53 protein-coding genes and 1 pseudogene (2 of these 54 running past the window's edge) are annotated in these 57,135 nt (G+C 72.3%); 30 read left to right on the top strand and 24 right to left on the bottom strand.

The features are described 5' to 3' along the window. Positions 1-369: the 3' portion of a DUF805 domain-containing protein gene (locus tag DEU32_RS05210; protein WP_114849639.1), read on the top strand. It extends 330 nt beyond the left edge of the window; the window shows 369 of its 699 coding nt (coding positions 331-699); its start codon lies off the left edge, out of view; its stop codon occupies positions 367-369. A 93-nt stretch (positions 370-462) separates the two neighbouring features. Continuing rightward, positions 463-741: a DUF4190 domain-containing protein gene (locus DEU32_RS05205; protein WP_058742736.1), complete on the top strand. Its 279-nt coding sequence runs from the start codon at positions 463-465 to the stop codon at positions 739-741. A 92-nt stretch (positions 742-833) separates the two neighbouring features. Here DEU32_RS05205 and DEU32_RS05200 read toward each other — a convergent pair whose 3' ends face one another. From DEU32_RS05200 to DEU32_RS05175, 6 genes are all read right to left on the bottom strand, one after another. After that, positions 834-1,478: a TNT domain-containing protein gene (locus DEU32_RS05200; protein WP_181819199.1), complete on the bottom strand. Its 645-nt coding sequence runs from the start codon at positions 1,476-1,478 to the stop codon at positions 834-836. A 70-nt stretch (positions 1,479-1,548) separates the two neighbouring features. Further along, positions 1,549-2,322: a succinate dehydrogenase iron-sulfur subunit gene (locus tag DEU32_RS05195; protein WP_114849637.1), complete on the bottom strand. Its 774-nt coding sequence runs from the start codon at positions 2,320-2,322 to the stop codon at positions 1,549-1,551. After that, the gene (gene sdhA / locus DEU32_RS05190) at positions 2,322-4,130 is read right to left on the bottom strand and encodes a succinate dehydrogenase flavoprotein subunit (protein WP_058742733.1); all 1,809 of its coding nucleotides are present in this window, start codon (positions 4,128-4,130) and stop codon (positions 2,322-2,324) included. Before sdhA ends, DEU32_RS05195 begins: the two co-directional genes overlap by 1 nt. Positions 4,131-4,171: 41 nt before the next feature. Continuing rightward, a complete protein-coding gene (sdhD, locus tag DEU32_RS05185; protein WP_058742732.1) occupies positions 4,172-4,618 on the bottom strand; it encodes a succinate dehydrogenase, hydrophobic membrane anchor protein in 447 nt (148 codons plus the stop codon). Positions 4,619-4,639: 21 nt separating this feature from the next. After that, positions 4,640-5,089: a succinate dehydrogenase, cytochrome b556 subunit gene (gene sdhC, locus DEU32_RS05180; RefSeq protein WP_114849864.1), complete on the bottom strand. Its 450-nt coding sequence runs from the start codon at positions 5,087-5,089 to the stop codon at positions 4,640-4,642. Positions 5,090-5,166: 77 nt separating this feature from the next. Beyond that, positions 5,167-6,405: a glycosyltransferase family 1 protein gene (locus tag DEU32_RS05175; protein ID WP_241490218.1), complete on the bottom strand. Its 1,239-nt coding sequence runs from the start codon at positions 6,403-6,405 to the stop codon at positions 5,167-5,169. 187 nt (positions 6,406-6,592) lie between these two features. On the opposite strand from DEU32_RS05175, the gene DEU32_RS05170 reads away from it, so the two are divergent. The 15 genes from DEU32_RS05170 to DEU32_RS05100 all read left to right on the top strand — a co-directional run bounded on the left by DEU32_RS05170 (position 6,593) and on the right by DEU32_RS05100 (position 23,330). Beyond that, positions 6,593-7,708, top strand: coding sequence for a mannose-1-phosphate guanylyltransferase (locus tag DEU32_RS05170; RefSeq protein ID WP_114849635.1), 1,116 nt, complete (start codon positions 6,593-6,595; stop codon positions 7,706-7,708). A gap of 31 nt (positions 7,709-7,739) precedes the next feature. Continuing rightward, positions 7,740-9,746 (top strand): alpha/beta hydrolase, encoded by a 2,007-nt coding sequence (locus DEU32_RS05165; RefSeq protein WP_114849634.1) that lies wholly within the window; start codon positions 7,740-7,742, stop codon positions 9,744-9,746. A gap of 131 nt (positions 9,747-9,877) precedes the next feature. Beyond that, on the top strand, positions 9,878-10,276 hold the full coding sequence (locus DEU32_RS05160; protein WP_167510099.1) for a hypothetical protein: 399 nt from the start codon (positions 9,878-9,880) through the stop codon (positions 10,274-10,276). 266 nt (positions 10,277-10,542) lie between these two features. Then, positions 10,543-11,616, top strand: a complete 1,074-nt coding sequence (locus tag DEU32_RS05155; protein ID WP_058742724.1) for a BMP family protein — start codon at positions 10,543-10,545, stop codon at positions 11,614-11,616. An 82-nt stretch (positions 11,617-11,698) separates the two neighbouring features. Further along, positions 11,699-13,219, top strand: a complete 1,521-nt coding sequence (locus DEU32_RS05150; protein WP_114849632.1) for an ABC transporter ATP-binding protein — start codon at positions 11,699-11,701, stop codon at positions 13,217-13,219. Positions 13,220-13,268: 49 nt separating this feature from the next. Beyond that, entirely contained in the window at positions 13,269-14,648 is a 1,380-nt protein-coding gene (locus DEU32_RS05145) for an ABC transporter permease (protein ID WP_208738912.1), read from the top strand. Beyond that, on the top strand, positions 14,645-15,931 hold the full coding sequence (locus DEU32_RS05140) for an ABC transporter permease (protein WP_114849631.1): 1,287 nt from the start codon (positions 14,645-14,647) through the stop codon (positions 15,929-15,931). Before DEU32_RS05145 ends, DEU32_RS05140 begins: the two co-directional genes overlap by 4 nt. A 19-nt stretch (positions 15,932-15,950) precedes the next feature. Further along, the gene (locus DEU32_RS05135) at positions 15,951-16,463 is read left to right on the top strand and encodes a cytidine deaminase (RefSeq protein WP_114849630.1); all 513 of its coding nucleotides are present in this window, start codon (positions 15,951-15,953) and stop codon (positions 16,461-16,463) included. A gap of 1 nt (position 16,464) precedes the next feature. Continuing rightward, positions 16,465-17,754, top strand: coding sequence for a thymidine phosphorylase (locus DEU32_RS05130; protein ID WP_114849629.1), 1,290 nt, complete (start codon positions 16,465-16,467; stop codon positions 17,752-17,754). A 38-nt stretch (positions 17,755-17,792) separates the two neighbouring features. Further along, positions 17,793-18,905: an adenosine deaminase gene (locus DEU32_RS05125; protein ID WP_114849628.1), complete on the top strand. Its 1,113-nt coding sequence runs from the start codon at positions 17,793-17,795 to the stop codon at positions 18,903-18,905. A gap of 3 nt (positions 18,906-18,908) precedes the next feature. After that, the gene (locus DEU32_RS05120; protein ID WP_058742376.1) at positions 18,909-19,355 is read left to right on the top strand and encodes a PTS sugar transporter subunit IIA; all 447 of its coding nucleotides are present in this window, start codon (positions 18,909-18,911) and stop codon (positions 19,353-19,355) included. Beyond that, on the top strand, positions 19,352-19,630 hold the full coding sequence (locus DEU32_RS05115; protein WP_058742375.1) for a PTS sugar transporter subunit IIB: 279 nt from the start codon (positions 19,352-19,354) through the stop codon (positions 19,628-19,630). The genes DEU32_RS05120 and DEU32_RS05115 overlap by 4 nt, the downstream gene beginning before the upstream one ends. Before the next feature lie 32 nt (positions 19,631-19,662). Continuing rightward, positions 19,663-20,490 (top strand): purine-nucleoside phosphorylase, encoded by an 828-nt coding sequence (locus tag DEU32_RS05110; protein ID WP_114849627.1) that lies wholly within the window; start codon positions 19,663-19,665, stop codon positions 20,488-20,490. Next, positions 20,487-22,118, top strand: coding sequence for a phospho-sugar mutase (locus tag DEU32_RS05105; RefSeq protein ID WP_114849626.1), 1,632 nt, complete (start codon positions 20,487-20,489; stop codon positions 22,116-22,118). Before DEU32_RS05110 ends, DEU32_RS05105 begins: the two co-directional genes overlap by 4 nt. Before the next feature lie 579 nt (positions 22,119-22,697). Further along, complete coding sequence (locus DEU32_RS05100; protein ID WP_147281411.1) at positions 22,698-23,330, top strand: hypothetical protein; 633 nt, start codon at positions 22,698-22,700, stop codon at positions 23,328-23,330. A gap of 101 nt (positions 23,331-23,431) precedes the next feature. Here DEU32_RS05100 and DEU32_RS05095 read toward each other — a convergent pair whose 3' ends face one another. Continuing rightward, on the bottom strand, positions 23,432-25,210 hold the full coding sequence (locus DEU32_RS05095) for a biotin carboxylase N-terminal domain-containing protein (RefSeq protein ID WP_114849624.1): 1,779 nt from the start codon (positions 25,208-25,210) through the stop codon (positions 23,432-23,434). Between the two features lie 79 nt (positions 25,211-25,289). Then, entirely contained in the window at positions 25,290-26,087 is a 798-nt protein-coding gene (locus DEU32_RS05090) for a nucleoside triphosphate pyrophosphatase (protein ID WP_114849623.1), read from the bottom strand. A 14-nt stretch (positions 26,088-26,101) separates the two neighbouring features. Here DEU32_RS05090 and DEU32_RS05085 point away from each other — a divergent pair, with 14 nt between their 5' ends. The 4 genes from DEU32_RS05085 to DEU32_RS05070 all read left to right on the top strand — a co-directional run bounded on the left by DEU32_RS05085 (position 26,102) and on the right by DEU32_RS05070 (position 30,515). Further along, positions 26,102-27,361, top strand: a complete 1,260-nt coding sequence (locus tag DEU32_RS05085) for a class I SAM-dependent RNA methyltransferase (RefSeq protein ID WP_114849622.1) — start codon at positions 26,102-26,104, stop codon at positions 27,359-27,361. Between the two features lie 128 nt (positions 27,362-27,489). Continuing rightward, complete coding sequence (locus tag DEU32_RS05080; protein ID WP_058742367.1) at positions 27,490-28,206, top strand: response regulator transcription factor; 717 nt, start codon at positions 27,490-27,492, stop codon at positions 28,204-28,206. 3 nt (positions 28,207-28,209) lie between these two features. Continuing rightward, complete coding sequence (locus tag DEU32_RS05075) at positions 28,210-29,454, top strand: sensor histidine kinase (protein WP_114849621.1); 1,245 nt, start codon at positions 28,210-28,212, stop codon at positions 29,452-29,454. Next, the gene (locus DEU32_RS05070; protein WP_058742381.1) at positions 29,451-30,515 is read left to right on the top strand and encodes a hypothetical protein; all 1,065 of its coding nucleotides are present in this window, start codon (positions 29,451-29,453) and stop codon (positions 30,513-30,515) included. Before DEU32_RS05075 ends, DEU32_RS05070 begins: the two co-directional genes overlap by 4 nt. A 455-nt stretch (positions 30,516-30,970) precedes the next feature. Here the strand turns inward: DEU32_RS05070 and DEU32_RS05065 are convergent, their stop codons facing one another. Beyond that, positions 30,971-31,228 (bottom strand): acyl-CoA carboxylase subunit epsilon, encoded by a 258-nt coding sequence (locus DEU32_RS05065; protein ID WP_114849620.1) that lies wholly within the window; start codon positions 31,226-31,228, stop codon positions 30,971-30,973. After that, positions 31,225-32,820 (bottom strand): acyl-CoA carboxylase subunit beta, encoded by a 1,596-nt coding sequence (locus DEU32_RS05060; RefSeq protein WP_114849619.1) that lies wholly within the window; start codon positions 32,818-32,820, stop codon positions 31,225-31,227. Before DEU32_RS05060 ends, DEU32_RS05065 begins: the two co-directional genes overlap by 4 nt. A 74-nt stretch (positions 32,821-32,894) precedes the next feature. Between DEU32_RS05060 and DEU32_RS05055 the strand changes: the two genes are divergently transcribed. From DEU32_RS05055 to DEU32_RS17475, 3 genes are all read left to right on the top strand, one after another. After that, the gene (locus tag DEU32_RS05055; RefSeq protein ID WP_114849618.1) at positions 32,895-33,749 is read left to right on the top strand and encodes a biotin--[acetyl-CoA-carboxylase] ligase; all 855 of its coding nucleotides are present in this window, start codon (positions 32,895-32,897) and stop codon (positions 33,747-33,749) included. Between the two features lie 4 nt (positions 33,750-33,753). Further along, complete coding sequence (locus DEU32_RS05050) at positions 33,754-34,272, top strand: PH domain-containing protein (protein ID WP_181819198.1); 519 nt, start codon at positions 33,754-33,756, stop codon at positions 34,270-34,272. Between the two features lie 73 nt (positions 34,273-34,345). Then, the gene (locus DEU32_RS17475) at positions 34,346-35,653 is read left to right on the top strand and encodes a UDP-glucose/GDP-mannose dehydrogenase family protein (RefSeq protein WP_114849616.1); all 1,308 of its coding nucleotides are present in this window, start codon (positions 34,346-34,348) and stop codon (positions 35,651-35,653) included. 258 nt (positions 35,654-35,911) lie between these two features. On the opposite strand, the pseudogene DEU32_RS17470 reads toward DEU32_RS17475, so the two are convergent. The 3 genes and pseudogenes from DEU32_RS17470 to DEU32_RS05030 form a co-directional block, all read right to left on the bottom strand. Further along, a pseudogene (locus tag DEU32_RS17470) lies at positions 35,912-36,856 on the bottom strand (glycosyltransferase); the annotation flags it as partial. Between the two features lie 56 nt (positions 36,857-36,912). Continuing rightward, complete coding sequence (locus DEU32_RS05035; protein ID WP_181819197.1) at positions 36,913-38,445, bottom strand: glycosyltransferase family 39 protein; 1,533 nt, start codon at positions 38,443-38,445, stop codon at positions 36,913-36,915. A gap of 138 nt (positions 38,446-38,583) precedes the next feature. Next, positions 38,584-39,069 carry a GtrA family protein gene (locus DEU32_RS05030; RefSeq protein WP_114849613.1) on the bottom strand — a complete coding sequence of 162 codons (486 nt, stop codon included), beginning with the start codon at positions 39,067-39,069 and terminating at the stop codon, positions 38,584-38,586. A 133-nt stretch (positions 39,070-39,202) separates the two neighbouring features. On the opposite strand from DEU32_RS05030, the gene DEU32_RS05025 reads away from it, so the two are divergent. Together DEU32_RS05025 and purE are read left to right on the top strand one after the other, a co-directional pair. Next, a complete protein-coding gene (locus DEU32_RS05025; protein ID WP_114849612.1) occupies positions 39,203-40,339 on the top strand; it encodes a 5-(carboxyamino)imidazole ribonucleotide synthase in 1,137 nt (378 codons plus the stop codon). Between the two features lie 25 nt (positions 40,340-40,364). Continuing rightward, entirely contained in the window at positions 40,365-40,874 is a 510-nt protein-coding gene (purE, locus tag DEU32_RS05020; protein ID WP_254631502.1) for a 5-(carboxyamino)imidazole ribonucleotide mutase, read from the top strand. Between the two features lie 41 nt (positions 40,875-40,915). On the opposite strand, the gene DEU32_RS05015 is transcribed toward purE, so the two are convergent. The 6 genes from DEU32_RS05015 to DEU32_RS04990 form a co-directional block, all read right to left on the bottom strand. Continuing rightward, positions 40,916-41,599 (bottom strand): hypothetical protein, encoded by a 684-nt coding sequence (locus DEU32_RS05015; RefSeq protein WP_114849611.1) that lies wholly within the window; start codon positions 41,597-41,599, stop codon positions 40,916-40,918. A gap of 91 nt (positions 41,600-41,690) precedes the next feature. After that, positions 41,691-42,833 (bottom strand): glycosyltransferase family 1 protein, encoded by a 1,143-nt coding sequence (locus DEU32_RS05010; protein ID WP_114849861.1) that lies wholly within the window; start codon positions 42,831-42,833, stop codon positions 41,691-41,693. A 76-nt stretch (positions 42,834-42,909) separates the two neighbouring features. After that, positions 42,910-43,806, bottom strand: coding sequence for a lysylphosphatidylglycerol synthase domain-containing protein (locus DEU32_RS05005; protein ID WP_181819196.1), 897 nt, complete (start codon positions 43,804-43,806; stop codon positions 42,910-42,912). A gap of 49 nt (positions 43,807-43,855) precedes the next feature. After that, on the bottom strand, positions 43,856-44,707 hold the full coding sequence (rfbD, locus tag DEU32_RS05000; RefSeq protein ID WP_114849609.1) for a dTDP-4-dehydrorhamnose reductase: 852 nt from the start codon (positions 44,705-44,707) through the stop codon (positions 43,856-43,858). Positions 44,708-44,721: 14 nt separating this feature from the next. Continuing rightward, complete coding sequence (rfbB, locus tag DEU32_RS04995; RefSeq protein WP_114849608.1) at positions 44,722-45,708, bottom strand: dTDP-glucose 4,6-dehydratase; 987 nt, start codon at positions 45,706-45,708, stop codon at positions 44,722-44,724. Positions 45,709-45,789: 81 nt separating this feature from the next. Next, positions 45,790-46,731 carry a glycosyltransferase family 2 protein gene (locus DEU32_RS04990; protein WP_114849607.1) on the bottom strand — a complete coding sequence of 314 codons (942 nt, stop codon included), beginning with the start codon at positions 46,729-46,731 and terminating at the stop codon, positions 45,790-45,792. 670 nt (positions 46,732-47,401) lie between these two features. Between DEU32_RS04990 and DEU32_RS04985 the strand changes: the two genes are divergently transcribed. Further along, entirely contained in the window at positions 47,402-48,049 is a 648-nt protein-coding gene (locus DEU32_RS04985; RefSeq protein ID WP_114849606.1) for a glycosyltransferase, read from the top strand. Positions 48,050-48,052: 3 nt separating this feature from the next. Here DEU32_RS04985 and DEU32_RS04980 read toward each other — a convergent pair whose 3' ends face one another. Next, positions 48,053-49,552 (bottom strand): DUF2142 domain-containing protein, encoded by a 1,500-nt coding sequence (locus DEU32_RS04980; protein ID WP_180224999.1) that lies wholly within the window; start codon positions 49,550-49,552, stop codon positions 48,053-48,055. After that, the gene (locus tag DEU32_RS04975; RefSeq protein WP_114849604.1) at positions 49,549-51,009 is read right to left on the bottom strand and encodes a DUF2142 domain-containing protein; all 1,461 of its coding nucleotides are present in this window, start codon (positions 51,007-51,009) and stop codon (positions 49,549-49,551) included. Before DEU32_RS04975 ends, DEU32_RS04980 begins: the two co-directional genes overlap by 4 nt. A gap of 122 nt (positions 51,010-51,131) precedes the next feature. Here DEU32_RS04975 and DEU32_RS04970 point away from each other — a divergent pair, with 122 nt between their 5' ends. From DEU32_RS04970 to DEU32_RS04960, 3 genes are read left to right on the top strand one after another with little or no spacing between them, the layout of a single operon-like run. Then, the gene (locus DEU32_RS04970; protein ID WP_114849603.1) at positions 51,132-51,740 is read left to right on the top strand and encodes a dTDP-4-dehydrorhamnose 3,5-epimerase family protein; all 609 of its coding nucleotides are present in this window, start codon (positions 51,132-51,134) and stop codon (positions 51,738-51,740) included. Positions 51,741-51,753: 13 nt separating this feature from the next. Next, entirely contained in the window at positions 51,754-52,617 is an 864-nt protein-coding gene (rfbA, locus tag DEU32_RS04965; protein WP_114849602.1) for a glucose-1-phosphate thymidylyltransferase RfbA, read from the top strand. Next, complete coding sequence (locus DEU32_RS04960; protein ID WP_114849601.1) at positions 52,617-54,545, top strand: glycosyltransferase; 1,929 nt, start codon at positions 52,617-52,619, stop codon at positions 54,543-54,545. Before rfbA ends, DEU32_RS04960 begins: the two co-directional genes overlap by 1 nt. Before the next feature lie 42 nt (positions 54,546-54,587). Here the strand turns inward: DEU32_RS04960 and DEU32_RS04955 are convergent, their stop codons facing one another. The 3 genes in view from DEU32_RS04955 to DEU32_RS04945 are tightly spaced (at most 49 nt apart) and all read right to left on the bottom strand, a layout consistent with a single transcriptional unit that may run on beyond the window. Then, positions 54,588-55,757, bottom strand: a complete 1,170-nt coding sequence (locus DEU32_RS04955; RefSeq protein WP_181819195.1) for a glycosyltransferase family 2 protein — start codon at positions 55,755-55,757, stop codon at positions 54,588-54,590. A gap of 49 nt (positions 55,758-55,806) precedes the next feature. Continuing rightward, positions 55,807-56,709 carry a glycosyltransferase family 2 protein gene (locus tag DEU32_RS04950; protein ID WP_180225003.1) on the bottom strand — a complete coding sequence of 301 codons (903 nt, stop codon included), beginning with the start codon at positions 56,707-56,709 and terminating at the stop codon, positions 55,807-55,809. Beyond that, a protein-coding gene (locus DEU32_RS04945; RefSeq protein WP_217488534.1) for a glycosyltransferase family 1 protein crosses the window boundary here: on the bottom strand, positions 56,706-57,135 show its 3' end. 710 nt of this gene lie beyond the right edge of the window; the window shows 430 of its 1,140 coding nt (coding positions 711-1,140); its start codon lies off the right edge, out of view; the stop codon is at positions 56,706-56,708. The genes DEU32_RS04950 and DEU32_RS04945 overlap by 4 nt, the downstream gene beginning before the upstream one ends.

Here is a 57,135-nt window from a genome sequence, read left to right as displayed (position 1 = left end):
CGCGGCGAGTTCTGGTACTGGTTCCTCGCGAACGCGATCGTCACGACGATCCTGTTCGGCGGGTACATCGCCGGGATGATCGCCTGGGCCGCGTCGTCCACGACGGTCGACGAGTACGGGCAGTCCACCTCGAACGGCTCGATCCCGGTCGTCGGCATCCTGTTCCTCGTCCTGTACTTCGTGTGGTGGGCGGCGACCATCGTGCCGACCTTCGCGCTCGGGTGGCGCCGGGTGCACGACGCGAACCTCGCCGGACCCTTCTGGCTCATCTCGCTCGTGACCGGCATCGCGGCGATCGTGTTCGGTGCGCTCGAGTCGAACCCCGCGGGCGCGCAGTACGACCGCCCGGACGGCCAGCCGACGGCCTGACGTCGCGCCGCGGACGGGACGCCCCTCCGCCGGTACATTGGTGCCGACCAGCCGCCCGGTCTGGTCCTGCAGCACACTTCCCGAGGGGACCCCATGACCACCGCCCAGCCGTACAAGCCCGCAGCGCCGGCGTCCGACCGCTTCAGCGTCCTCGCGATCGTCGGGTTCGTCCTGGCCTTCGTCGTGAACATCGCCGGACTCGTCGTGAGCATCATCGCGCTCGTGCAGCTCAAGCGCACCGGTGAGCGCGGCCGTGGTCTGGCCCTGGCGGGCGTGATCATCAGCGCCCTCTCGATCGTGCTCAGCATCGTGTCGATGATCGTCGTGTTCTCCGCAGCGGCGAACATGCAGGGCACCACCGGCGGGTACTGAGCCGACACCCGCGCCGAGACCCGCAGCACGACGAAGCGGCCCATCCCTCACGGGGTGGGCCGCTTCGTCGTGCTCGAGCCGGGCGCCGCCGGTCAGACCACGCGGAGTCGGACGAGCGAGCCGTCGACGACGAGGTCGCGGATCGTGACCGACGGGTCCGCGGTCCGGAAGCGCAGCGCACCGCCGGGCTGGTCGAACCAGGGCTGCACGAACGAGACCTCGACCAGGAACGGCCGGTCGACGACGTACCGGTGCACCTCGGGTGCTGCCGCGACGTGCGGCGGCAGGGAGCGCTGGGGGAGCGGGGTGTCGAGCGGGTGCAGCAGGTAGCCGTCCGGACCGCCGACGCGGTCGACGGGCACGCCAGCGGGGATCTGGATGCGCAGGCCCTGGTCGCCGGCCTGGGCGACCTGCTGCGCGAGCTGCGGGTACGTCGAGGCGGCACGGTCGCGGAGCCCGTCGAGCTCGTGGCGGGGGATGTCCCGTGACGCCGGGAACGCGCGGTTCAGGAAACGCCGCAGCATCTCGACCGCATCGGCCTCGCCACGGGCGGTCGCGAGCCGACGCGCAGTGCCGTAGTCGACGACCTCGAGCGCGAAGTCGTCCGGCTGCTCTGCCGGCACGATGCGGAGCGCGCCCTCCACCGGCGGCTCGTGCAGTTGCTCCCCGGGGAGCTGCACGTACCGGACGGTGTAGCCGAGCTGGTCGAGGATGGGGCGGGTCTCCGCGAACGTCATGGCCGCGAGCCTACCGGGCGCCGACATGCCGTTCGCCGAGATCCCGCTGGGCGCTCGGTGCACACCGGCGTCACGCGCCGCCGCGCATGATCGCCTGCTTGACCTCGGAGATGGCCTTCGTCACCTGGATCCCGCGCGGGCAGGCCTCGGAGCAGTTGAAGGTGGTGCGGCAGCGCCAGACGCCCTCCTTGTCGTTGAGGATGTCGAGCCGCACGTTCGCGGCGTCGTCGCGGGAGTCGAAGATGAAGCGGTGAGCGTTCACGATGGCCGCAGGACCGAAGTACTGGCCGTCGGTCCAGAACACGGGGCAGGACGACGTGCACGCGGCGCAGAGGATGCACTTCGTGGTGTCGTCGAAGCGGGCGCGGTCCGCGACGGACTGCACGCGCTCCTTGCCCTTCTCCGGCTTGCTCGACGCCTGCAGGAACGGCTGGACCTCGCGGAAGGACCGGAAGAAGGGCTCCATGTCGACGACGAGGTCCTTCTCGAGCGGCAGGCCCTTGATCGCCTCGACGTAGATCGGCTTCGACACGTCGAGGTCCTTGATGAGCGTCTTGCACGCCAGACGGTTGCGCCCGTTGATCCGCATCGCGTCGGACCCGCACACGCCGTGCGCGCAGGAACGGCGGAACGTCAGCGACCCGTCCTGCTCCCACTTGATCTTGTGCAGGGCGTCGAGGATGCGGTCGGTCGGCAGCATCATGACGTCGAAGTCCTGCCAGCGCGGCTCATCGTCGACCTCGGGGTCGAAGCGCCGGACGATCACCGTCACGGGGAACGATCCGGGAGGGGCGTCCTGCACGGTGTCGGTGCGGGGGGCGTCGGAGACCAGGGTGTCGGTCATCAGTACTTCCTCTCCATCGGCTCGTAGCGCGTCACCACGACGGGCTTCCAGTCGAGCGTGATGTGGTCGTCGGCGAGTGACGAGTGCGGGTCGCCCGTCAGGTACGCCATGGTGTGCTGCATGTAGTTCTCGTCGTCGCGCTTCGGGTAGTCGTCGCGCATGTGTCCGCCGCGGCTCTCCTTGCGGTTGCGCGCGGAGTAGACGACGACCTCGGCCAGGTCGAGCAGGAAGCCGAGCTCGACCGCCTCGAGCAGGTCGGTGTTGAACCGCTTGCCCTTGTCCTGCACGGCGACGTTGCGGAACCGGTCGCGCAGCTCGTGGATGGTCTCGGTCATCTTGCCGAGCGACTCGTCGGTGCGGAACACCTGCGCGTTCTTGTCCATCTCGTCCTGCAGCTCCTTGCGCAGCACGGCGATGCGTTCGGTGCCGGTCGAGGAGCGCAGCTGCGCGAGCATGTCGCGGATCCCGGCGGCCGGGTCCTCCGGCAGGGGGAGGAACTCCGCGGTCTGGACGTACTCGGCCGCGTTGTTGCCGGAGCGCTTGCCGAACACGTTGATGTCGAGCAGCGAGTTCGTGCCGAGGCGGTTCGAGCCGTGCACGGACACGCACGCGCACTCGCCGGCGGCGTACAGACCGGGGACGACGGTTGTGTTGTCGTACAGGACCTCGGCCTTGACGTTCGTCGGGATGCCGCCCATCGCGTAGTGCGCGGTCGGCATGACCGGCACCGGCTCGACGACCGGGTCGACCCCGAGGTAGGTGCGCGCGAACTCGGTGATGTCCGGCAGCTTCGTCTCGAGGACCTCGGCACCGAGGTGCGTGCAGTCGAGCAGGACGTAGTCCTTGTTCGGGCCGGCACCGCGGCCCTCGGCGACCTCCTGCACCATGCACCGGGCGACGATGTCGCGGGGAGCGAGGTCCTTGATCGTCGGGGCGTAGCGCTCCATGAAGCGTTCGCCGGAGGCGTTGCGGAGGATCGCCCCCTCGCCGCGGGCGCCCTCGGTGAGCAGGATGCCGAGGCCGGCGAGGCCGGTCGGGTGGAACTGGAAGAACTCCATGTCCTCGAGCGGCAGGCCGGTGCGCCAGACGATGCCGACGCCGTCGCCGGTCAGGGTGTGGGCGTTCGAGGTGGTCTTGAACATCTTGCCGAAGCCACCGGTCGCGAAGATCACGGCCTTGGCGTGGAAGACGTGCAGGTCACCCGTGGCGAGCTCGTACGCGACGACGCCCGCCGGCTGCTTGCGCGTGACGCCGTCGTCGCCCGTGACGTCCACCATGACGAGGTCGAGCGCGTAGAACTCGTTGTGGAACTCGACGCCGAGCTTCACGCAGTTCTGGAACAGCGTCTGCAGGATCATGTGGCCCGTGCGGTCCGCGGCGTAGCAGGCCCGGCGGACCGGGGCCTTGCCGTGGTCGCGGGTGTGGCCGCCGAAGCGACGCTGGTCGATCTTGCCCTCCGGGGTGCGGTTGAAGGGCAGGCCCATGTTCTCGAGGTCGATGACCGCGTCGATGGCCTCCTTCGCCAGGATCTCGGCGGCGTCCTGGTCGACCAGGTAGTCGCCGCCCTTGATCGTGTCGAAGGTGTGCCATTCCCACGAGTCCTCTTCGACGTTCGCGAGTGCGGCGGCCATGCCGCCCTGCGCCGCGCCCGTGTGGGAGCGCGTCGGGTAGAGCTTCGAGATGACGGCGGTCTTGGCCTTCGGACCGGCCTCGATCGCGGCGCGCATCCCGGCGCCGCCCGCGCCGATGATGACGATGTCGTGCTGGTGGTGGTGGACCGTGGTCTCGGTCGGGGTGTTCGCAGGCACAGGGGTCTTTCGTTCGGAGGAGGAGCGGTCGTCGGGGATCGTCAGCGCGCCGGGCAGAACGACGGCAGGTCCGCAGCGGCGGCGCCGGCGGGGCACGGATCGAACGTCCAGCAGACGAGCAGCCCGAGCACGACGAGTGCGACGCAGGCGATGAGCACGGCGAGCAGCAGGGTCTTCCGGATCCCGGGCTTCGCGACGTAGTCGTTGATGATCGTGCGCATGCCGTTGGAGCCGTGCACCAGGGCGAGGACCAGCATGAGCGAGTCCCACACCTGCCAGAACGGGTTGGCCCACTTGCCGGCGACGAAGGCGAAGTCGATCTGCTTGACGCCTTCACCCGCGACCATGTTGACGAAGAGGTGGCCGAAGATGAGCACGACGAGCAGGACGCCCGAGGCGCGCATGTAGATCCACCCCCACTTCTCCCAGTTGGTGGTGCGGCGTGCGGCGCTGGCCGAGCGAGGCGGCTCGACGGTCTGTGTGGTCATGGTCGTCTCCCGTCCCTTCGCCTACTGGAAGTCCGCGACGAGGTTCATGAGCTGGCGCGGGAGGAAGCCCGCGATGAGGACTGCCCACACGACGAGCACGATCCAGAACATGGCGCGCTGGTACTTCGGGCCCTTCGACCAGAAGTCCACCAGGATGATGCGCAGGCCGTTCAGGGCGTGGAAGACGATCGCCATCACGAGAGCGATCTCACCGAGGTTCATGATCGGCGTCTTGTAGGTCCCGATGACGGCGTTGTAGGCCTCGGGCGAGAGCCGCACGAGGGCCGTGTCGAGGATGTGCACCAGCAGGAAGAAGTAGATCGCGACGCCGGTGATCCGGTGCAGCACCCACGACCACATCCCCGTGGACCCGCGGTACAGCGTCCCCTCGAGCTTCCGGGACGCGCGCGGCGCATCGATCGTCACGCGCGGTTCGACCACCGTCGTCCCGCCTGCGGTCTGCTCGGCCATGAGCAAGTCCTCCCATAGGACGGGCTCGCCGATCGGCGAGCCCTTGCCGTTCGTGTTCGTGTGGAACACGACCCATCCTATGCGCCCGCGCTGACCTTCTCGTCCCGACCGGCCCGCGCGGTGCGCGTCAGGGCAGGCGGCGCGCCGATCGTCCGCGCCGTGTCGTGGTGCGCGAGGAGCTGGTCGCCGATGGCCTCCCACGTGGTGCCCTCGACGCGGAGCCGCCCGGCCGAGCCCATCCGCGCCGCGGCGTCCGGGTCGCCGACGAGCCCGAGCACCGCCCGGCGCAGTGCCTGCGGGACGTCCGGGTCGTACAGCTCGCCGTCGAGGCCCGGCGCGACGAGGTCGAGCGGACCGCCGGCGGCCGGTGCCACCACGGGCAGCCCGGTCGCGTGCGCCTCCTGCAGGGTCTGGCCGAAGGTCTCCGCGGGACCCGTGTGCACGAAGACGTCGAGCATCGCGTACGCGTCGGCCAGCGCGTCGCCCCGCAGCGGACCGGTGAACGTGACGTCGAGGTGCCGGAGCCGACGCTCCAGGTACGCGCGGGACGGGCCGCCCCCGGCGACGACGACCCGGATCCCGGGGAGGCCGCCGAGCTCGGCGAGTCGCTCGACCTCCTTCTCGGGCGCGAGCCGCCCGACGTAGCCGACGATCGTCTCGCCGTCCGGTGCGATCCGCCGACGTGCCGCACGCACCGACGCGCTGTGCCGACGGTCCGGGTGGAAGAGCGTCGTGTCGACGCCCCGGCCCCACCGCGTCACCCGCGGGACGCCGTCCTCGGCGAGCATCGCGGCGGTCGCGCTCGACGGCGCGAGCGTCAGCGACGCGCCGGCGTGGATGCGTCCGAGGATCCTGCGCACCAACGGGACGGTCGCGGTCAGGCCGTTGCGGCGTGCGAACCCGGCCACGTCGGTCTGGAACACGGCGACGGAGGGGATGCCGAGCCTCCCGGCCGCCGTGATGGCGCGTCCACCCAGCAGGAACGGACTGGCGGCGTGGAGCACGTCGGCGCCGGAGGCGGCGAGGATCGTGTCGAGCACCGGGTGGGGGAGGGCGACGGGGAACTGGCGGTACGCCACCGCCGGGACGCGGTGGACGTCGAAGGAGCGGTAGCGCTCCACCTGCGTCTTCGAGCGGAACTGCGCGAGTCCGGGGGTGTCCGGGGCGATCACGACCGCGCGGTGCCCACGGCGCTCCAGGTGGTCGAGGACCGCCAGGACGCTGGTGGTGACGCCGTTGAGGGTGGGCAGGAAGCTCTCGGTCACGACGGCCACGGTCCGTTGGGACGTGCCGCGCTCCACGCTGCGTGCGCTCATGGTGCGGTCCATGCTCCGGGAGCGGCGTGACCGGGTGGTGCGGTCCGCGTGAACGCCCGGCAGGCAGGTGGTGAACACCCGGACGGGAGGATCGGGGCCCGGTCCGGCGCGCAGCGCTCGCTGGTGCTTCCGGGCACCGTGCGGGCGGCGTCCAGGTCGCGTCCGGCGGGACCGGTACGGTGAGCGCGTGGCAGACGCACTCGAGGACTTCTACGCGATCATCCCGGCCGGCGGCATCGGCTCCCGGCTGTGGCCGCTGTCGCGCGCCGACGCGCCGAAGTTCCTGCACGACCTGACCGGCTCCGGCACCTCGCTGCTGCGGCAGACCTGGGACCGCCTCGCGCCGCTGGCCGGTGACCAGCGGATCATGGTCGTCACCGGCCGTGCGCACCGGGCGGCGGTCGAGGCGCAGCTGCCCGGCGTCGCGGACCACAACGTCGTGCTCGAGAGCGAGCCGAAGGACAGCACCGCGGCGATCGGTCTCGCCGCGGCGATCCTGCACCGCCGCGAACCGGACGTCGTCGTCGGGTCCTTCGCAGCCGACCACGTCATCGGCGACGCCCGCGGCTTCCGTCGGTCGGTGCGCGAGGCGGTCGCTTCGGCGCGAGCCGGGTACGTGACCACGATCGGCATCACCCCGACCGAGCCCGCCATCGGGTTCGGCTACATCCACGCGCACGGCGAGCCGATCGGCATCGAGGGTGCGCCGACCGTGCACGCGGTCCGGTCGTTCGTCGAGAAGCCCGACCTCGACACCGCCCGCTCGTACGTCGAGCAGGGCACCTACCTCTGGAACGCGGGCATGTTCATCGCCCGCGCCGACGTCCTGCTCGCCGAGATCGGTCGGACCAAGCCCGAGCTGCTCGCCGGGATCGAGGAGCTCGCCGCCGCCTGGGACACCTCGTCGCGCGGTGCGGTCGTCGACGCGATCTGGCCCGGGCTCGAGAAGATCGCGATCGACTACACGGTCGCCGAGCCCGCGGCGGCAGCCGGCCGGATGGCGGTCGTGCCCGGGGACTTCGACTGGGACGACGTCGGCGACTTCGCGTCGCTCGCGAAGCTGCAGTCCGGTGGTCGGGCGAACAACCTCGCGGTGCTCGGCGACGGCGCGCGCATCCTCGCGGACTCCTCGAGCGGCATCGTTGTCTCGCACAGCCAGCGGCTCATATCGCTGATCGGCGTCGAGGACATCGTGGTCGTGGACACTCCGGACGCGCTGCTCGTCACGACGAGCGCGAACGCGCAGCGGGTCAAGGGCGTCGTCGACGCGCTGAAGATCAGCGGCCGGGGCGACGTGCTCTGAGGCCGTGCGGTAATGTTCCAGGTGCTGGGGGATGAGCATCGACGACGGGGGATCGTGCATGGGGGACATCGAGTTCGACGCGGGGAGCGCCGAGGCGATGGCGCGGGTCGCGCGGTCGGCGGCTGACACACTCCGCGGTCAGGCCGGGAGCCGTCGGCAGGCCGCCGAGGACGCCCTCGCGGACTTCGAAGGTTCGTACGCGCGCCGCTTCCGCGATGCAGTGGTCATCGAGGCCGAGGACCGGGGCCGTCTGACGGGGGTGCTCGACGACCTGGCGACGGATGTCGATCGTGCCGTCGCCGCCGCGGAGCGAGAACGGGCGCGTCGGGTCGCCCATGATGCGTGGAAGGCTCGCGAGGCAGAGCGACGGCAGACGGTCGGCGCGATCGCCGGCCCGTTCGCCGGGACCGCTACTGACCTGTGGGACGCCTTCGTCGACCGTGAGCCGTCGAGCGAGGCCCTCCGACCTCCGATCGTCGATGCCGAGTTCCGCGGTCGCGAGCGAGCGCGGTACGGCGACGGTGCGAGCCAGAGCAGGTCCTCGGCGGACCCGAGCGCACTGCAGGGGTTCGCGTCGACCGTGTCTGCCCTCGACACGACCGCATCGGCCGAGGCTGACCGCGTGCGGACCGCCTGGTCGGCGTTCACGGCGTCGTGCGGCTGGGTGCACTTCGACCGGAAGAGCATGCCCGACGGTTTCGAACGTTATGTCCGGGAGAACGATGAGGACCGATCGTGGATCGGCAAGGTCGCCGAGGCGTTCGAGCAGGCCGGTGGGAACGGGTCCCTCTCAGATGCAGCACTCGACATCGCAGCCGTCGGGCGGGCCGCTCCGGCGTTGCGAGGGCTCTTCGCAGAGGGCCTGACGCCGACGCAGGTCGCGGATGGGTGGAGGGCCCTCGGGTTGACCAAGGCCGACGCCGGTGTCCTCGACGCGCTCCCGACGGAGGTGCTCGCCCGGTTGGGGAACCTCGAGGGGGTCGCGTACTGGGCGCGGAGCACAGCGAACGTCCTCGTGCTCAACCAGCGGCTGGGCGACGTGGAACTCGAGATCGCGCAGCTCGAGGGCGCCGTCGCATCGGCGGGGGGCGGAGCGAGCGCCCTCGCCCGGGAACTCAACGCGCTGTACGCGGACCGGAAGGCACTGCGGAACATCAACGCAGCGATGAAGGTCCCTGACCAGGCTGCCCACGGTCAGCGATACCTCATCTCGTTGTCCGAGGACCATCCTCCACTCGCCGCCGTGTCGATAGGTGACCTCGACAGCGCGAATTCCGTCACGTGGGCGGTGCCTGGGATGGACACCACTACCGCTGACATGAGCTCCTGGGCGCGGGCTGCTCAGAACATCTACGACGAACAGGGAAGAGATGTCGACGAGCCCAGCCAAGCGGTCATCGCCTGGATCGGTTACGAGACACCGGATGTGACGACCGTGTTGGGTATGCAGAAGGCGGAAGTCGGCGGCCGGAAGCTCGCTGCTTCGATCGACGGACTGGGCGCGATCCGCGGTGACGACATGCCGACGACGAACGTCGTCGCGCACTCGTACGGCACCACGACTGCAGCCGTCGCGCTGTCGGCCACCGGCGCGCACGTCGACCGCTTCGTTGCTCTGGGATCCGCTGGCCTACCGAACGACGTCGACTCGGCCGGCAAGTTGCACGCAGAACACGTCTACGTCGGTCAAGCGCGGAACGTCGTGTTCGATGAGGCCGGTCACGGTGATCAGCTCGCCGGCCTAGGGCGGATGGCTCCCGGCCACCACGTCGACCCGGCGACACGCGTGTTCGGTGCCACCACTTTCGGTACGGACACGAATCCAGCAACCGTCGAAGAGCAACGCCCAGTGCTCAACCACGATCCGCTCACCGGTGACCATTCCGGGTACCTGGACGCGCAGACCGAGTCGCTCTACAACGTCGGGCGAGTCACGACAGGCCACGAAGGAGCGGCGACACCCTTCGTCCCGAAGCCTCCCACCGACCGGGATCAGGCGCTGTTCGGGCCTTTCCAATCCATGCTCGGGGACCGATGATCACGATCAGCACATCTTGCGTGCGGCACAGCATCGCGAGTGCTCTCCTACTGACGACGCTCAGCGGTCTGCTCGCTGGGTGCGCCTTCGGAGCGCCGGACACGAGCACGACACGACGAACGGAGCCCACCGTGGACGCCGACAGCGCCAAGCAGCACATGATCGAGGCGGTGGACGACGCCACAGCCCGTCTCGGTGGGGTGTGGAAGCCCCGGACTGGCCCCGACTACGCCGAGGACTGTGTGTTGCCCGACGGCGAGCAGGGCGCGCGCTGGCGGTACCTGACGGGCAGCGAGCTCGCGGGGGACCCGACGGCCGACGGGGCCCGGATGGCGGACCACTGGCGGGCTCAGGGGATGGAGGTCGTCGTCCGCGACTCGGAGGACGGCCCCGCGGTGTTCGGGAGCGGCGGCGACGACATCGCCGGCATCAGCGTGTACGCGTACTCTGGGAACTACACAGTTCAGGCCCTCTCACGGTGCTTCCCGGGCGACGCCGACCGGATCATGGAGCAGCTGTCCGACGAGTGATCGCTCCGCGGATGACGATTCCGTGCACGGCCCCCGATCCTCAGCGTCGGCTGTAGCGCTCCACCACGAAATCTCGCCGCGACCCCCGAAGTGGGGTCGACGGCGTGGCCTCCGGTTACGGGCCTGTTTCCACGGGGTCGCGATCCCGTAACTGATCCCAGCGGTCCCTCAGGGGCGTTCTGTACCGGCCCGACGGTCGTGTACTGTCGCCACGATCGCCCGGAACGCACGTGGTCCGGGCACCGCCCCCCCGGAGGAACCAACCCGTGACATCTCGTACCCGCCAGGTCCTGCTCAGCGGCCTCGCCCTCGCCGGCACCGTGGCAGTCCTCGCCGGCTGCTCGGCCGCCCCGTCCGAAACCGCGACGTCGAAGAAGAGCGACTTCCGCCCCTGCATGGTCTCCGACGCCGGTGGCTTCGACGACAAGTCGTTCAACCAGCTCGGCTTCGAGGGCATGAAGGACGCCGCGGCCGACCTCGGTGCGACGTACAAGTCGGCCGAGTCGAAGGACGCCACGGTCTACGACTCGAACATCCAGCAGCTCGTCGGCCAGAACTGCAACCTCATCGTCACGGTCGGCTTCAACCTCGCCGACGCCACGAAGAAGCAGGCCGCGGCGAACCCCGACACCGACTTCGCGATCATCGACGACAACTCGATCGACGCCAAGAACGTCAAGCCGATCACGTTCGACACCTCGCAGGCGGCGTTCCTCGCCGGCTACGCGGCCGCGTCGTACTCGAAGTCCGGCGTCGTCGGCACCTTCGGCGGCATGCAGATCCCGACCGTCACCATCTTCATGGACGGCTTCGCGGACGGCGTGAAGTACTACAACGAGCAGAAGAAGAAGGACGTCAAGGTCGTCGGCTGGGACGTCGACAGCCAGAAGGGCTCCTTCACCGGTGGCTTCGACGCCGGCACGCAGGCGAAGGCCGTGGCGCAGACGCTCCTCGACCAGAACGCCGACGTGATCCTGCCCGTCGGTGGCCCGATCTACCAGTCGGCTGCCGAGGCGATCAAGGACGCGAACAACGGTTCGGTCCTGATCGGTGCGGACAGCGACCTGTACGAGGCCGACCCGCGCTACAAGGACATCGCGTTCACGTCCGTCGAGAAGGGCATGCGCCCGGCCGTCAAGGACGTCGTCGAGCAGGCCGCGGACGGCAAGTACTCGAACACCCCGTACGTCGGCACCCTGAAGAACGACGGTGTCGGCATCGCGCCGTTCCACGACTACTCGTCGAAGGTCGACTCCGGCCTGCAGGGCGAGCTGGACAAGATCAAGTCGGGCATCATCGACGGCTCGATCACGGTCGAGACCAAGGCGACCGTCAAGTAGCACGACCGATGCGGGCGGGGGACGAGTCCTCCGCCCGCATCGACGTGTCCACAGCACCACCGACAGGAACAGACCCCGGAACATGAAGCTCGAACTCCGTGGCATCACGAAGCGGTTCGGACCACTCGTCGCCAACGACCACATCTCGCTCACCGTCGAGCCGGGTGAGGTCCACTGCCTCCTCGGCGAGAACGGCGCGGGCAAGTCCACGCTCATGAACGTCCTCTACGGCCTGTACCAGGCCGACGAGGGCGAGATCCTCCTGGACGACGTCGTCCAGGACTTCGACGGACCCGGCGACGCGATGCGCGCCGGCATCGGCATGGTGCACCAGCACTTCATGCTCGTGCCGGTCTTCACCGTCGCCGAGAACGTCATGCTCGGCCAGGAGCAGACCTCCTTCGGCGGCCGACTCGACCTCGCCGGGGCCCGCGCCCGCGTGCGGGAGATCAGCGACCGCTTCGGCTTCGACGTCGACCCCGACGCCCGGGTCGAGGACCTGCCCGTCGGCGTGCAGCAGCGTGTCGAGATCATCAAGGCGCTGTCCCGCGACGCGAAGGTCCTGGTGTTCGACGAGCCGACGGCCGTCCTCACGCCGCAGGAGACCGACGAGCTGATGGGCATCATGCGCCAGCTCCGCGAGGCCGGCACGGCGATCGTCTTCATCACCCACAAGCTGCGCGAGGTCCGCGAGGTCGCCGACCGCATCACGGTCATCCGCCTTGGCGCCGTCGTGGGAGAGGCCTCGCCGACGGCGACGAACAACGAGCTGGCCGCCCTGATGGTCGGCCGTGCCGTGTCGCTCGTGGTCGACAAGGCACCGGCGACCGGCGGGGACGACGCGCTCGTCGTCGAGCACCTGACGGTCACCGACCCCTCGGGCGTGGTCCTCGTCGACGACGTCTCGTTCACGGTCCGCCGCGGCGAGGTGCTCGCGATCGCGGGCGTCCAGGGCAACGGGCAGACCGAGCTCACCGAGGCGATCATCGGCCTCGAGCCCGTGCGCGCCGGTCGGGTCACCCTCGACGGCAAGGAGCTCACCGGGCGCACCGTCAAGCAGGTGCTCGACGCGGGTGTCGGCTTCGTGCCCGAGGACCGCAAGGAGGACGGCCTGGTCGGCGAGTTCACCATCGCGGAGAACCTGATGCTCGACCGCGCCGACCACGACGAGTTCGTCCGCGCCGGCACGATCCGCTCCGCCGAGCGCGACGCGTTCGCGGACGAGAAGATCGCCGAGTTCGACATCCGCACGCCGTCCCGCACGACGGCGGCCGGCCGGCTGTCCGGCGGCAACCAGCAGAAGATCGTCCTCGCCCGCGAGCTCAGCCGCGAGCTCCGGCTCTTCGTCGCCGCGCAGCCCACGCGCGGCATCGACGTCGGGTCCATCGAGTTCGTCCACAAGCGCATCGTCGCCACACGCGACACCGGCGTCCCGGTCATCGTCGTCTCCACGGAGCTCGACGAGGTCGTGGCGCTCGCCGACCGGATCGCGGTCATGTACCGCGGCGGCATCGTCGGCATCGTCCCCGCGGACACCCCGCGCGACGTCCTCGGCCTCATGATGGCCGGGGAACTCCCCGAAGGAACGGAACAGGTCGCATGATGGCCGCCGAACTCGCAGCAACCACAGCAGAAGGAACGGAGCTGGCAGCGTGAGCACCCCCACGCCGGACGACACGACGCGACCGGCGACCCCGGCCCCCGCGTCGGACGACACGACGCGACCGGCAACCCCGGCCCCCGCGCCCACCGACGACCGTCTGCAGGACACCGAGGCCACCCCGCACCTGATGACCGACTCCGCCGCCGACTCCGAGCGGCGCGCGGGCGGCGACCGGTGGCGGGCCGCGGCGCAGCAGATCGTGAACGGCTCCGTGCTCGTGACGGTCCTGGCCGTCGTCCTCGCCCTGGTGGCCTGCGGCATCCTGATCGCGGTCACCGACGAGAACGTCCGCACCGCCGCCGGGTACTTCTTCGCCCGTCCGACTGACACCCTGCAGGCGATCGGCACCTCGGTCGGCGGCGCCTACGCGTCGCTCTTCCAGGGCTCGGTGATCAACTTCGGTGCACCGTCCTTCGCCCAGGCCATCGTGCCGATCACGCGCTCGGTCGACTACGCCGTGCCGCTGATCGCCGCCGGTCTCGGCATCGCGCTGTCGTTCCGCGCCGGCCTGTTCAACATCGGCGGCCAGGGGCAGATCCTGATGGGCGCCGCGGCGGCCGGCTGGGTCGGCTTCTCGTTCGACGGCCCCGCCGCGCTGCACATCCCGCTCACCGTCCTCGCCGGCATCGTCGGCGGTGCGGTCTGGGGCGGCATCGTCGGCGTGCTCAAGGCCCGGACGGGTGCGAACGAGGTGGTCGTCACGATCATGCTCAACTACGTCGCGCTCTACCTGGTCAGCTTCCTGCTCCGCACCCCGGGTCTCCTGCAGGCCCCGGGGAGCGCGAACCCGATCTCGCCCGCGACGAAGGACAGCGCGGTCTTCCCGGCGCTCTTCGGTCCGCGGTACGGGATCAACCTCGGGTTCGTCGTGGCGATCATCGCGGTCGTCGTCGTGTGGTGGCTCGTGAACAAGTCGTCGCTCGGCTTCCGATTCCGCACCATCGGCGAGAACCCCCGCGCGGCCCGTGTGGCCGGCATGAGCGTCCCCGCGCTGACGATCTGGGTGCTCGTGATCTCCGGCGCGCTCGTCGGCATCGCCGGCGCGTACCAGGTGCAGGGTGCGGTGACCTCGGGCTTCACGTCCGGGATCGACGCCGGCATCGGCTTCGACGCGATCACGGTCGCACTCCTCGGCCGCTCGAAGCCGTGGGGCGTGTTCTGGGCGGCGATCCTGTTCGGTGTCCTGAAGAACGGCGGCTACGCCATGCAGGCCGCGAACGGCATCCCGATCGACATCGTCGGCGTGATCCAGGCGCTCATCGTCCTCTTCATCGCCGCGCCGCCGCTCGTCCGCGCGATCTTCCGGATCCCGCAACCGGGAGCCCGCCGCCGTGTCCGCAAGAACAGCAAGAAGGCGGTCGCCGCATGAGCACCATGACCCCCACCGCGGTCCCGGCCCTGCCCGCCGACCGTCCCGTCGAGACGACGCGCAGCTGGAAGACCCCGGTCGCGTTCGGCGTCTTCACGCTCCTCGCCCTCGTCCTGTTCGGTTTCGCCCGACGCCCCGGCACCGCGACGTTCCGCCTGGCCTCGGCCGGCGACTTCTTCGCGCTGCCGAACGTCCCGCTGCCGGCCGCCGCCACCGGCGTGGTCGCCATCGTCCTGCTCGCCCTCGCCACCGTGTACGCGGTCGTCGAGACGCGCGGTGCCCGCCGGGTGCCGCTCTGGGTGACCGCGCTCTTCGCGCTGGTCTTCGTCGTCGGCTTCCTCAGCTGGGCCGTCGCCGGTGACTCGATCACCATCCCGGGCATGCTCGTCGGCGCCCTGAGCCTCAGCGTCCCGCTGGTGTTCGGTGCCCTCGGCGGGGTCATCTCGGAGCGCGTCGGCGTCGTGAACATCGCCATCGAGGGCCAGTTCCTCGCCGGCGCGTTCACCTCGGCGATGATCGCCTCGCTCACCGGCTCGGCGTGGGTCGGTCTGGTCGGCGCGCTCGTCGCCGGTGTCCTGGTGTCCTTCGTCCTCGCGGCGTTCAGCATCAAGTACCTCGTCGACCAGGTCATCGTCGGTGTCGTCATCAACGCGTTCATCTCGGGTCTGACCGGCTTCCTGTACTCGCAGGTCCTGTCGCCGAACCAGGGCACGCTGAACGTCGGCATCCGCTTCCCCAAGATCGAGATCCCGCTCCTCCACCAGATCCCGATCATCGGCCCGATCTTCTTCGAGCAGACCGTCGTGGTCTACCTGGCGTACGTCGCCGTCGCGGTCGTCACCTTCGGCCTGTTCAAGACCCGCTGGGGCCTGCGCCTCCGTGCGGTCGGCGAGCACCCGCAGGCAGCCGACACGGTCGGCATCAACGTCGCCAGGACGCGCTTCTGGAACGTCTCGATCGCGGGCGCCGTCGCCGGTCTCGGCGGTGCGTACTTCACGCTCGACGCCGCGGGCGGCTTCACGAAGGACATGACGGCCGGCGCGGGCTACATCGCGCTCGCGGCGGTCATCTTCGGTCGTTGGGACCCGATCCGTGCGACGTTCGCGGCGCTGCTGTTCGGCTTCGCCTCGAACCTGCAGAACACGCTCGCGGCGGTCGGTTCGCCGGTCCCGAGCGAGTTCCTGCTCATGCTGCCCTACGTGGTCACGATCTTCGCGGTCGCCGGCCTGGTCGGACAGTCGCGCGGGCCGGCGGCCGCCGGCAAGCCGTACATCAAGAGCTGACGGACGGGAGGCACGGGTCATGACCGACACGAACGCTGCGGGTGACCAGGCGGTCGCCGCGACCGACGGGGCGGACGCCGCCCCGATCCTCCCGGCCGGTGCCGCCGACCCCGGGAACGACGCGGGCCGAGCGGTCGACTGGAGCGTGCTCCGCGACGCGGCCACGGCCGCGATGCGGCGCGCCTACGCGCCCTACTCGTCCTTCCCGGTGGGGGCCGCTGCCCTGACCGACGACGGGCGGGTCGTGTCCGGCTGCAACGTCGAGAACGCGTCGTACGGGGTCACCCTGTGCGCCGAGTGCTCGCTCGTGTCGCAGCTGCACATGACGGGCGGCGGCAAGCTCGTCGCGTTCACGTGCGTGGACGGCGACGGCGCCACCCTGATGCCGTGCGGTCGCTGCCGGCAGCTGCTCTTCGAGCACTCCGCCGAGGGCATGCTCCTCGAGACCGTCTCCGGCATCCGCACCATCGACGAGGTCCTGCCGGACGCCTTCGGGCCCCGGACCCTCGCCACCTACCAGGAAGAGCACTGACATGGCCGTCGAGCCGTTCGACACCGTCGACCTGATCCGCACCAAGCGTTCGGGCGACGCCCTCAGCACGCCCGAGATCGACTGGCTGGTCGACGCGTACACGCGCGGGTACGTCGAGGACCCGCAGATGGCGGCGCTCGCGATGGCGATCTTCCTGAACGGGATGGAGCGTCGGGAGATCAAGGACCTGACGCTCGCGATGATCGCGTCGGGGGAGCGGATGTCGTTCGGCTCGCTCGGCAAGACCACGGTCGACAAGCACTCCACCGGTGGCGTCGGGGACAAGATCACGCTGCCGCTCGCACCGCTCGTGGCGTCGTTCGGCGTCGCGGTGCCGCAGCTCTCCGGGCGGGGGCTCGGCCACACCGGCGGGACGCTCGACAAGCTCGAGTCGATCCCCGGGTGGCAGGCGTCGATCTCGAACGACCGGATGATGCAGGTGCTGTCGGACGTCGGCGCGGTCATCTGCGCCGCCGGTTCCGGGCTCGCCCCGGCGGACAAGAAGCTCTACGCGCTGCGGGACATCACCGGCACCGTCGAGTGCATCCCGCTCATCGCGTCGAGCATCATGTCGAAGAAGATCGCCGAGGGCACCGGTGCGCTGGTGCTCGACGTGAAGTTCGGCTCCGGGGCGTTCATGCCGACGTACGAGGCGTCGAAGGAGCTCGCGCAGACGATGGTCGACCTCGGGAACGACGCCGGGGTCGCGACCTCGGCGCTCCTGACCGACATGGAGGTGCCGCTCGGCCTGACGATCGGCAACGCGCTCGAGGTCCGCGAGTCCGTCGAGGTCCTGGCCGGTGGTGGCCCGGCCGACGTGGTGTCGCTGACGGTCGAACTGGCGTCGGAGATGCTGCGGCTCGCCGGCCTGCCGGACGCCGACCCGGCGGCCGCGCTGGCCGACGGCCGGGCGATGGACACCTGGCGCCGGATGATCGAGGCCCAGGGCGGCGAAGCGTCCGCGACGCTGCCCGTGGCCCGCGAGCAGCACGTCGTCACAGCGTCCTCGTCCGGGGTCCTGACCGAGCAGCAGGCGCTGCCGTTCGGGGTCGCCGCGTGGCGCCTCGGCGCGGGTCGTGCCCGGGCGCAGGACCCCGTGCAGGCCGGTGCGGGCATCGAGCTGCACGTCAAGCCGGGCGACGCGGTCACGGCCGGGCAGCCGCTGTGGACGCTGCACACCGACGAGCCGGCGCGGTTCGAGCGGGCGCTGGAGTCGCTGGAGGGCGCGTGGTCGATCGGGGAGACCGCTCCCGAGCGGGGCCCGATCGTGCGGGAGCGCATCACCGGTTGAGCGCGCGGAAGGTCGGGGCGCACCGATAGCCTGAGGGCATGAGCGCCGACGCCCCGACCTACCGCCTGCCCGACGCCGGGGCGGTCATCGACGACCTGCCCAAGGTCTCGCTGCACGACCACCTCGACGGTGGGCTGCGGCCCGCCACGATCGTCGAGCTCGCGGAGTCGGCGGGCGTCACGCTCCCGACCACCGACCCCGCGGCGCTCGGGGCCTGGTTCGCCGAGCAGTCGAACTCCGGCTCGCTCGTCGAGTACCTGAAGACCTTCGACGTGACCACCTCGGTCATGCAGACCGCGCCGCAGCTGCACCGCGTCGCGAAGGAGTTCGTCGAGGACCTCGTCGCCGACGGCGTGGTCTACGGCGAGGTCCGGTGGGCCCCGGAGCAGCACCTGCGCGGCGGCCTGACGCTCGACGAGACCGTCGAGGCGGTCCAGGCCGGCATCGCCGAGGCGGTCGACGCCGCCGGCGGGTCGATCCGCGTCGGACAGCTCGTCACCGCGATGCGGCACGCCGACCGGTCCCTCGAGATCGCGGAGCTCGCCGTGCGGCACCGCGACCGCGGCGTCGTGGGCTTCGACATCGCGGGGGCCGAGGCCGGGTTCCCGGCGTCGAACCACCGTCCCGCGTTCGATTACCTGGCATCCGAGCTCTTCCCCGTGACGGTGCACGCCGGCGAGGCCGACGGGCTCGCCTCGATCCGCTCGGCGCTCGTCGACGGCCGGGCGCTCCGCCTGGGCCACGGCGTCCGGATCTTCGAGGACGTCACGCTCTCCGACGCCGGGGACGGCTCGACCCTCGCCGCGCTCGGCGAGGTCGCGTCGTGGGTGCGCGACCGGGAGATCCCGCTCGAGGTCTCGCCGTCGTCGAACCTGCAGACCGGCGCGATCGCGGCGTGGGGCGACGACCTCGCCGACCACCCCTTCGACGTGCTGTACCAGCTCGGCTTCCGGGTCACGGTGAACACCGACAACCGCCTGATGAGCGGCACCACGCTCACGCGCGAGCTGGCCCTGCTGGCGGCGACGTTCGGGTACGACCTCGACGACCTCGCCGCGTTCCAGATCAACGCCGCGCTCGGCTCGTTCCTGCCGCTGGAGGACCGCGAGGAGATCATCGCGACCATCACGGCCGGTCACCAGGAGGCCTAGGACATGCCGTTGCCGCCGCTGCCGGACCCCGCCGTCGTGCTCGGGGCGTCCGCGTCGTCGTGGCGCGCGGCGCTCCGGCTCGCCGGCGACGCCCTCGTCGCCTCCGGTGCCGCCACCGACGCCTACACCGAGGCGATGACCGACCTGGTCGACGAGCACGGTCCGTACATCGTGATCTCGCCCGGACTCGCCTTCGCGCACGCCCGGCCGGGGCCGGCAGTGCTCCGTGACGGGCTCGCCGTCGTGACCCTGCGGGAGCCGGTGGCGTTCGGCCACCCGCACAACGACCCCGTCTCGGTCGTGCTCGGGCTCGCGGTGGCCGAGGTCGGCACGCACCTCGAGTCGATCGGCGAGATCGCGAACCTGTTCAACGACCCGACCGTCACCGGGCGCATCGCGGCGGCGACGTCCGCGGCCGAGGTCCGGGCGATCATGGGAGCACCCGCGTGAAGATCGTGACCATCTGCGGCGCCGGGATCGGCTCGAGCGGCATCCTCAAGGTGAACGCCGAGAAGGCCCTCGACGCGCTCGGACTCGCCGCCACGGTCGAGGCGGCCGACGTCGCCTCGGTGCGGGACGTCGCCGAGGACGCGAACGTGATCCTGACGAGCGCGGAGTTCGTCGAGGCGATCGGCGACACCTACGCGGAGGTCATCGTCATCCGCAACCACTTCGACCAGGGCGAGATCACCGCCGCCGTGGACCGGGCGCTCGGGGAGCACTGAACCGGTCCGTGCCCGCCCTCTAGAGTTGGGGCATGAGCACGGAGAACCCGCTGAACGACCCCGCCGCCGACCCGTTCGAGGTCGCCCGCGACGCCGCCGCCGTCATCGCCGACCGGTCCGGCATCGAGCGGCACGACATCGCCCTGACCCTCGGCTCCGGGTGGGGCAAGGCCGCCGACATCCTCGGCGAGACGGTGTCCACGATCGACGCGGCCGACGTGCCCGGCTTCAGCGCCTCGGCGGTGCCCGGTCACTCCGGCACGGTCCGCTCGATCCGTCTGCAGGACGGCCGGCACGCGCTGGTCATCGGCGCCCGGACGCACTACTACGAGAACCACGGCGTCCGCCGGGTCGTGCACAGCGTCCGGACGGCCGCGGCCACGGGTGCGTCGATCATGGTGCTGACGAACGGGGCCGGCGGCATCAAGGAGCACTGGACGCCCGGTACCCCGGTCCTCATCAGCGACCACATCAACCTGACCGCCGACAGCCCGCTCGAGGGCGCGACGTTCGTCGACCTGACCGACCTGTACTCGGCACGGCTCCGCGCCGTCGCGAAGACGATCGACCCCTCGCTCGACGAGGGCGTCTACACGCAGTTCCGCGGCCCGCACTACGAGACCCCGGCCGAGGTGCAGATGGCGAAGACGATCGGCGGGCACATCGTCGGCATGTCGACCGCGCTCGAGGCCATCGCCGCGCGCCAGGCGGGCATGGAGGTGCTCGGCTTCTCGCTCATCACGAACCTCGCCGCCGGCATCCAGAAGACCCCGCTGTCGCACGCCGAGGTCCTCGAGGCCGGCAAGCAGGCCGAGCCGGTCATCGCCGACCTGCTCGCGCGCGTGGTGGCGGCCCTGTGAGCGTCGTCGACACTGCCCGCGCCTGGATCGAGCAGGACCCGGACGACGAGACGCGCGCCGAGCTCCAGCGGCTCGTGGACGCCGGGGACACCGACGAGCTGACCGCGCGCTTCGCCGGACGGCTGGCGTTCGGCACGGCCGGGCTCCGCGCCGAGCTCGGTGCCGGTCCGCTCCGGATGAACCGCGTGGTCGTCACCCAGGCCGCGGCCGGTCTGGCACGGTTCCTCGTCGACACCGGCCGGGACCGCAGCGTCGTGATCGGCTACGACGGTCGGGTGAACTCGGACGTCTTCGCGCGGGACTCCGCCGAGGTGATGCGCGGCCTCGGGCTCGAGGTCACGCTGCTGCCCTCCGCGCTGCCCACCCCGGTGCTCGCCTTCGCGGTCCGGCACCTCGGTGTCGGCGCCGGCGTGATGGTCACCGCGAGCCACAACCCGCCGCGGGACAACGGCTACAAGGTGTACCTCGGCGGCGACGACGACGGCTCGCAGATCGTGCCGCCGGTCGACGGGGAGATCGCCGCGGCGATCGACGCCGTCGCGGCGGGCGACGTCCGCGACCTCGTCCGTGCCACCGACTACACCGTCGCGGGTCCGGAGCTGGCCGCGGCGTACGTGACCGCGACGGCCGCGACGGTGCCGGCCACGATCCTCCCGTCCGATGCCCAGCCGACGGTGGTCTACACGGCCATGCACGGGGTCGGGTGGGAGACCGCGCGGGCGGTCTTCGCCGCGTCGGGCTTCGCGGAACCGGTCGTCGTGCCGGAGCAGATCGATCCGGACGGGGCGTTCCCGACGGTCGCGTTCCCGAACCCGGAGGAGCCGGGCGCGATGGACCTGGCGATCGCGCAGGGCGTCGCCGTCGGCGCGGACCTGGTGATCGCGAACGACCCGGACGCCGACCGACTCGCCCTCGCGATCCCGGACGGCGCGGGCTCGTTCCGACGCCTGTCCGGCAACGAGGTCGGGTGGCTCCTCGGGTGGCGTGCCGCGTCCCGCGCGGCGGCCGAGGGGCGGACGGGCACGCTCGCCGCGTCGATCGTGTCGTCGCCGGCCCTGGCCCGCGTCGCCGAGCGGTACGGGCTCGGGTACCGGGACACCCTGACGGGCTTCAAGTGGGTCTCACGGGTGCCGTCGCTGGTGTTCGGTTACGAAGAAGCCCTCGGCTACCTCGTCGACCCCGACGTCGTGCGGGACAAGGACGGGATCTCGGCGGCGTTGTCGCTGCTCGACCTCGCCGTGTCCCTCGCTGCGGACGGGCAGACGGTGGCCGACCAGCTCGACGCCTTCGCGGCCGAGTTCGGGGCCTTCGCGTCCGGGCAGGTCGCCACGCGCGTCGACGACCTGTCGCGCATCGGGACGATCATGGCAGCGCTCCGGTCCACCCCGCCGACGACGCTCGGCGGACGGGCCGTCGAGACCGTGACCGACTACGACGCGGGGGTCGAGGGCTTCCCGCCGTCGGACATCCTGCGCTACGACCTGGACGGGGGCGCACGGGTGATCGTCCGCCCGAGCGGCACCGAGCCCAAGGTCAAGGTCTACATCGACACGGTCGCGGAGTCGCCTGCCGAGGCCCGCGCGCTCGTCGAGGCCCTCGCCGACGACGTGCGCCCGCTGGTGTCGTAGGGAGCGGGGGCGGGGGCGAGCGGTCGGTCGGTCGCCGGCCGGGGTCGTCCGCACAACGCAAAGCACGCCGCGCCACGCGATCGCATGGCGTGGTGTGCTTCCCCTTGTGCAGGAGCAATCCGCAGCATTGCCCGCGCGCACCGCGGCGGCACGAATGCTCCGTCGCGACTCCTCCACAGCCGAGGTCTGCGGTTCCGGAGTCCACAAGGGAGTGCTGTGCGTCGCCGCGGACATCGGCGCGGTGCCACCGTCGTCTGCATAGCCAGGCTCGAGATCGTCGTCGGTGGGGAAGCGGACCCGAGCGGGCGTCGCGGTCGTGGACACCGCGAGCGAGCTCTGCGCGGGGAGCTCGTCCGCGTCGGCCCGGGTCGGTTCGTCCTCGGCGACGAGTGGCGGCGAGCGACACCAGGTGAGCGCCACATCGCCCGAATCAAGGCCGTGCACGACCGGCTCGCCCCTCGGCTGATCGTGTCACACGCCTCGGCCGCCGCGCTGCACGGGCTGCCGTGGCCTGGAGAATTCCCTGACTTGGTCGAGGTGATCGATCCGTCGCGGTCGACGGGACAGACGCTGCGTTCCGTGCACAAGCGGCCCGGAGCCGGGCGACAGTTCCGCCTGGCCGAGATGACGGCCACGGGGCGTCGCCTGACGGACCTGGCGACCACCGCGGTCGACCTGGCCATCGCGTACCCCCTCCGGACGAGCGTGCCTGCCCTGGACGCGGTGCTCGCGAGGGGAACGGATCGCGAGCGACTCATCGCGGCACTCGTCGCCGCGGGGCCGGTGCGCCACCGTGCGCGGGCGGAGCGGGCAGTCGCGATCGCAGACGGACGATCCGGGTCTCCGGGCGAGTCGGTGGCTCGGGTCGCGCTCGACGAGGTCGGTGCCCCGCAACCCGAGCTCCAGCACCGGTTCGACGACGACGCGGGGCTGGTCAGCTTCGTCGACTTCTGGTTCCCTGAGCAGGGCGTGGTGCTCGAGTACGACGGACGGGTCAAGTACACCGACCCGGCCCTCCGGCGGCCGGGTCAGACGGCGGCGGACGTCGTCGTGGCCGAGAAACGCCGCGAGGACCGGATCCGCCGGTGCCCGGGTGTCCACGGTTTCGGTCGGATCGGGCACGCGGAGACCAAGGACACCGAACTGCTGCGCGAGGTGCTCCGCTCGTTGGGCGTCCCGACGACGCGCCCCCGGTTCACGACGGTCCGATGACGACCGTGGTGTCGCGTGCTGGTGCACAACGGAAAGCACACCGCACCGGGCCTTTCGGCGGTGCGGAGTGCTTTCGGTTGTGCGGAGCGAGCGCCCGCCGGCTACGCCAGCTCGAGCAGCACGTGGCCGGACGAGACCGTCTGGCCGACCGGGGCGTTGAGCCCCTTCACGACGCCGTCGCGCGGCGCCTGGACGGGCTGTTCCATCTTCATGGCCTCGAGGACGACGAGCAGGTCGCCCTTCACCACGGTGTCACCCTCGGCGACCGCGAGCTTGACGACGGTGGCCTGCATCGGCGACGTGACGGAGCCCGAGGACGCCAGGCCGCCGCGGACCCCGGAGGACCGGCGCTTCGGCGGGGCGGACGGACCGGCGGGGCGACGTCCGGCGGCACCCGCGGCGCCACCGCCGACGATCGACGGCATGGTGACCTCGATGCGCTTCCCCTGGACCTCGACGACGACCGTGTCGCGCTCGGCGGGAGCGGGGAGCTCCTCGGTCGCGCCGGTCCAGGCCGGGATGTCGTTCTGGAAGTCGGTCTCGATCCACTGCGTGTAGACGCTGAACGGCGTCGCGTCGTCGGTGGCGAACGCCGGGTCGGACACGACCGCGCGGTGGAAGGGCAGCACGGTCGGCAGCCCGGTGACCTCGAACTCGGCGAGGGCACGGCGGGAGCGCTCGAGCGCCTCCTCACGGGTAGCACCCGTGACGATGAGCTTCGCGAGCATCGAGTCGAACGAGCCGGACACGACGTCGCCGGACACGACACCGGAGTCGACGCGGACGCCGGGGCCCGAGGGGGCGGTGAAGGCGTGCACCGGACCGGGCGCCGGGAAGAAGTTGCGCCCGGGGTCCTCGCCGTTGATGCGGAACTCGAACGAGTGCCCGCGGGGCGCCGGGTCGGCGTAGTCGAGCGTGCCGCCCTCGGCGATGCGGAACTGCTCGCGCACGAGGTCGATGCCCGTCACCTCTTCCGAGACGCAGTGTTCGACCTGCAGGCGGGTGTTCACCTCGAGGAAGGACACCGTGCCGTCGGCGCCGATGAGGAACTCGCACGTGCCGGCACCGACGTAGCCGACCTCGCGCAGGATCGCCTTCGACGACTCGTACAGCCGCGTCTCCTGGTCAGGCGTCAGGTAGGGCGCCGGGGCCTCCTCGACGAGCTTCTGGTGGCGACGCTGCAGCGAGCAGTCGCGCGTGGAGACGATCACGACGTTGCCGTGCTCGTCGGCCAGGCACTGGGTCTCGACGTGGCGCGGCTTGTCGAGGTACTTCTCGACGAAGCACTCGCCACGGCCGAACGCCGCGATGGCCTCGCGCGTGGCGGACTCGAACAGTTCCTCCACCGACTCGCGGGAGCGGACGACCTTCAGGCCTCGGCCGCCGCCGCCGAACGCCGCCTTGATCGCGACGGGCAGCCCGACCTGGTCGACGAAGTCGAACACCTCGGACACGTCCTGCACGGGCTCGATCGTCCCGGGGGCGAGCGGCGCACCGACCTTCTCGGCCACGTGGCGCGCGGAGACCTTGTCACCGAGGCGCTCGATGGACTCGGGCGACGGGCCGATCCAGGTCAGCCCGGCGTCGATCACGGCGCGCGCGAAGTCGGCGTTCTCGGCGAGGAACCCGTAGCCCGGGTGCACGGCGTCGGCGCCGGACCGTCGGGCGACCGAGATGATCTTGTCGATGACGAGGTAGGTGTCGGCGCTCGTGGTGCCGTTCAGCGCGTACGCCTCGTCGGCGAGGCGGGCGTGGAGGGCGTCACGGTCCTGGTCGGCGTAGACCGCGACCGATGCCTTGCCTGCGTCGCGGGCCGCGCGGATGATGCGGACGGCGATCTCGCCGCGGTTCGCGATGAGGACCTTGCTGATACGGGGCATGGTAAGTCAGCGTATTCGTGCGACGGCGGCCCGAATTGACCGGCATCCACAAAGAACCGCGGCGAACAAGTGTGGATGTCTACATCGACCACAGGTCGTGCCACGCGATGCCGAACCCGCGGAGCAGCATCGACCGGAGCACCGGCAGCGACAGGCCCACGACGGCCGACGGCGCACCGTCGATCCGGGTGATGTACGCCGCGGCCCGCCCGTCGATCGTGAAGGCCCCCGCCACCTCGAGCGGCTCGCCCGTCGCGACGTACGCGTCGATCTCGTCCACCGACACGTCGTCGGCGAACGTGAGCACCGCGCTGTCGACCGCGACCACGCGGTCACCGGCGGCGACCAGCGTCGACCCGCCGGGCGCGACCGCACCCAGGTGGCCGGCCGGTCCGAGCGGCCCGCCGTCCGACGGGTCCACCTGCCGGACGGGAGGCACGGTGCCGGCCCGCCCCGTGCCTCCCGTCCGGTCCGCGGCCGGGTCCGCAGGCCGGTCGGCGCGACGGTCCACGACGCAGTGGCCGCTCCACAGGGTGCCGCCGCCGGCGGCGAGCATCTGCCGCCAGCGTTCGCGGGCGACGGCCGGCTCGTGCGGCTTGCCGTGCAGGACGCCGTCGACCTCGAAGGCGGAGTCGCCGCCGAACACGAACCCGTCGACGGGGGAGCCGGCGATCCGTGCGTCGGCGACCGCGCCGGCCTTGGCGACGGCGAGCATCGCGACGAGCTCGGGACCGGTGAGGTTCCGGCCCAGCGCAGCCGCAGCGGCGGCGACCGCGGCGTCCTCGTCGACGCCCGGGGCGACGAGGACCGGCTCGATGCCGGTCTGCGCCAGGAGTGCGCGGCGGGCGGGGGACGTACTCGCGAGGTACAGACGCATGGGAACATCGAACCATGGGTGAATCCGTCGGCAGGCTGCTCGAACTCGACGTCACCGGGATCGCCCACGGCGGGATCTCGGTGGCACGGCACGAGGGGCGCGTGGTGTTCGTCTCGGACGCCGTCCCGGGCGAGCGCGTCGTCGCCCGCGTGACCGAGGACCGCAAGAAGTCGTTCTGGCGCGCTGACACGGTGTCGGTCGTCACGCCGAGCGAGCACCGCGTGGAGCACGTCTGGCCCGAGGCCGCGCTGGACCGCGACCCGGCCGTGCGTGCGGGCGGTGCCGAGTTCGGACACATCGCACTCGCCCACCAGCGCACGCTGAAGCACGACGTGCTCGTCGACGCCTTCGCGCGCTTCGCCCGGACGGACCTCGTCGAGGCGCTCGGGCACGACGTCGTGGTCGAGGCGGCCCCCGGCGACGACGCGGCGAACGGTCTCGGCTGGCGCACACGTGTCCGGCTGCACGTCGACGAGGACGGCACCGCCGGCCCGTACGCGTCCCGCTCGCACACGGTCGTGCCGGTGGCCTCGCTGCCGCTCGTCACCGACGTCGTGCAGGGGAGTGCGCCGCTCGGCCGCGGGGCGCTGCCCGGTGCGTCCGTCGTGGACGTCCTCGCCCCGAGCGGTGCCGAGGGCGCTCGGCTCGTGATCGACGCGCAGGCGCCGACCGTGGTGCGCGAGCTCGTCGGGGAGCGTGCGTTCGCGGTCGACGACACCGGCTTCTGGCAGGTCCACCGTCAGGCCCCGGCGGTGCTGACCGCGGCCGTGCAGGACCTGGTCGACCGCGACCGCGTCGACCCGGAGGGGCAGCACCTGGACCTGTACGGCGGCGTCGGCCTGCTCGCCGCCGCGCTCGGCGACGTCGTCGGGCCCAAGGCGCGCATCACGAGCGTCGAGAGCGCGCCCCGCGCGACGGAGCACGCGCAGGAGAACCTCGCCGAGTGGATCGGCGCCCGTGCCGAGACCGGCCGCGTCGACCGGTGGCTCGCGCGGACCGCCGCCGGTGCGTCCCGGCCCGAGCTGGAGCGCTTCCGCGCCGGCACGGTCGTGCTCGACCCGCCGCGCTCGGGCGCCGGGCGCGAGGTCGTCGTGCAGATCGCCGCGCTCCAGCCGGCGCAGGTCGTCTACGTCGCGTGCGACCCGGTCGCGTTGGCGCGGGACGTCGCGACGTTCGCGGACCTGGGGTACCGGCTCGAGGCGTTGCGGGCGTTCGACCTGTTCCCGCACACGCACCACCTGGAGGCCGTGGCGCGCCTGGTGCCGCTCGCCTGAGGTCGGGTGACGCCGGGTTGCGTGACGCGGTGCACAGGAACCCGGTGGCTGGGTGCATCCTGGGTATCCTTGGTCGGTGATCGCTCCCAGTATCAGGGGCTGGGCGCGCATCGGAACGAGAGGCCACCGTGGCAGCAGACACGAACACCAGCACCGGAGCGACCGGACTCGCGACCAGACCGGTCCGCGTCGCGATCGTCGACGACCACGAGTCCGTGCGACTCGGGATCCAGGCGGCGTGCCAGAACGAGGGCTTCGAGGTGGTGCTCACCGCCGCGAGCGTCCGCGAGTACATCGACCACCTCGACGGTCGTGAGGTCGACGTCGTCGTCCTCGACCTGTCGCTCGGCGACGGCTCGACCGTCACGGCGAACGTGAAGGGTGTGCAGGGCACCGGTTCCGCGGTCCTCGTGCACTCCATCGCCGACCGCGTGGCGAGCGTCCGCGAGGCACTGGCGGCAGGGGCCGCCGGCGTCATCCCGAAGTCCTCGGCGACGAAGACCGTGATGGCCGCCGTCGCGACCGTGGCACGCGGCGACGTCCTCAACAACCTCGAGTGGGCGAGCGCCATCGACGCCGACCGCGACTTCGCGAAGGCCCAGCTCGGCCGTCGGGAGCGGGAGATCCTGCACCTGTACGCGTCCGGCCTGCCGCTCAAGCTCGCCGCCCAGCAGCTCGGCATCGGGTACTCGACCGCGCGGGAGTACCTCGACCGCATCCGCGTGAAGTACGTCGAGGTCGGCCGACCCGCGCCGACCAAGGTCGACCTGCTCCGTCGTGCGGTCGAGGACGGCATCCTGCCGGGCCTCGACTCGGGCATCGACCCCGACGCGGACGGTCGCTGACCCGTGGCCACCGCGGCCGAGCCCGCGCCGGCGCTCGCCGAACCCGCGCCGTTCGGGATCGACCCGGCGCGCGGCGTCCGGCCGTCGATCACGCAGGCGTCGGTCGAGCGGGCGTTCGCGATCCTCATCGCGGTCGCCGCGATCGGCTTCGGGGCCATCAACGTCCCGAACGTGCTGCAGCAGCTCCCGTCGCTCGACCCGTTCTGGGGTCCGCTCGCGGCGGGGCTGCTCGGCGCGTCCTTCCTGTTCGTCGGGGTGTCGGCGTTCGCGCAGCGGCTGGCGCAGATCGCCCAGATCGTGTGTGCCCTGCTCTTCCTCGTCGTGCTGGTGACCTGGCCGCTCACGGTCGTGCACCCGCTCGAGGGGGCCGAGAAGCCGTGGCCGTGGTGGTTCTGCACCGTCGGCTCGACCGCGGCCGCGATGGGCTTCGCGCCGTGGCGGGCGATCGTCTACACCGCGCTCGTCCCCGCCGTGTACGCCTGGGTCGCCTTCTCGCCCCTCGGCGGGTCGGGTGGCCCGCAGGCGCTGCTCGACGGGGCCTTCACCATGATCCTCAGTGGCGCGGTGCTCGTGATCGCCGTCCTGCTGCGGCGCGCGGCGGCGGCGGTGGACGTCGCCCAGGCCACCGCGGTGCGGCGGTACTCGTCCGCGATCCGGGAGCACGCGACCGAGGTCGAGCGCGTGCAGGTCGACGCGATCGTGCACGACAGCGTGCTCACGACCCTGCTGTCGGCCGCGCGTGCCGAGACGCCCGAGGCCAAGGCCCTGGCGGCACGGATGGCCAGGAACGCGATCGACCACCTCGGCGCCGCGGCCGCGGACCTGCCCGGCGAGGCACCTCCCGTGTCCGTCGTCGAGCTCCGGGACCGGATCGTCGACGCCCTCGGCACCCTCAGCGCGCCGGTGACCGTGCGGGACGCCCCAGTCGGCGGGCTGCGGATGCCCGCCGCGGCCGCGGACGCGATCGCCTCGGCCGCACTGCAGGCCGCGGTGAACAGCGTGCAGCACGCCGGCGGACCGGCCGTCCGGCGCTGGGTCTGCATCGAGCAGCGGGGCGCGTCGGTGCACGTCGAGGTCGGTGACGACGGCGCCGGGTTCGACCTCGCCGCCGTCCCGGCCGCCCGGCTCGGCGTCCGCCGCTCGATCATCGAGCGCGTGCAGGCCGTCGACGGCACGGCACTCGTGCTGAGCAACCCCGGCGCCGGCACCCGCATCCGCCTCGCGTGGAGCTCCGGAGGCCGCTCGTGAGGGTCTCGCTGCCCGCCGGGATCGCGATCGGTCTCGCCGCGCTCTTCTCGCTGTTCCACCTCGTCCTCGCACTGGCGTCGCTGCCACGGGTGAGCGACATCGGCCCGGTGCTCGCGTGCATGGCGCTCTACGCCGCCGCGAGTGCCGTCGCGATCTTCCTGCCCGGGCGGACGCTCCCGGTCTGGGCCGCGTGCTTCTCGCTCGCGACGGCCCTCGTCATGCCCGTGATCGAGGCGCCCGTCATCGACCTCGGGTCCGCGTCGACCTCCACCACGTGGTGGGTCGCGGCGGTCGGCACGCTCATGACGGTCCTGTCCGTCCGTGGGCGTCGCGCCTTCGCGTGGGTCGGCGTCGGGTTCCTGGCCGTGTTCGTCGTCGCGTGGGCGGGTCCCGGACCGGCGCTCAGCAGCCTCGGGGTCGTCGGGAGCCTGTCGTGGGTGGCGATCGCCACCGGCTTCGCGGTCGCCATGGACCGGGCGACCCGGGTGACGCGGGACTTCGTCCGGGCGGAGCAGGAGACCGCCGACTGGCAGGCGGCGCAGGACGCCCACGTGTTCGAGCGGCAGTTCCGGCTCAGCCAGACGACGCGGATGGCCCTGCCGATGCTCGAGCGCGTGATCGAGACCGGCGGTGACCTCACCCCGGACGAACGCGACGAGTGCCTGCACCTCGAGCAGGCGATCCGGGACGAGATCCGCGGCCGATCGCTCCTGTCCGACGACGTCCGCGACGAGGTGATGCGCCTCCGTCGCCGCGGCGCCACGGTGCAGCTGCACGACGACGGCGGTCTGGACGACCTGGAGATCGACGACCTGCGACGCGTGCACGCCCGGATCGCCGAGGCCCTGCGGCAGGCGCGGGAGGCCGACAACGTGATCGTGCGCACCGTCGCCGAGGGGTCGGACGCCGCGGTCTCGGTGGTGGGGCTCCGGCTCGACACCGCCGCGAGCGAGTCCGCCGCGCTCGGCACCGGGCTCGACGACGAGGACGACGAGGACGAGGACGACTCGGTCGTGGTCTGGCTCGAGATCCCGCGGCACGAGACCCTCGACCAGCGCTGAAGCCGGAGGCCGGCACCGCCGGTGACGACCGCATCCCGGAGACGGGGAACGGGCCGGTCCGAGGACCGGCCCGTTCGCGACCCGAGTCTGAGCGACAACCCGAATATCGCCCTGGCTCGTAGCTGGTCGGCGACGTCGTACCCTAGTCGGCCACCGACCTGCGATGTTCTTCGTAGAAGGACACCGAACACGCACTAGTGTGCCCGTCGCCGAGCGTCGTGTCAGTCGTCATTATGGGGGACAAATTCGCCCACGACGGGCCCGGGCGGGGCTGCGTGCCCCCCGTCTGCGGGCAGACCGGCCGCGACACCGTCCCGACCTGCCCAGCGCACCGCGGGGTGCGTGTCCGCGTGTCCGGGGACGGACAGGGGTACATCGTCGCCCGGATACCCCCGTCGGCACAAGACCCCCGCCGGTGAACGGCGGGGGTCTGTGGGTGGTCCGGACGGTGATGCTCAGCGCAGGGAGCGCGTCCACGCCCCGTGGCCGTGCGGCAGCGGCTGCCGCAGACCGGCAGCCGAGGCGTCCCAGCCGGCTCGCGGAGAGACCGTGACCTCGGCGCGACCGAGCGCCGCGGCCTCGTCGGCCTGACGCTGCAGCACCGCGACGACCGCGGCGAGTTCCTCGGGCGAGGGGTCGCCGGACACGACACGGACGTCCGCGACGGTCGCCGGGGCGTCCGTCGGGACCGCCGCCGCGTGCTTGCCGCTCACAGCGGGATGTTCCCGTGCTTCTTCGGCGGCAGCGACGCGCGCTTGCCCCGGAGCGCCCGCAGGGCCTTGACGACGGACACGCGCGTGGCGTGCGGCTGGATGATGCCGTCGAGCTCACCGCGCTCCGCCGCCAGGTACGGCGACGCGACGTTGTAGGTGTACTCGTTCGCGAGCTTCGCGCGCACTGCGGCCACGTCCTCGCCGGACTCCTCGGCGCGCTTGATCTCCGCGCGGTAGAGGATGTTCACGGCGCCCTGACCGCCCATCACGGCGATCTCCGCGGTCGGCCATGCCAGGTTGATGTCGGCGCCGAGCTGCTTCGAGCCCATCACGATGTACGCGCCGCCGTACGCCTTGCGGGTGATGACGGTGACGAGCGGCACGGTGGCCTCGGCGTAGGCGTACAGCAGCTTCGCGCCGCGGCGGATCACGCCGGTCCACTCCTGGTCGGTGCCGGGCAGGTACCCGGGCACGTCGACGAGGGTCAGGATCGGGATGCCGAACGCGTCGCAGAACCGTACGAAGCGGGCGGCCTTCTCGCCGGCGTCGATGTTCAGCGTGCCGGCCATGGCCTGCGGCTGGTTCGCGATGATGCCGACCGTGCGACCCTCGACCCGACCGAAGCCGACGAGGATGTTCGGCGCGAAGAGCGGCTGCACCTCGAGGAACTCGCCGTCGTCGACGACGTGCTCGATGATCGTCGTGACGTCGTACGGCTGGTTCGTGGAGTCCGGGATGACGGTGTCGAGCTCGTGGTCCGCGTCGGTGGTCTCGAGCTCGGGCAGGACGTCGTACGCGGGTGCGTCGGAGAGGTTGTTGTCCGGCAGGAACCCGATGAGCGAGCGGGCGTAGTCGAGCGCGTCGGTCTCGTCCTCGGCCAGGTAGTGCGCGACGCCGGACACCGCGTTGTGGGTCTGCGCGCCGCCGAGCTCCTCGAAGCCGACGTCCTCGCCCGTGACGGTCTTGATGACGTCCGGACCGGTGACGAACATGTGGCTCGTCTTGTCGACCATGATCACGAAGTCTGTGAGGGCGGGGGAGTACACCGCACCGCCGGCCGCCGGGCCCATGACGATCGAGATCTGCGGGACGACCCCGGACGCCTGGGTGTTCAGGCGGAAGATCTCGCCGTACTTGCCGAGCGCGACGACGCCCTCCTGGATGCGCGCGCCGCCGGAGTCGAGGATGCCGATGATCGGCACGCCGGTCTTGAGCGCGTGCTGCATCACCTTGATGATCTTCTCGCCGGCGACCTCGCCGAGGGAGCCGCCGAAGACCGTGAAGTCCTGCGCGTACACCGCGACGTTCCGGCCGTGGATCGTGCCGACACCGGTGACGACGGCGTCGCCGTAGGGGCGCTTGGCGTCCATGCCGAACGCGGTGGTGCGGTGGCGGACGAACTCGTCGAACTCGACGAACGAGTTGTCGTCGAGGAGCTGCTCGATGCGCTCGCGGGCGGTGCCCTTGCCCTTCGCGTGCTGCTTCGCGATGGCGGCCTCGCCCGCGGCGGTCACGGCCTCGTGGTAGCGGTCGCGCAGGTCCGCGAGGCGACCGGCCGTCGTCGAGAGGTCGGGGGTGTCTCCTGTGGTCACCCGCTCACCTTACCGGCGGGCCGGACGGCCCCGGTTGGAGGACCCCCACGGTTCCTGCCCGTACATTTGCGTGCATGTCCACACTCGTGACGCCCGCCTTCCCGCGCTCCCGCGCCGTCGTCGATGGCTCGGGTGGCACGTTCGCGGCGCCGGAGCGGACCGGTTCCACCAACGCGGACCTGCTCGCGGTCGCCACTGACCGGCCGCACGGCAGCGTCGTCGCGACGCTCGACCAGACCGCGGGCCGGGGGCGGCTCGACCGCAGCTGGTCCGCGCCGGCCGGGCAGACGCTCGCGGCGAGCCTGCTGGTCCGCGCCGACCTGTCGGACCGCGACCGCGGCTGGTTGCCGCTCGTCGCCGGGGCCGCGATGCGGACCGCCGTGTCCGCGGTGCTGCCGGGCGTGGACGACGCGGGGCGCGCCTCCCGTCCGACCGACCCGGTCCCCAGGTCCGGTGCCCCGACGGTCGCGGTGAAGTGGCCGAACGACGTGCTCGTCGACGACCGCAAGGTCTGCGGCATCCTGTGCCAGGTCGCGTCCGACGGCAGCGTCGTCGTCGGCGCCGGCGTCAACCTGACGATCCCCGCCGACGCGATGCCGACGCCGACCGCGACGTCACTCGCCGTGGCGGGCGCGACCGCCGGGGCGGCCGCGCTGGCCGATGCCGTCCTGTCCGTCTTCCACACGACCGTCCTGGAGGCGGTGGCCGCCCTGGCCGCAGGCGCTGCGGACGCGCAGGCGGTCCGGTGCGGCGTCCGTGCGGCGTGCGGCACGATCGGTCGCCACGTCCGGTTGGAGCTGCCCGACGGCACCGTCGTCGAGGCGGAGGCGACCGGCATCGACGACGACGGCCGGATCACGATCCGGGATCGGGACGGCCGCTCCAGGGGCGTCGCGGTGGGGGACCTCACCCACCTGCGGTATGCATGACGGCATGACCGCCGAGCCGCCGCCCGAACGCGTCGTCGCGCGGCTCCGACCGCACGCACGCCGGCTCGTGCGCCCGGCGGTCTTCGTGCTCCTGGTCGCCGCGGCCGGGGGGTTCGGGTTCGGGGTGTTCCGCGCCCAACTCGCCTGGGTCAACGTCGTGGTGGCCGCCGTCACGGTCCTGCTCGTCGTCCTCGGCGGGCTCGTCCCGCTGTTCCGGTGGATGTCGGAGCGCTACGTCGTCACGACCCGGCGGCTCGTCGTCGTGCACGGACTCGGCACCCGCACGCGGCGGGAGCTCCTGCACTCGCGTGGGTACGACGTCACCGTGCGCCGGCGCGGACTGCAGGGCGTCTGGCGGTCCGGCGACGTCCTGGTGTTCCCCGGTGACGACACGCCCGTCGTGCTCGGGGACGTCCCGCACGCGGACCTGGTCGTCGCCGTGCTGCACGACCTGGTCGAGGCGCACGAGGCACGGCGCCGACACCGCGAGCCGGACTGGGACAAGATCGTCGGTGGGTACTGACGGGAGCCGAGTGCGCCTCACGATCTCCGCGTCCCGGCAGTGATCGGACCACGGCGTCCGGTAGCGTCGTCCCGTGCGTATCTCCGTCATCGGCTGCGGGTACCTCGGTGCCGTGCACGCCGCCTCCATGGCCAAGCTCGGACACGAGGTCGTCGCGGTCGACGTCGACCCGGTGAAGATCGGACAGCTCGCCGCGGGGCAGGCGCCGTTCTTCGAGCCCGGACTGCCCGAGACCCTCGACGAGGCGATCGCCTCCGGTCGCATCGAGTTCACGACCGACACCGCTCTGGTCGCCGGTGCGCGCGTGCACTTCCTCGCCGTGGGCACGCCCCAGGGGCCGACGGGTGCGGCGGACATGACCTACGTCGACGCGGCGGTGACGGACCTCCTGCCGCACCTCGCCGCCGGCGACCTGGTCGTCGGCAAGTCCACCGTCCCGGTCGGGACCGCGGCACGGCTCGCCGAGCGCGTGCACGAGGTCCAGCCCGAGGCGACCCTCGTGTGGAACCCCGAGTTCCTCCGCGAGGGCTTCGCGGTGCAGGACACCGTCTCGCCGGACCGGTTCGTGTACGGCGTGCCCGCGGGTGAGGCAGGGGAGCGTGCCGTGGCCGTCCTCGACGAGGTCTACGCGCAGGCGCTCGCTGCCGGCACCCCGCGGCTCGTCGTCGACCTGCCGACGAGCGAGCTCGTCAAGATCAGCGCGAACGCCTTCCTCGCGACGAAGATCTCGTTCATCAACGCGATGGCGGAGATCGCCGAGGTCGCCGGTGCGGACGTCACGGCGCTCGCCGACGCGATCGGGCACGACGACCGGATCGGCCGCAAGTTCCTCAACGCCGGACTCGGGTTCGGCGGCGGGTGCCTGCCGAAGGACATCCGCGCGTTCCAGGCGCGGGCGGACGAACTCGGCGTGGGGCGGTCCCTCGGGTTCCTCGCCGAGGTGGACGCGATCAACCTCCGGCGTCGCGCACACGTCGTCACCCTCGCCGGCGAGCTGCTCGGCGGTTCCGTCGAGGGACGGCGCGTGGCCGTGCTCGGCCTCGCGTTCAAGCCGAACTCCGACGACGTCCGCGACTCACCGGCGCTCGACATCGCCGCGCGGCTCGTCGAGCTCGGCGCGACGGTGCGGGCGTACGACCCCGCGGCGAACCACACCGCTGCCCGGGTACGTCCGGAGGTCGGCACCGTCGACTCGGTCGCCGAGGCGCTGCGCGACGCCGACCTCGTGCTCGTGCTGACCGAGTGGGCCGAGTTCCGCGAGCTCGACCCGCGGGTCGTCGCCGAGCTCGTGGCCGCGCCCGTGGTGCTCGACGGCCGGAACTGCCTCGACCGCGATGCGTGGACCGCCGCCGGCTTCACGGTGCGCGGCATGGGGCGGTGACCGGCGCGACGGCACGCTGACGGTCGCGCCGGGTCCGCGCTGACGACCACGCGGACGGTCAGTGCCCGGACTGTCGTGCTGGTGGTCAGTCGGTGTGCTGCCCCGCTGCGGCCCGCAGCACCGCGCGGTACCGCGCACCGATGCGGTCGCCCGTGTACGGCTCGGCGGCCCGTCCGGCTCCGGCCTGCCACCGCTCCCGCCCGTCCCGGTCGGTGAGGGCGCGCCGCAGCGCCGCGGCCAGCACGTCCACGTCACCGGGGGCACGAGCAGGCCGGAGACGTCGTCGCGGACGACGTCGCGGATGCCGGGCAGGTCGCTCGCGACGACCGCGGCCCCGACGGCCGCCGCCTCGAGGAGCGTCACGGGGAGCCCCTCCTGGTCCCCGTTCGACGCGGGGACGGACGGCATCGCGACCACCGTGGCGGACGCCAGCGCGTCGAGCACCTCGTCCTTCCCGAGCTGGCCGGCGAAGGTCACCGGCAGCCCCGCTGCTCGGCGTTCCAGCCCGGCGCGGAGCGGACCGTCGCCGACGACGACCAGCTGCCACGGGACGTCGTCGATGCGTCGCAGGGCGTCCAGGAGGACCGCGAAGCCCTTCTTCTCGACGAGCCGCCCCACCGCCACGACGCGACCCGGGACGCGTGCCGTGCGCGCCCTGCTGGCTGCGGCCGGCCCGGGTTCGACATCCATCGGGACCACGCTCGTACCGGACTCGGGGACGCCCCACGCGGTGAGCCGCTCGCGCATCTCGCCGTTCACCGTCGTCACGTGAGCCGCCCGGCGCAGCACCCAGCGCTTGAGCCGGACCAGGGGTGCGGCGCGCAGGGCGTAGACGTCGCCGCCGTGTGTGGTGACGACCATCGGCACGTGCGGTGCGGCCAGGGTCGCGACCAGCGCCTGCGGGACGGCCCAGCGGGCGTGCACGACGTCCGGTCGCCCCGTCCGGACGGCGCGTCGGACCGCAAGGTACTGCGCCGCGAGCAGCGCCGGGACCTGCAGGACGCGGCTGCGACGGGCCCGGAGGTTGTCGAGGATCGCACCGTCGGCGAGGTCCTCGAAGCGTCGCGGGAAGTACGGGTAGCGCACGACACGGACACCGTCGACGACCTCGTCCGCCGCGGCTCCCGGTACCCGGGGCGTGAGCACGACGGTGTCGAACTCCTCGGCCTCGTGCCGCGCGAGGTCGAGCACGAACGCGGGCACGCCGTCGTCGGGTCGGGCCGGGAACGTCGACGCGAGGACGAGGAGCCGCGGGCGCCTCACCGGCTCGCCCCGTCCGCTCGGAGGTCGCGGACCGGTGCCGCGGGCACCGCGGACCGCATCGCCGCGACCCGGGTGACCGTCGCGATGATCCCGACGAGCACGAGCACCGCCGGCACCACCACGGTCCAGGGCGGGACCGGCCCCAGTTCGGCGTACCGTGCGACACCGCCGTGCCCGGGCCACGGCACCGCGCCGTTCCAGAACCAGCTCGTGACCACCACCGCACCGTACATGCCGACGGCGGGACAGACGACCGCGAGCACCGTGGCGGTCCGGTGCCGACCGCGCGGCGTCCGGGGGATCCGTCGCCAGGCGACGGCGGAGAGGGCGACGAGGCAGAGCACCGCGGGGAAGGCGTACCGTCCCTGCGTGCCGGCGACCTCGGTGGTGGTGAGGTAGGCGCGGGCGCTGGTGGCGGTCTGGAGCAGGACCGCGGCCGGGAACGAGGCGAGCACGACCGAGGTGCCCAGGCCCGTCCTCCGGAAGGCGAACAGCACGATCGCCGCGAGGGCGACCGCCGTGAGCGCTGCGGTCAGGCCGTCACCGATGCTCACCTGCGCGCGGGCGCCCGGGCTGCCCCAGAACGTCCGGGCGAGCGTCCCCCAGCTGACGTCGACGAAAGGCGCGACCGACGGGTGCTCACCCGGCGGGAAGGCCTTCGGCGGGCAGATCGCGGCGTACCCGTCCGGCTGGAGGCGGTGGTACGCGACGAGGTTATGCACCCACCACCCCGCGCCGACGGCGCCGGCGACCCCGAGTGCGACCACCGTCCGGAGGAGCCGGCGGGACACCGGCAGGACGCCGGCCCCGGCGACGAGCACGGCGAGTCCGACGAAGGGGACGGCGGGCAGGGCGGTGCCCTTCACCCAGCAGGCGGCGCCGAGCGCGAGACCGAGCCAGACGACCTTGCGCCAGCGGTGGTCGCCGGTGAGCAGGCGGACCGCGAGCCACACGACGACGCCGGTCAGCAGCATCGTCGGCGTGTCGTTCGTCACGGAGGCCCCGATCGAGGCGAGCTGCGTTGTCGCGAACAGCGCGAGCACACCGACGAGGGCGGCACGCGGCGAGCGGGTGACCCGGCGCACCGTGGCCCACGTCAGGAGGGCGAGCGGCGTGACCGCCAGGGCGTCGGCCAGCCGCAGCGCGAGCACGGCCTGGTCGAGTCGCAGGTCGCCGAAGTGCACGACCCGGAGGACGAGGGCGTCGGCGAGGTACGCGGTCGGCGGGTGCTGCGTCATCTGGTTCACGGTGGTCGATTCGCCGGGCGCGGCGGCGAGGAGTTCGCTGACCGTCGACCACCGGTCCTCCGGCATCGACGCCTGCTTGCGGGCGCCGGCGAGCACGGCCTCGAGCACGCGCATGTCACTCGGGGCGGACCACGGGTCACCGAGGGCGACGTGCACGGCGGCGTCGACGTGCGCGGTCTCGTCGGGCGCCTGGAAGGTCGGCACGACGAGTGCCCACACGGCGAGCCAGAGTCCGAACGTCTCGGTGACGATCGCGACGGCGATCCGCTCGTGTCGACCCACAGCGGGGTGCGGCTCGTCCGCCGGGACGCGGTCTCGTGCCGCCGGCGGGCGGGGCGTCGGTTCTGCGCATCCGACGATTCTACGGACGCTCCGGACGGACGGGAGGCTCCGCGCGGGTCGCTCCCGGGGCTGTCCGGTTCAGACGCGGTCCGGCAGGCGCGTGTCCTCCGGGGCCGCCGAGCGTGCGGCCTCCCGCTGGACGCGGTCGGGGTGGTAGACCCAGACCTTGTACAGCCAGAACCGGAACGCGGTGCCGAGCACCAGGCCGATCACGTTGCCGGAGACGTTGTCCGCGAACGCCGAGGTGAAGCCGAGCACGTAGTGCGAGATCCCGAGGCAGCCCAGCGAGATCACCATGCCGCCCAGGGACACGACGAGGAACTCGACGCCCTCGCGCGCGGCGACGGACCGTCGCTGGTTCCGGAAGGTCCAGTACCGGTTGCCCAGCCAGTTCACGACGATCGCGATGACCGTCGAGACGACCTTCGCCCAGAACGGGCCGGAGTGCACCTCGTCGGGGGAGAGCACCGTGGCGCGCAGCAGGTTGAACACGCTGAAGTCCACGACGAAGCCCACGGCTCCGACGACTCCGAAGCGGGCCAGCTGCGCGATGAGTCGCCGCACGTCGTCTCCAGGATCCGTAGAGTTGTCCCTGTCCGGGCGGGTCCCGGAACGGGCCGGTCGACGACCGGCAGGACCACGATTGTAGACAGCACGCTCTCCCGTCCCGGTGAGAACGGCGGAAGGAACACACAGCATGGCCTTGCGTGTCGGAGTCGTCGGCGGCGGACAGCTCGCCCGGATGATGGTCCCCGCTGCCGTCGAGCTCGGTCTCGACATCCGGGTCCTCGCCGAGGGCCCAGGCATGTCGGCGGCGATCGCAGCGACGGCCGAGGGTGACTACCACGACCTCGACACGGTGCTCGCGTTCGCCCGTGAGGTCGACGCCGTGACGTTCGACCACGAGCATGTTCCGCAGGACGTCCTCCGGGGCCTCGTCGACGCGGGGGTCGCCGTGCACCCCGGACCCGATGCCCTCGCCGTGGCGCAGGACAAGATCACCATGCGGCAGCGGCTCGGCGAGCTCGGATTTCCGGTCCCGGACTGGGCCGCCGTGCACGACGCCGACGAACTGCGTGCCTTCCTCGCCGAGCACGGTGGGCGCGCGGTCGTGAAGACCGCTCGTGGCGGCTACGACGGCAAGGGCGTCCGGGTCGTCTCGGACGCGACCGAGGTCGAGGACTGGTTCGCCGCGATCGCCGAGACGGGCGCAGACCAGGCGCTGCTCGTCGAGGAGCTCGTGCCCTTCACGCGGGAGCTCGCACAGTCCGTGGCGCGCCGGCCCTCCGGCGAGGTCGTGGCCTGGCCCCTCGTCGAGACGGTCCAGCGCGACGGCGTCTGCGCCGAGGTCATCGCTCCGGCACCGGCCAGTGCCGGTCGCCTCGCCGACGCCGCCGAGTCGCTCGCGGTCGGGATCGCCGAGGCGCTCGGGGTCACCGGCGTGCTCGCCGTCGAGCTCTTCCAGACGGCCGACGAGCGCATCCTGGTGAACGAGCTCGCCCTGCGACCGCACAACACGGGCCACTGGACGATCGACGGCGCCACGACGAGCCAGTTCGAGCAGCACCTCCGCGCGGTGCTCGACCTGCCCCTCGGTGCGACCGGCTCTCACGACCCGGTCGCCGTCATGGTGAACGTGCTCGGCGGCCCGGCGGACGGCGACCTGGCTGCTCGCTACCCGGCGGCGCTCGCGGCCTTCCCGGAGGCCAAGCTGCACTTCTACGGCAAGGCACCGCGTCCCGGTCGCAAGGTCGGCCACGTCACGGTCACCGGCGACGACGTGGACGACGTCGTGTACCGGGCGCGGGCGGCGGCAGCGCACTTCGACGACTGATCCCGCGCTCGACTAGCCTCGTGACGTGACCGACACCACCGCGCCCACCCCGCTCGTCTCGATCATCATGGGGTCGGACTCCGACTGGCCGACCATGCGCGCCGCTGCGGAGATCCTGACCGAGCTCGACATCCCGTTCGAGGCGGACGTGGTCTCGGCGCACCGCACGCCGGACAAGATGGTGCGCTACGCGCGGGCGGCCGCCGATCGTGGCGTGCGGGTCGTCGTCGCCGGCGCCGGGGGAGCGGCGCACCTGCCGGGCATGGTCGCGTCGCTGACGACGCTGCCGGTGATCGGTGTGCCCGTGCAGCTCGCGCGGCTCGACGGGCTCGACTCGCTGCTGTCGATCGTGCAGATGCCCGCCGGCATCCCGGTCGCGACGATGGCGATCAACGGCGCTGCGAACGCCGGCCTCCTGGCGGCACGCATCATCGGGTCGGCCGACCCGCAGGTCGCCGTCCGGCTGGCGGAGTACGCCGCCGGGCTCGAACAGGTCGTGGAGCGGAAGGCGGCCGCGCTGCGGGAGCAGCTCTGACGGTTGCCGCCTCCGCGACCTGGTGGTCGTGGGCGCCCGGGTCAGTTCGCGGTCGCGGCGCCGGTGATGCCGTCGACCGTGACGGTCCGGTCGCCCTGCGCGGTCGACACGGTCGCCGTCCACGTCGGCGCCGAGCCGGAGCCGCCGAGCACGATCGAGGCGAGGGTCCCGCCCCCGACCGCCTTCGTCGCCGCAGCTGCGGCGGCCGCCGCCGACGTGCGCACGGCAGCGGCCTGCGCGGTGGTGGCGGCCTGTGCAGCCGCGTCGACCTGCTTCGGGAACGGGCCCGAGGTCACGCGGTCGAGGGTCGCGGACACCACCGACTGGGTCTGGGAACCGTCCGGGCCCGCCATGACGACGGTCCACGAGTCGCCGGCACCGACGATGGACACGACCGTGCCGCCCCCGGCCGCCGCGGTGCCCTGCGCGGCGATCTTGCCGAAGTCCACGGAGTCCGGCTGCTCGACGCCGCTGCCGTTCCCGGTACCGAGCGCGGTGCCGTCGTCGGCGGGGCCGGTCTGGTCGTCCTCGGGCGTCGCGGTGTCGGACGGGCTGCCGGCCGAGGGGGCGGTGCTCGACGCCGGGCCGGTCGCGGTCGCGGATCGCGACGACGTGGCCGAGGGAGTGGGGGCGTCGTCCCCGCCCGAGCACGCCGCCAGGGTCGTCGAGAGGCCGACGGCGAGGACGATCGATGCGGTGAGGACCGGAGCGGAGCGGCGCGACATGCGTCGATGATGGCAGCCGCTGCGTCCGTGGGGCGCGCACGGCGCGGTGCGTCGGCGCATCGATGCCCAGCCGTGACCGAGCCGTCGCGGCTCAGAGGTCGGCGTGCAGCTGCCAGGTCTCGAGCGCGGAGTCGCGCCAGTCGAACATGCGCGCCCGGTCGGGCCCGGCGATCGCGAGCTGCTCCGCGAGCAGCGGGTCCGCGACCACCTGGTAGACGGCCTGCGCGAGCCGCTCGGCGTAGGACTCCCGGGGGTCCCGGGCGACGGTGACGCCGGCGTCGGACGCGACCTCGCTGACGGCTGGGTCGTCCGAGTGGACGACCGGCGTGCCGAAGCTCATCGCCTCGATCACGGGCAGTCCGAAGCCCTCGGCGAGGCTCGGGAACACGAACACCGTCGCACGGTCATACACGACCGCCAGGTCGGCGTCGTCCACCCGCCCGAGCACCTTGACCCGGTCGGCGGCGAGGCCGGCGCGCTCGGCCGTGCCGAGGACGTCGACGTCACCCCAGCCGTCCGGCCCGGAGACGACCAGCGGGACGTCCTGCGGGGCGTCGGGGTGGGCCATCGCCTCGATGAGGTGCCGCAGGCCCTTCCGCGGCTCGAGCGTGCCCACCGCGAGGACGTACCGGTCGGGAAGACCGAGCCGTTCGGCACGCACGTCGGCGTCGACGGGGACACGGAGCCGTCCGGTCGGTGCGCCCCCGATCACCCGCAGTCGGTCGCCGAAGCGGTGGATCTCGTCGAGCCGACCGGCGACCGCGTGCGTGGGGACGACCACGGCGTCCGCGTGCTTCCACGCCCGCTTGACCATCGCCTTGTGAAAGTGCACGCCCCGGGGTGTGAGGGTCTCGGGGTGGGTCCACGGCACGGTGTCGTGCACGGTCACCACGGTCTGGCGGCCGGGCTCCTGGAAGCGGTCGTGCTTCACCAGGGGAGCGAGCACGCTGGGCGCGTGCACCATGCCGTGCGAGGCGCCGTGCGCGAGCCCGCCCTGCCAGGCGAGGGACAGCTCTCGGCGGGGGAGTGCGAGTTGCTCCACGCCGGTCAGGCCGGGCAGCAGCGTCCGCAGTCGCTCGACGTCCGCGCGCGGGGCGGCGGAGACGATCCCCTCGACGTCGCACCCTGCCGGAGCGGTCTCGACGAGCTGCCGGGTGAGCTCTTCCGCGTAGCGGCCGATGCCACCCGGGACCGGTGCGATCACCTGGTCGACGACGACGCGGAGAGTGGTCATGCGGAACGGCTCCTCGTGTCGGTCGGTCGGCACTGCGCGCAGTACCGGCGCGACACTACCAGGCGCGCTCGGGAGGTCAGGCCGCGCCCGTGCGACGGCGGTGGCGCACCGCCAGCCCGGCTCCGACCGCGGCCAGCAGGACGTCCCCGAGGGTCATCAGCGCACGACTGACGACGGCGAGGGCCAGTGCGCCGGACACCCCTGCGGCCGGTCCGAGGAGCAGCACGAGGACACCCTCGCGCGCGCCGAGGCCGGCGGGCGCGACGACGACGAGGAAGCCGACGAGCCAGGCGACCGCGTAGGCGCCCGTGGCGAGCGCGGGGACGGCCGGGCCGTCGGCGCCGAAGGCCCGCAGCACCGTGGTGGCCTGGACGCCGTACGCAAGCCACATCGCGGCGGACCAGGCGATCGATGCGGTCGTCGCGCCCCAGGAGAGCGTGACGGCCTGTCGCGGTCGGCGCAGGAGCCGCATCGCGAGGGCGATGAGCCGCGCGAGCACCGGCGGCACCAGGGCGACGAGGCCGAGCACCGCGACGAGGGCGAGCCACCAGAAGGTCGCCAGGCCGTCGGGCGCTCCGACGAGCAGTCCGACAATCCCGACCAGGGCCGCCGTGACCATGCTGACGAGCATCGAGGCGAGCGATGCGGCGGCACTCGTCGTCCGGGCGAGGCCGTGGGCGCGACCGAGCTCCGCCTGGGCCGCGACCGACCACACTCCGCCGGGGACGTACTTGCCGAGCTGTCCGACGAAGAACACCGACGACGCTGCCGCGACCGGCAGACGGGTCCCGGTGGCAGCGGTCATGGCACGCCACGACGCCATGTTCGCGACGAGGGCGACGAGGGTCGCGAGCACCCCGACCACGACCGTGCCGACCGAGAGCCGGGCGAAGTCACGGACGATGGCGTCCCACTGCTGCACGACCCCCACGACGAGGAGCGCGACCGCCAGTGCGGCCGCGCTCCACTCCACCGCGGTGACGATCCGGGCGCGACGCCCGGGGGACCGGCCGGGGGCCGGCTCAGGCGTCGAGGACACCGGCCTCCACCGCCGCGTGCAGCGCCTCGCGCCAGTCACGCATCGGGGCGAGACCCGCGCGGCTCCACGCGTCGTGCCCGAGCACGCTGTACGCCGGGCGGGGCGCCGGGCGGACGAACGCCGCACTGTCGGTGGGCAGCACCCGATCCGGGTCGAGGCCGACCTCCGCGAAGATCGCCTTCGTAAAGTCGAACCACGATCCCTGACCGCCGTTGGTGCCGTGGTAGGTGCCGGCGGGCGCGTCGGCGTCGAGCATGGCGACGATGTGCCGCGCGAGGTCACCGGTCCACGTCGGCTGCCCCATCTGGTCGGTGACGACGCTGACGGTCTCGTGCGAGCCGGCGAGCCGGACCATCGTCTTCGCGAAGTTTGGCCCGTGTGCGCCGTAGAGCCACGCCGCGCGGACGATCCAGGACGAGTCGGGGGCAGTGGCGCGGATCGCCTCTTCCCCCGCGGCCTTGGTCCGCCCGTACGCGCCGAGGGGGGCGAGCGGGGCGTCCTCGGCGTACGGCGCGGTGCCGGTGCCGTCGAACACGTAGTCCGTGGAGACGTGCACGAGCTTCGCGCCCGCAGCGGACGTCGCGGTCGCGAGGACCGCCGGACCGCGCGCGTTCACGGCGTACGCGTCGTCCTCGTGGGACTCGGCGTCGTCGACCTTCGTGTAGGCGGCGCTGTTGATCACGACGTCGTGACCGGCGACCGCGGCGGCGACCGCGGTGGCGTCCGTCACGTCGAGGTTGGCCCGGCCGAGGGCCGTGACGTCGCGGCCGGCGAGGGCGTCCTGCAGGTCACGGCCGAGCATGCCGGCCGCGCCGGTGATGAGGTAGCGGGTCATCGTGGTCGACGGGCTCAGCTGAGCGCCGCACGCTCCTTCAGCGGCTCCCACCACGAGCGGTTGTCGCGGTACCACTGCACGACGTCTGCGAGGCCCTGCTCGAACGGGACCTGCGGCTCGTAGCCGAGCTCGGCCCGGATCTTCGAGATGTCGACCGAGTAGCGCAGGTCGTGGCCCAGGCGGTCCTGGACCCGGTCGACGTACGACCAGTCCTTGCCCGTGGCGTCGAGGAGCAGCTGCGTGAGCTCCTTGTTGGTCAGCTCGGTGCCGCCGCCGATGTTGTAGATCTCGCCCGCACGGCCCTTGACGAGCACCATCGCGATGCCGCGCGTGTGGTCGTCGACGTGCAGCCAGTCGCGGACGTTGTTGCCCTCGCCGTAGAGCGGCACGTGCCGGTCGTCGATGAGGTTGGTGACGAAGAGCGGGATGACCTTCTCGGGGAAGTGGTACGGACCGTAGTTGTTCGAGCAGCGCGTGATCGACAGGTTCAGGCCGTGCGTGCGGTGGTAACTGCGCGCCAGGAGGTCGCTGCCCGCCTTCGACGCCGAGTACGGCGAGTTCGGCTCGAGCGGGCGCTCCTCGTCCCACGAGCCCTCGCTGATGGAGCCGTAGACCTCGTCGGTCGAGACGTGCACGAAGCGCTCGGTGCCGTGGCGCAGCGCTGCGTCGAGCAGGCGCTGGGTACCGACGACGTTCGTCTCGACGAAGATGCCGGAGTCGCGGACCGACCGGTCGACGTGCGACTCTGCCGCGAAGTGCACGATGGCGTCGACGCCCGGGATCACCTCGTCGAGCTTCGCAGCGTCACGGATGTCGCCTTGCACGAAGGAGTAGCGCGGCGACTCCGCCACCGGGGCGAGGTTCTCGAGGTTGCCCGAGTAGGTCAGGGCGTCGTAGACGACAACCTCGGCCCCTTCGAGGCCGGGGTAGGCGTCCTCGAGGGTTCTGCGGACGAAGTTCGAGCCGATGAAGCCGGCCCCTCCGGTGACGAGGATCTTCACGCTGGTTTCCTTTTCGTGGCCGATGGACGTCGGCCCTGGCCGACGACGGTCGGCAGGCAGTCTAGCGGCGTCCCGTGCCCGTCAGTCCCCGTACCGCGCCAGCTTCTGCAGGTCGAGCTGTTCCTCCGCCAGCGTCCGGTTCAGCCGGGTCAGGTCGGCGACCACGCCGATGGTGATCGAGAGCAGGGCGCTGATCACGAGCACCACGCCGAGGATGAGGGACTGCAGGTGGTTCCCGCCGGAGTCCGCGAGCATGAGCAGCAGGTACCGTACGAAGGGCACGAGACCGGCGACGCCGAAGACCGAGCTGACCCAGGCGAACAGCGCCATCGGCCGGTACATGAGGTACACGCGGGCGATCGCCGACCCCGACTGGAACATGTGCTGCCAGATGTTGTAGAACAGTCGTGACTCGCGCGTCTTCGGGTTCGTGGTGATCGGGACGCTCTCGATCGCGAGCCGCTTGTAGCCGGCCTGCACGATCGTCTCCATACAGTAGCTGAAGCGCGTGACGATGTTGAGCCGGATCAGCGAGTACTTCGAGTAGGCCCGGAACCCGCTCGCGGCGTCCGATAGGTCGAGGCCGGCCGCCCGCCCGACCACCCACGACCCGAGGCGCTGCATCGCCTTCTTGAACCCGGAGAAGTGCTCGATTGTCCGTGTCTGGCGGTCCCCGATGACGATCTCGGCGCGTCCTTCGACGATCGGGAGCACGAGTTCCGCGATCTGCGCCTGCGGGTACTGGTTGTCGCCGTCGGTGTTGACGACGATGTCCGCGCCGTGCAGCAGCGCGTAGCCCACCCCGTCGCGGAACGACCGCGCCAGACCCATGTTCGCGGTGTGCCGGACGACGTGTCGGACGCCGTGCGCCCGCGCGACCTCGACCGTGCGGTCCGTCGACCCGTCGTCGATGACGAGCACCTCGATCTCGTCGATGCCGTCGATCGACGTCGGGATGGACTCGAGCACGGCGGGAAGCGTCTGCTCCTCGTTCAGGCAGGGGATCTGGACGAACAGTTTCACGCGGGACGGTCCGGGTCGGGTCGGGGGTACGGGCGCAGCGCGGGGAGCGGTCGCCGCTGCGGGGCGGTGACGTCGACGGCACACGTCGGCGGGCAGTTCATCCTACGTTCCGGGCGGGACGGGCCCGGTGCCGGCGGTGTCAGGATGGGGGCGTGCCTGGCCTCCGCTCCGTCGCCGCCCGACTGCTCCGCCGCGCGCCCGGAGCGCGCATCGCCGGGCCGGCCGGCTCCGACCCCGCCGAGGCGGACGCACCCGCCCCGGGCGGCGCACCGGCGCCGGGCGGCGCACCTGCCGCGGCACCGACCCCGCTCGTCGGCTTCGTGGTGCACGGTGCCGGTGGGGTGCACCCCGCGTCGGCCCACGTCCGCGTGACCGGTCGGATGTCGGCGCTCGCGGTGTCCGGGGCGGCACGCGTCGCGCAGGTGGAGCCGGTCCGGTGGGCGGACGGCACCGACACCGCGCACCTCGACGTGCTCCTGGTGCAGCGCGACGCGTTCCCGGCCGACCGGCTCGACGCCGCCCTCGCGCGCGCCGCGGCCGAGGGGACGCGCGTCTTCGCGGAGTCGACGACGACTTCTTCAGCGAGGAGGCCCGTACCCGGCTCGCGCGCGCCGAGTACGACCCGCAGCGACTCGCCTCGGTCGACCGGCTCGTCCGGGAAGCGGACGCGGTGGTCACCTCCACCGAGCCGCTGCGAGCGGTGCTCGCCGCGCAGGGCGTCGACGCCGTCGTCGTCCCGAACGCCGTGCAGCCCGGCATGTGGGGCGACACAGCGGTCCGGCCCGACCCGGCCGGCCCGCGGCGGGTACTCTACATGGGGTCGGCGACCCACGGCGACGACCTGGCGCTGCTCCGACCCGTGTTCGACGGCTTCACCGACGCCGACGGTCGGCCGGTCCGGCTCGAGGTCGTCGGCGTCACCGCCGACGGAGCCGATCAGGAGTGGTACGACCGGCTCGACGTCGGCACCGCCGCCCACTATCCGGACTTCGTCGCGTTCCTGCGGTCACGGGCCGAGCGGTGGTCGGCCGGCGTCGCGCCGCTGACCGGCGACCGCTTCAACGACGCGAAGAGCGACCTGAAGTTCCTGGAGTACTCGATGCTCGGGCTGCCGTTCGTCGGCTCCGACCGCCCGTCCTACGCCGGTGTCGACGCGCACGGTGGGTTGCTCACGACCGACGACCCGTCGGCGTGGCGCGCAGCGCTGCTCGAGGCGTTCCGCGAGCCCGCGCCCCGCGTCGCCCGGGCGCAGGCGTACGTGCGGGCCGAGCGGCTCGTCGGCGCGGAGCCGGCCTGGCTCGCGGCGCTCGGGCTCTGAGGGTCAGTACACCGTAGCCTGCCACTGGAGCACGGCGACGAGGACCGGGAGTCCCGACACCACCGGGAAGAGGACCGCTGCGCCCCGGTCGCTGATCGTCGCGCGCAGCGGCAGCAGGCTCCCGAGCCCGAGGCCCGTCAGTGCCACCAGCGGCGCGAAGTACCGGCCCTGTACACCGTCGACCACGACCGCCCCGACCGGCGTGAACGTCAGGTAGAGCGCGACCACCACGGCGAGGGCCGTGCCCGCTCCGACCAGCACCATCGCGAGGGCCACGATCCGTGGGACCCGCTCGACGACCACTGCCGCGAGGACGACGCCGACGATCGCGACGGTCAGGAACGGCTGGACGAGGTCGATCGTGTTGTAGCCGAAGCTGCCGACGAGGCTGTACGTCCAGTCGCGACCGGACACCGCGGTGGTCCGGACGATGAGTCCGAGGGCGCCGACCGGGTCGACCAGGAGCCCCCGGAGCTGCGCCTGTGGGTCGATCTGCTGCCAGTCCGGCCGCTGCTGGCGGATCGCGTCCGCGATCGGTCCGGTGACCTTGAGCAGCACGGCCGTCGGGACCAGGCTCATCAGCACGTAGCCGGCGGCGATCCCGAACTCCCACAGCGTCCGGCGAGGCGTGTCGTGCTCCGGCGGCGGACCGTGACGGCGCCGGAGCCACCGGGACAGCGGGACCAGGAGCACGATCGCGAGCAGCAGGACGTACGTGGGCTTCGCCGCCACGACTCCGAGGCCGGCAGCCGCCGTGCCGACGAGGAAGGGGACACTGCTCCGGTCCTCGCCGCAGAGTCGGACGACCGCCGCGACGAACAGCATGACGATCGCCGTCGTGTACGAGTCGGCGGTCGTGTACGAGTCGAGGAACAGCACGCTCGGGAGCAACCCGACGGTCATGAACAGCCACCGCGTGGCGGAGCGGCGCAGGACCCAGATCGCGAGCGTCGTCAGGCCGATGGCGACGAGCGCGTTGACGGCGCGTCCGAGCGTCAGGACGGTGGCGACGTCCTGGTTCGCGACGAGCGCGATCTTCATGCCGATGGCGCTCGGCAGGTACGGGACGGGGCTCGAGGCCCCGGCGTTGGTGAAGTCGACCGACTCGGTGGGGTCCCCGGGCCGGACGACGCGGGACCCGAGGCGTTCGAAGGTCTCCGTGTCCCGGACGTCCCGACGTTCGAAGTACGGGGCGCCGTGCGGGACGCCGTTGCCCCGCTCCCAACCGAGCATGTCGTACTCCTGCAGGGCCACGGGGATCTCTCCGCCGTACGTGCGTCCGTCCGCGCGGAGCTCCGGCGTGAGGTGGCCCTGCGACAGCACGTACGCGCGGTTCACGTGGGACTGCTCGTCGAGACCGAAGCCCGCGGGCACGGCGAGGACGAAGTACCCGACCGCGAGCACGGCGATCAGGGCGTACAGCGTGTGCGCGGCTCGGAGCACGCTGCCGACGCGTCGGGCTGCACCGGACCAGGAGCGGGGTCGGGGGACGGCGTGGGTCACGAGAGCGTCAGCCTCCAGACGACGAGTGCGACGACGAGCACCAGGGCGGGCACCGCGGTGAACGTCACGGCTGCCACACGGTCCGACATCCGGACGCGGACGGGCAGGAGCATGCCGACACCCGCGAGGAGCGGGACCAGCAGCGGGATCCAGTAGCGACCCTGCACACCGGAGGCGATCGGCGCACTAACCGGGTTGAACGTCAGGTACAGGGCCACGATCACTGCGGCGACGCCGGCCAGTGCCGACAGCACGAAGACGACCCCTGCGCCACGGGCTCGGGGACCGCGCAGTGCCGCGAGCACGAGCAGCACGAGGACCGCGGTCACGAAGGGTTCCGGCAGGAAGACGGAGTTCGACCCGAGCAGGCCGATCGCGCCCTCGACCCACGACGACCCGAAGGTGACGACGGTGCGTGCCAGGACACCGACCACCCGGAGCGGGTGCTCGAGCAGGCCGTCGAGCTGGAGGTGGCGGTCGATGCTCGGCCAGCCCACGACCTGCCCGCGGATGCCGTCGGCTATTCCGGACGTCCGGGCGGTGAAGAACGCCGCGCCGAGCGCGATGAGTGCCGGACCGCCGAGCCGGACGGCCCACCCGACCGCCCGCCGGCCGCCGGTGGCCGCGAGCGGGACGGTGAGCAGCAACCCGGCGAGCAGCAGTGAGGTCGGTTTCGCCGCGACCATGCCGAGCCCGGCAGCGACGGTCGCTGCGACCGTCAGCCACGCAGGACGCTGCGCACCACGGAGCGCGAGCACGCCGGCGACGAACAGCAGCGCGGAGGCGTTCGTGAACGTGTCCGCCGTCACGATCGAGGCCTGGAAGACCGTCTCCGGCAGGAGCGCGACGACGAGGAGCAGCCACCGGTACGGGGACCGCCGCGCAACGACGAAGGCACACGCCACCATCGCGACGAAGAGCGCACCGTTCGCGATCTTCGCGGCGGTGAGCACGCCGTGCACGTCGAGGTCCGCCGCCGTCGCGAGCCGCATGCCGAGTGCCGGCGCGGCGTAGGCGACGAAGCTCGCTGCGCCGGCGTTCGTGAAGTCGAGCGTCGTCGTCGGGGACGCTGCTGAGAGCCTCGCGCGCCCGAGTTCCGCGGCGTCCGGCGCGAGTGCGAGGTCGTCGCGCTCCCACAGCGGCCGTCCGGATTCCCGACCGGCGTTCGATGCTCCGCCGAGCTCCTCCACGTAGTCGACCAGGGCGGTCGGGACCTTGCCGCCGTACTGCAGGTTCGGTGTCAGGGTCTCCGGTTCGAGCACCCCGCGGGAGACCTGCCAGGCGCGGTCGATGTGGTGCGCCTCGTCGAGGCCGAAGCCGGCGGGCACGGACGCCACGAAGGCGCCGACTGCCGCGGCGAGCAGGACGGACGCGACGACGGGGTAGGTCCAGAGCATGCGGACGACCGAGCGGAACGACCGCCGAGCGGTCGGCTCGAACGAGGGTGCTGCGGTCACGGGTGCCTCGGTTCGGGTGCGGGCGGGACGAGGCACGACGTTACCGTACGGGCTCGATCGACCCGGGCTGGTGGGCTCTCGGCGGCCCTGCGCCCCATCCGCCCCTTTGCTAGGGTTGCCCGGTGCAGATCCGCGAACTGAAGATCCCCGGCGCGTGGGAGTTCACGCCCGTCCAGCACGGCGACGCACGAGGGGCGTTCCTCGAGGCGTACCGGGCCGACGTGCTCGAGGAGACGGTCGGGCACCCGCTCGACCTGCGCCAGGTGAACATGTCGATCTCGTCGGCCGGTGTCGCCCGAGGCATCCACTACGCCCTCGTCGCGCCGAGCCAGGCCAAGTACGTGACCGCCGTCCGCGGGGCGTTCATCGACTACATCGTCGACATTCGCGTCGGCTCGCCGACCTTCGGTCAGTGGGACTCTGTCCGAATCGACGACGTCGACCGCAAGGCGGTGTACCTGTCCGAGGGGCTCGGCCACGCCATCGTCGCGCTCGAGGACCACAGCACGGTCAACTACCTCGTCAGCGCCCACTACGACCCGCAGCGTGAGAAGGGGATCACGATCCTCGACCCGACCGTGGGGCTGGAGTTGCCCGAGGGCATCGGCAACCCGGTGCTGTCGGAGAAGGACACCACGGCACCGACGCTCGAACAGGCCGCCGAGCAGGGTCTGCTGCCGACCTACGAGGAAGCGGTGGCCTACACCGAGTCCCTCCGGACGAAGAAGTAAGGGGGCCCGCACCGTGAAGGGCATCATCCTCGCCGGGGGTTCCGGCACCCGCCTCTGGCCGATCACCAAGGGCATCAGCAAGCAGCTCATGCCGATCTACGACAAGCCGATGGTGTACTACCCGCTGTCGACGCTCATGATGGCCGGCATCCGCGAGGTCCTCGTCATCACGACCCCGGAGTACAACGAGCAGTTCAAGTCGCTGCTCGGCGACGGCTCGTCGCTCGGCATGGACATCCAGTACGCGGTGCAGCCGTCGCCGGACGGCCTGGCGCAGGCGTTCGTGATCGGCGAGGACTTCATCGGCGACGACAGCGTCGCGCTCGTCCTCGGCGACAACATCTTCCACGGCACGGGCCTCGGCACGAACCTGCGGAAGAACACCGAGGTCGACGGCGCGACGATCTTCGCGTACCACGTCGCTGACCCGAAGGCGTACGGCGTCGTCGAGTTCGACGAATCGTTCACGGCGGTGTCCATCGAGGAGAAGCCGACCGAGCCGAAGTCGAACTACGCCGTCCCCGGCCTGTACTTCTACGACAACTCGGTCATCGAGATCGCGAAGACCATCGAGCCGAGCGCCCGCGGGGAGCTCGAGATCTCGACGGTCAACGAGCGCTACCTCGACGCCGGCAAGCTCGGTGTGCAGGTCCTCGACCGCGGCACCGCCTGGCTCGACACCGGCACGTTCGAGTCGATGATGCAGGCGTCCGAGTACGTCAAGGTGATCGAGGACCGGCAGGGCTTCAAGATCGGCTGCATCGAGGAGATCGCTTGGCGCAACGGCTGGATCGACGGCGCGCAGCTCGCCGACCTCGCCGCGCCGCTCGTCAAGGGCGGCTACGGCGTCTACCTGCAGAACCTCCTGCAGGACTGATGCCGCGGAACCGGCTCGGCCGGCTGCTCGGTCGGTCCGGACCCGCTGACGGGCCGGACCTGGCCGACGTCGCTGAGCCGCGCCTCCCGGTCGACACGTCGTTCCCGTCGGCGCGACCGCAGCTCGACCCTGATGCGGAGGGCACGTTCGACGTCGTCGTCACGGTATCCGAGCCGACCCTGCGCGTCGGTGGTCACCTCGACGTGGTCCGCGCAGCGCGCGAGGCGGGCGCCGCCACGGTGGTCGTGAGCGCACACGACGTGCACGCCGGGCCCACCAGCACGTACCCGCCGGTCGCCGCGGGGCCGGACGTCGTCGTCGCGCGCGCGACGGTCGCCGCGACGTGGGGCGGCGCCGTCGCCGCAGCGCGACCGCTGCTCCGGAGCGCCGTCACGGTCGTGCAGGACGCGTCGATCGAGCTCCCGGACACCGCGTACCACCGACTGGTCGCCGCGCTCGGCACGCCGACCGCGGACGGACGGGAGGCGCGGGTCGCCTTGGCCGTCGTCCGCACGCCGGACGACGTGGTGGCGAGCGCCGGCGCGGTCCTGCCGCAGGGATCGGCTCCCGTCGCCGCGCTCCTCCGCGGTCACCCCGCGGAGGACGCTGACCGGCTCGACGGCGCCGTCGTCTTCGCCGCGGACGAGCCGTGCTTCGCCGTCCGGACGGCCGACCTCGCGGTGCCGGTGCCGACGGTGGACACGCGGACCGCGGTCGCCCGGTTGACCCGGGACACGGCCGACGCCGGCGCGGGGGACTGCGTGGCCGTCCCGGTCGGACGGGCGTACCGGCGGTCGGCACTGCGGGAGCGACGGTACGACACCGACGCCGCGACCGCGCTGGCAGCGTGGCGCGACGTCCGCGACGACACCGCTCCGCGTGCCCTCGAGCGGCTCGGGTTCGTCCCGGGTGCGCCCACCGCGGACGTCGCGGGGGCGCCGGTCGCCCTGCGGGAGCCCGTGGTGCGGGCGGAGCGTGGCGCCGAGCGCCTCGCGCTCCGGGACCGGGGCGAGCGCCTGCGCTGGTCGGTGCGCATCGCGGCGCACCCCGGCCCCCGGGGCGACGACTGGGGCGACACCTTCTTCGCACGCGACCTCGCACGGGCGCTGCGGTCGCTCGGCCAGGAGGTCGTCGTCGACCACCGGGAGTCGCACGTGCGTCCGGCATCCGAGCACCTCGACGACGTGGCGTTGACGCTCCGTGGTCTCGACGACACCCCGGTCCACCCCTCGGCGACCAACGTGCTCTGGGTGATCTCCCACCCCGACCTCGTCACCCCTGCGGAGCTCGCCCGGTACGACCTGCGCTTCGCCGCCGGGCCGGTGTGGGCCGAGCGGGTGGGCGCGGAGACGGGCTTCGCGATCGCACCACTCTTGCAGGCGACCGACCCGGAGCGGTTCCACCCGGGCGCTGTTGCGGCGGGTACGCCCGGCGACGTCGACACGCTGTTCGTCGGGAAGACCCGGGCGGTGTTCCGGCCGGTGGTCCGCGATGCCGTCGCGGCGGGCGTCGACCTCGCCGTGTGGGGCGAGGGCTGGGAGGGGCTGCTGCCCGACCGCGTGCACCGCGGCGTGTTCGTGGCGAACGATGCGCTGCCGGCGCTGTACCGCCGTGCGCGCGTGGTGCTCAACGACCACTGGGACGACATGGCCAGGGACGGCTTCGTGTCGAACCGGCTGTTCGACGCGGCGGCGTCCGGAGCACTCGTGGTGACGGATCCGGTGCCGGGCGTCGAGGCGCTGTTCCACGGTGCGGTCCGGACCTACGTGTCGGTGGACGACCTGCGGGCGCTCGTCTCGGCGGGGGAGCAGCTGTCCGACGACGACCGCGCGGCGCGCGGTGCGCGGATCGGTGCGGAACACTCGTTCACGGCCAGGGCCGAGGTCCTGCTCGATGCGGTGCGGCGCCAGCGGGGCGTTCGGGGCTGACGACCCCGCAGCCGTCCCCGTGACGGCCGGGACCGGCGGCGGCTAGGACCGCCGCAGCCGGCGGGCGACGTCCCCTGCGCGGTCGGCGATGCGCACGACCCGCCGGGCGTGCATCGCGGCGAGCTCGGCCTCGCGGGCGTCGATGACCGCCTGGCGTTCGGAGGACGTCCGGATCGCCGCCTCGGCTCGGTCCCGTTCGAACTGCACGGTCGCGCGCAGCGTGTTCGCAGTGGTCTCACCGGCCTGCACGGCGTCCTCGAGCTCCTCGATGCGCCGGTCACGACCGACGAGGGCGCGGCCGGTCGCGCGGAGTCGGCGGAAGCGGTCCTCGGGGACGAGCGGGTCCCCGGTCACACCGGACAGCGCGGCCGAGCCGGCCTGCCGGAGGCTCTCGGCGACGCCGTCGTCGCGTGTGAAGGGCCCGTCCGCGGCGTCGGCGTCGGTGACGAAGCGGAGCGAGAACGTCGACTCGAGCACGCCCTCCTGCAGCCGCCGGTAGTCCCGCATGCCGTGGTGGCGCGGGCTCGGCGTCAGGTCGGGGTTCGCGTCGTAGGCACGGCCCGACACCTCCACCCGGTGCGCGTACTGGCGCCACGACCGCCACGGCAGGTGCAGCACCTCGAGCTCCAGTCCCGCGGGCACGGGTGCGCCGCTGGCCACGCTTACCTGGTGGTTGCCCTGCACGACGACGACCTCCGGGTCGCCGACGTGCACCGCGTTCGCCGTCGGGGGCGCGAGCAGCCCGACGGCCTGCAGCTCCTCGATCGAGCGCTCGTCGCGCCAGTGCAGTCGCTCGACACCGGAACCCGACTCGGCCATCGCCCCGGTCAGGTTCACCACGGGGACGGTGAAGGCGCCGACCACGGGGTCGAGCTGCTCGAAGACCCGGCGGACGGTGAGCGTCCGGTCGACGGGCAGGACGAACTCGTCCGCGTCGGCGTTCACGACCCAGTCGGCGTGGTGGACCGCGGCGGCGTCACGGGCCATGCCGGTCACGACGGTGCCCTGCTGCTTGCGGTGCACCGGGTCGTGCCGCAGGTCGACCACGACGTCGTCCCGCTCGGCGAACGCGGTGAGGAGCTCCGTGGTGCCGTCAACGGAGCCGTTGTCGGTGATGACGAACACGTCGAATCCCTGGGCGACGTGGTGGTCGAGCCAGGCAGGGATGACGTCCGCTTCGTCGCGGACCATCAGGGTGACGGCGAGGATCATGGTGCTCTTCCGGATCGGGGAGGGGAGGGGCGAGCGTGACTGTACCGCGTCAGCGCGTGTGCGTGAGGTGGGCGCGCACGGCGAGGGCCACCCGGAGTGCGGCGCGCAGCGGCCACAGCCACCAGGCGCGGTACTTGCCCGCGAGGAACCGGTACGCGCTCTCGTGGTGAGCGCGCCGCATCCGCTCCGACGACCCCTGTGTCGCGGTGCCGCCGACGTGCGTCGCGGTGGCGGCCGGTTCGTACACGTTCCGGAGTCCGAGCCGTCCGAGCCGCCAGCCGAGGTCGACGTCCTCGAAGTACATGAAGTACCCCTCGTCGAAGCCGCCGAGCCGGTCGAACACGTCGCGTCGGACGAGGACGCAGGCTCCCGACAGCCACCCGGCGTCACGGCGCGTGTCCTGCACGCCCTCCTGGCGGTAGCGCCGGGTCCACGGGTTGCCGGGCCAGACGTTCGCGAACAGCGCGTGCCCGAGGCCGGTCCGCAGGGACGGCACAAGTCGCGCCGACGGGTAGACCTCGCCGGTCGGTTCGAGCACCTTCGGGCCGACCGCGCCGATGGTCGGGTCGGCGGACGCCGTGTCGATCATCCGGTCGAGTGCCAGCGGCCCGAGGACGACGTCCGGGTTCGACACGAGCACCCACCGCACGCCGGGGTCGAGGGTCGCGACCGCGCGGTTCACGGCGGCACCGTACCCGCGGTTCTCGCCGAGCTCGAGAAACCGGGCACCGGACCGCTCGGTCACGCTGCGCAGCGCGTCGGCGTCGGCGGAGTCGTTGTCCGCGACGACGACCTCGACCGGCGACGCACTGGCGGCCGGTGTCGACGCCAGGAAGGGGGGCAGGACGTCGTGCGAGTTGTAGGAGACGGTGACGATCGCCGCGCGTCGGGCATCGTCGGTGGCCGTGGCGTCCGCGGTGTCGTCGCGCGGGCCGTCCGTCCCCCCGGTCACGCGTACACCCCGAGGTGGGCGCGGGCGCAGGCCGCCCAGGTGAAGCGCGCGGCGCGGGCCGTCGCGCGGTCACGACGCTCGGCGCGGGCTGCCGCGGCATCGGGATCCGATGCGAGCAGCGTCGCGAGCGACGCCCGGATCGCGTCGGCCTCCGGCTCAGTGTAGGTGACGGCGTCGCCGCCGACCTCGGGGATCGCGAGCCGACGGGTGGTCAGCACGTCGCCGCCGGACGCCATCGCCTCGAGCACGGGGAGCCCGAAGCCCTCGGCGGTGCTCGGGTAGACGACGACCCGGGCACCGCCGAGGAACGCGCGGAGCTCCTCGATCGGTAGGTACCCGAGGTGGCGCAGCGGTTCGCCGGGACGGTCCCCGGCGGCCTCGAGCTCCTGCGCGGCGGCCGTGTCCCAGCCGAGCCCCCCGGCGACG

The sequence above is a fragment of the Curtobacterium sp. AG1037 genome, assembly GCF_003349855.1.
In the GTDB taxonomy this organism is placed as follows: domain Bacteria; phylum Actinomycetota; class Actinomycetes; order Actinomycetales; family Microbacteriaceae; genus Curtobacterium; species Curtobacterium citreum.
This window is presented reverse-complemented; position numbering and strand designations above follow the sequence as displayed.

Excerpts from the sequence above, each read along its gene's own strand:
- DEU32_RS05205 (WP_058742736.1), top strand. The coding sequence starts at position 463 with ATGACCACCGCCCAGCCGTACAAGCCCGCAGCGCCGGCGTCCGACCGC.
- DEU32_RS05200 (WP_181819199.1), bottom strand. The coding sequence starts at position 1,478 with ATGACGTTCGCGGAGACCCGCCCCATCCTCGACCAGCTCGGCTACACC.
- DEU32_RS05195 (WP_114849637.1), bottom strand. The coding sequence starts at position 2,322 with ATGACCGACACCCTGGTCTCCGACGCCCCCCGCACCGACACCGTGCAG.
- sdhD (WP_058742732.1), bottom strand. The coding sequence starts at position 4,618 with ATGACCACACAGACCGTCGAGCCGCCTCGCTCGGCCAGCGCCGCACGC.
- sdhC (WP_114849864.1), bottom strand. The coding sequence starts at position 5,089 with ATGGCCGAGCAGACCGCAGGCGGGACGACGGTGGTCGAACCGCGCGTG.
- DEU32_RS05175 (WP_241490218.1), bottom strand. The coding sequence starts at position 6,405 with ATGAGCGCACGCAGCGTGGAGCGCGGCACGTCCCAACGGACCGTGGCC.
- DEU32_RS05165 (WP_114849634.1), top strand. The coding sequence starts at position 7,740 with ATGAGCATCGACGACGGGGGATCGTGCATGGGGGACATCGAGTTCGAC.
- DEU32_RS05150 (WP_114849632.1), top strand. The coding sequence starts at position 11,699 with ATGAAGCTCGAACTCCGTGGCATCACGAAGCGGTTCGGACCACTCGTC.
- DEU32_RS05140 (WP_114849631.1), top strand. The coding sequence starts at position 14,645 with ATGAGCACCATGACCCCCACCGCGGTCCCGGCCCTGCCCGCCGACCGT.
- DEU32_RS05135 (WP_114849630.1), top strand. The coding sequence starts at position 15,951 with ATGACCGACACGAACGCTGCGGGTGACCAGGCGGTCGCCGCGACCGAC.
- DEU32_RS05130 (WP_114849629.1), top strand. The coding sequence starts at position 16,465 with ATGGCCGTCGAGCCGTTCGACACCGTCGACCTGATCCGCACCAAGCGT.
- DEU32_RS05125 (WP_114849628.1), top strand. The coding sequence starts at position 17,793 with ATGAGCGCCGACGCCCCGACCTACCGCCTGCCCGACGCCGGGGCGGTC.
- DEU32_RS05120 (WP_058742376.1), top strand. The coding sequence starts at position 18,909 with ATGCCGTTGCCGCCGCTGCCGGACCCCGCCGTCGTGCTCGGGGCGTCC.
- DEU32_RS05110 (WP_114849627.1), top strand. The coding sequence starts at position 19,663 with ATGAGCACGGAGAACCCGCTGAACGACCCCGCCGCCGACCCGTTCGAG.
- DEU32_RS05095 (WP_114849624.1), bottom strand. The coding sequence starts at position 25,210 with ATGCCCCGTATCAGCAAGGTCCTCATCGCGAACCGCGGCGAGATCGCC.
- DEU32_RS05090 (WP_114849623.1), bottom strand. The coding sequence starts at position 26,087 with ATGCGTCTGTACCTCGCGAGTACGTCCCCCGCCCGCCGCGCACTCCTG.
- DEU32_RS05085 (WP_114849622.1), top strand. The coding sequence starts at position 26,102 with ATGGGTGAATCCGTCGGCAGGCTGCTCGAACTCGACGTCACCGGGATC.
- DEU32_RS05055 (WP_114849618.1), top strand. The coding sequence starts at position 32,895 with ATGTCCACACTCGTGACGCCCGCCTTCCCGCGCTCCCGCGCCGTCGTC.
- DEU32_RS05050 (WP_181819198.1), top strand. The coding sequence starts at position 33,754 with ATGACCGCCGAGCCGCCGCCCGAACGCGTCGTCGCGCGGCTCCGACCG.
- DEU32_RS05025 (WP_114849612.1), top strand. The coding sequence starts at position 39,203 with ATGGCCTTGCGTGTCGGAGTCGTCGGCGGCGGACAGCTCGCCCGGATG.
- DEU32_RS05015 (WP_114849611.1), bottom strand. The coding sequence starts at position 41,599 with ATGTCGCGCCGCTCCGCTCCGGTCCTCACCGCATCGATCGTCCTCGCC.
- DEU32_RS05010 (WP_114849861.1), bottom strand. The coding sequence starts at position 42,833 with ATGACCACTCTCCGCGTCGTCGTCGACCAGGTGATCGCACCGGTCCCG.
- rfbD (WP_114849609.1), bottom strand. The coding sequence starts at position 44,707 with ATGACCCGCTACCTCATCACCGGCGCGGCCGGCATGCTCGGCCGTGAC.
- DEU32_RS04960 (WP_114849601.1), top strand. The coding sequence starts at position 52,617 with ATGCCGCGGAACCGGCTCGGCCGGCTGCTCGGTCGGTCCGGACCCGCT.
- DEU32_RS04955 (WP_181819195.1), bottom strand. The coding sequence starts at position 55,757 with ATGATCCTCGCCGTCACCCTGATGGTCCGCGACGAAGCGGACGTCATC.